Origin of the sequence: Saccharopolyspora kobensis (assembly GCF_900108315.1) — a bacterium.
GTDB lineage: Bacteria > Actinomycetota > Actinomycetes > Mycobacteriales > Pseudonocardiaceae > Saccharopolyspora > Saccharopolyspora kobensis.
Window position 1 is genome coordinate 306638 of sequence record NZ_FNVB01000006.1, and the last position, 56679, is coordinate 363316.

Below are 56679 nucleotides of genomic sequence, written 5' to 3' on the forward strand. Positions count from 1 at the left end.
ACCCGCGCTTCTCGCACTCGGCCCGCGCGTACGGCGCGCACTCCGCCCCCGTCGAGGGCGGCGACGTGCTGCTGCTCGCGCCGGGAGTGGTGGCGATCGGCGTCGGCGAGCGCACCACACCGGCCGGCGCGGAGTCCTTCGCGCGCTCGGTCTTCGCCGACGACCTGGCGCACACCGTGCTGGCGGTGCCGATCGAGCAGGCCCGCGCGTCGATGCACCTGGACACGGTCTGCACGATGGTCGACCGCGACGCGGTGGTGATGTACCCGGCCATCCAGCACTCGCTGCGCGCCTACACGCTGCGCCCGGCGGGCGACGAGCTGAAGGTGTCCGGCCCGACGCCGTTCCTGACGGCGGCGGCGGAAGCGATGGAGATCGACCACCTGCGGGTGATCGACACCGGCCTGGACCCGGTGACGGCGGAGCGCGAGCAGTGGGAGGACGGCAACAACACCCTCGCCCTGGCGCCCGGCGTGGTGGTCGCCTACGAGCGGAACGCGGAGACCAACGCCCGACTGGAGGAAGCGGGCATCGAGGTGCTGCGGATATCGGGTTCGGAACTCGGTTCCGGCCGCGGCGGACCGCGTTGCATGTCCTGCCCGATCACGCGCGCCCCACTCCCCGCGATCACCTGATCGGGTAGTCGGCGAAGGCGCCTCCCCGCGAATGAGTCAACCGGAGGCGCCTTTTGCCGAAAGATGATCACTCGAATTGGTGGTGACATGCGCAACTCCAACTCAGAACCCCTACACTGAGCCATCTACCAGCGAAAACAGGTCAGGGTTGGCTTGCCTGAACTTACCCAGGGTTGCCTTCGTTAATTGTGCGAACGTTAGGCTAACCGCAATTCACTTAGGCTTCCCTGGAATGAATCTGGATTGATTCCAGAGTATATTGATTGGCATGACCGCCACCGCGAAGAAAATTCAGCACAAGGAATCCAAGTTCGAGCACCTGCTGCAGGAGCAGATCCGCAACGAGTTCACCGCCTCGCAGCAGTACATCGCCGTCGCCGTGTGGTTCGACGACAACGACCTCCCGCAGCTGGCCGGGCACTTCTACCGGCAGGCGCTGGAGGAGCGCAACCACGCGATGATGATCGTCCAGTACCTGATGGACAACGACATCAAGCCGGTCATCCCGGCGATCGAGCAGGTCCGCAACGACTTCAACGAGACCCGCGAGCTCGTCGCGCTCGCCCTGGAGCAGGAGCGCGAGGTCACCCGCGAGATCGAGACGCTGGCCAAGACGGCTCGCGAGGAGGGCAACTACCTCGGCGAGCAGTTCATGCAGTGGTTCCTCAAGGAGCAGGTCGAAGAGGTCTCGCAGATGTCGACCCTGCTCAACGTGGTCGACCGGGCCAAGGGCAACCTCTTCGACGTGGAGACCTTCCTGGCCCGCGAAACGGTCGGCGACGAAGGAGCGGACGCAACCGCCCCCAAGGCCGCCGGCGGCTCCGTCTGACCGGCAGCAGCGCCCACCCCGGCGCGAGGTGCCCGGGAATTTCCGGCTTCTCCCGGACGGAACCGCGGAGACCTGGGCACCTCGCTGATGGGCGGCCCGGTGCCATCGGAGTTCGCCTTCCGAACCTGCTTCGGCTGCGGCCGGTTACCAGCGCCGCGACAAGGGATTCAGCGCGCCCGCGTCACTGGGCCGGGGGCTGGGTGGTCGGGTTGTTCGCCGAGGACGTCGGGTTCGGTTGGGTGGTTTGGGTGGGCTTCGACGTCGTCGGGGCCGGGGCCGTGGTTTGGGTGCTCAGGATTTCCGGGGGTTCTTCGGAGGTCTGCGGGAGCCGGGGGCGGTACGGGGGCTGCGGCGGTTGGACCGGAGGGTGGTGCGGAGGCGGCACGGCAGGCAGGTCCGCGCTGGTCGAGGTCGGGATCGGGGTCGAGTTCACCACCGGAGGAGCTGCCGGTGGCAGCGGCCGTTCGGGCTGGTGGTTGACCAGCACCACGCCGCCGCCGACCAGCATCAGCGCCGCGAGCGCGCTTCCGGACGCGGCCAGCATGTTGTTGCGCTGGCGGCGGCGACGTGCGCCCGCGACCACCGACCACTCCGCTCCGGTGCGCACCGGGATGTCCAGGCGCTCGTCCCGGAGGATGCGGCCGAGCTCGTCCTCGAGATCCATCACACGTCACCTCCTTCCAGCGATCCGAGGCGCTTGCGCAGCGTCGCCATCGCCTTGCTCGCCTGGCTCTTCACCGTTCCGCAGCTCACGCCGAGGCTCTCGGCGATCTCCGCTTCGGAGAGGCCTTCGTAGTAACGCAGCACGACCACGGCGCGTTGCCGCGGCGGGAGGCTTCGCAGCGCCTGCCACAGCGGCTCGTTCTCCAACCGGTCCGGCTGCGCGTACGCGGGCATGTCCGGGAAGTCGGCGAGCAGGGTTTCGCGCCGGGTGCGGCGCCAGCGGCTGACGTGCGTGTTCGCCATCGCCTTGCGGACGTAGGCCGTCGGGTCCGCGCAGTTGCGGTTGACCTTGGCCCAGCGGGCGCCGACCTTCTCCAGCACCGCCTGCACCAGGTCCGCGGCGTCGTGCGGGTTGCCGGTCAGCGCGTGGCCGTACCGCATCAGCCCGGGCAGTGCCACCCGGACGAATTCCGCGAAGTCGTCTTCCGTCGCCGCCATGTCCCCCCGGCGCGCCTGCCGCTGACAAGAAGTGCCGGCCACCTCGGCGGTCGGCACTGCCGGCAGGTGCGCGGTCACCCGGTCCACCCCCGTCCACTTCGGGTATCGCCGTGGAGAACACGCCGCAGCGCACCCCGGGGTTGCCCCCACCAATACCGCGATCACCCAATCGGCGCAGCGATCCGCGGGCCGGGTGCCCGAAAGCCCGCGCGATGCGACCAGGCGCCGAAACGGCATCACCCCGCCGACGGCCGCGGCTGTCGACGGGGTGATCCACGATTCAGCGGATGGTGACCTGGCGGCCTCGGAGGCCGTCCCGGGCCCGGCGCTCCGCCGCGTCGAGCGGCTTGTCGTCCAGGGACGCCAGCGCCTCCTCCAGCCGGCGGCCCAGGCGCGCGGCCGGCTCGTCCCACTCGCGGGCGTGCTTCTCGCGGTCCAGGTCCCACACCGGCACCAGGAGGCCGTGGGCGCGGAAGGAGCCCGCGTAGCGGCTGTCGTCGTCGAGCGCGAGCTCACCGCGGGCGGACAGGCGGGCCAGCGCGGCGACCAGCTTCTCCTCCGGCTCCGGGCGGACCCAGCGCAGGTGCGCCTTCTCGCCCGCATCCACCCAGTACGCCGATTCCACACCTTCGGCGGTCAGCCGATCGGTGGGCATGATCGCCGCGTTCGCACGTTCCAGCGACAGCGCCACCTCGCCGGTCGGCTCGACGTCGCCCGGCAGCCACCAGGCGAAGTCCTCGTGCACCTCGACGTCGAGCTTCGCCTCCGGGTCCAGCAGGTCCTGCAGCCGGGTCGGCACGGCACCGGCCTCGGCGGTCTCCGGCCCGACGACCGACAGCGATTCGCCCAGCTCAGCGCCCTGCACCCATTCCACGGCGCGGGCCAGGTCGCGGCTGATGTCCCCGGAGTGGGTCTGCACCTGGAGCCCGATGAACGACTTGTCGTCGTTGCGGCGCAGTCCGGCGGCGGCCATCGGCAGCACCGTCGCCAGGGTGATCTCGCCGTCGCCGCGCAGCGGCAGCTTCGCCGTCGCCGACGGCACGAACTCGCGCAGCGCGATCAGCTCGCACTCCGCAGCCAGCCCCTCGAAGGGCCTGGTCACGATCACGTCGGCGGCACCACCGGCGGCGCCGTGGCAAGCCTTGTAGCGCTTGCCGGAACCGCACGGGCAGGGCTGGCGCGGCTTGATCCCGGTGTCCGCCTCGGGCTTGGGCGCGGTTCGCTTCGACACTGCAGATCCCCTCGCTCGCGGTTACGTCGCCGTGACGCTACCGAACCGGGAGCTGTCCGAATCATCCAGGTGGGAGCGGGTCGAGGCGGGCGAGTTGGTGGCCAGGTACCGCACGCCGGCGCGCTGGCAGAGATCGATGTCGGCCTGATCGTCGACCGTCCAGCAGTAGGTGTCGCGGCCGAGCGCGGCGGCGCGGGCGACGAAACCGGGATCCTCGCGCAGCAGCCGGATCCCGGGGCCGGCGATGTCGGCCCACGGCGGCAGCACGCCGTTGCGCCACGCGCTGCGGAACCGGTCGAAGAGCAGCACCGTCGGCACCCGCGGCGCCGCGGCGCGGAACCGGCGGACGGCGGCCTGGGAGAACGACATCATCAGCACCGGCGACTGCTCCGGGTCGGCGGGCGCGGCCAGGCCGTGGCGCGCGAGCAGCGCGACGAGCTTGTGCTCCACCAGCCCGCCGTAGCGCACCGGGTGCTTGGTCTCGACGAACAACCGCACCGGCTGCGGGTGATCGCGGACGAGGCCGAGGAGCTCGTCCAGGGTCAGCACGCCGCGCTCCGGATCGGGGCGGGCCCAGTCCACCAGTTCGTCGGCGGTGCCCGGCAGTTCGCGGTGCCAGCTGCCGAAGTCCACACCGGACATCCCGGCGAGGGTCAGCTCGCTGACCACGCCGCGGCCGCTGGAGGTCCGGTCGATGCGCCGGTCGTGCACGCACACCAGGTGGCCGTCGCGGCTCACCCGGATGTCGCACTCGAGAGCGTCGGCGCCCTGTTCGAGGGCCAGTTCGTAAGCGCCGCGGGTGTGCTCGGCGCGGTGCGCCGAAGCTCCCCGGTGCGCGACGACGTCGGGAGTCGGCTGCCACACGACGCCGATTATCCGGACCGCTCCGATCGAGTTCCGGGATCTGTGACGCAACGCGCGAGTCGTTCTGCCGAGCGAGGACGTCCCGCCTGGTCAGCGACCGTCAGCGCTTTCTGGTGCTGCAGCGCCCGAAAGCGCTCACCGGCCGGGAGCATCGGGGTGCCGATCGGCGCTGTCAGCGCGGCGCGGAAGCCGGGCGCGCGGCGCGCGGGGGCGGCGGGGTCGCGCGCACCGCGCGGACCTGGAAGCGCTGGAGCTCGGTCGGGTCCGGCTCGACCAGCAGGGTCATCACGTACTTGATCAGCCGCGCGGTGAGCACCGCCAGCAGCGTGACGAGCGCGTTGCTCAGGGTGTGCAGGACGACACCGTCGGCGAGCGCCTGGACGGTGTCGCGGAAGCCCCAGAGGATCGTGAACCAGCCGACCAGCAGCGTCGCCACCCACACCGCCCACCACAGCCGGACGCGCAGCGTCGGGAACGGCCGCGCGCCGCGTTCGCGGGCGCCCTCGGCGACCAGCACCGAGTGCTCCAGCTCGGCGACCGCCGAGCCGGGCACGAACAGGTTCAGCCCCGGCACCAGCACGCCGACGACCACCTGCCAGTCCGGACGGGCGTTGCGCACTCCTATGCGCTCCGCGGCCGCAGCGCGGGCCCGCAGGCCCCACAGCACGACCAGCACCCCGCTCAGCGCGCCCAGCACCCACAGCAGGAACCCGGTCGTGCTGACCAGCGCGTCGGAGATCGCCAGCGGCGTGCGCGCCAGCGCCCCGTCCCTGCTCAACAGCAGCAGGACGTACCGCCAGCCCTCGGCCAGGGTCGCCAGCCCGGCCACGCCTGCGGTGATCCACAGCGTCACGAGCGCGGTTCCGGTCGTGGCTTCCGCGCGCACCTCGGCGTTGACGTGCTGGCGCGCGGGCAGCGCGAGCGGCCAGCGCCACGCCAGCATCGGGAAGCCCCAGCGCGGCACCGCCGGGTAGGCGGGCGGACCGCTGTAGCGGCGTGGCTGCTTGCGCTGCTTCGGGCGCGGTGGGCCGCCGGGCGGAGTGGCGACCCACCGGGTCGGGCGCGGAGGTCCTGGGGTCACAGCACGAACGGCTCACCGTCGTCGGACACCATCGGCCGGCCGATCGCCGACCAGCCGTTCATGCCGCGCTCGACGTTCACCGCGTCCCAGCCGTTGGCGTTGAGGTACGCGGTGACCTTCGCCGACCGGCCGCCGGACCGGCAGATCACGTAGACCTGGTCGGCCTCCGGGATCTCGTCGAGCCGTTCCACGAGCTCGCTCATCGGCAGGTGCACGGCCTCGGGCGCGTGCCCGGCCTGCCACTCGTTGTCCTCCCGGACGTCCAGCAGCACGCTGCCCTCGGGCAGCTGGGCGGGGATGTCTTCCGGCTGCACGCCGGGAACCTGATGACCGGGAACTGGAGTAGTCACACCCCGATGCTGCCACGCCGGGCGTGGCGCCCGCGTGAGGCCCGCCCGGTGAACTCGTCGCGTGAGCGCCGTCGCCCGGCGGTGGGGCTCCGCCGGACGTTCGAGCGACATCAGGCATCGCAGCGGTCCGGGCCGGGAAACCTGGCGGGGTTGGAACGAGCGAACCGGGGCGGTGTCAGTCGTGAACGCGGACCAACCGGCTCCACCGCTTCCGGGACGGGCCGGGCCCCGAGGCAGCCGATGCGCCTGGAAACAGCGCTTTGACCAGGCGAAACGCGAGGCCGTTTCGTGGTTGTTCACGCTTTCAGGCGGTCCTGCCCTCGAAATTGGCGAAGCAAGATCATCTCGTGCGAAGGTTCGCTTGCTTGCTCGATTCAGGTCCGACCGAAAGGGGTTCCCGTGTCTCGTCGAGCCATTCTCCGCTGGCCGCACGGCAGCGAATGGGGACATCTGGCCGAGGTACCGGACGGCGGTGGACTGCCCCGCTTCACCGGCTTCGTCCGGATGACGGATCCCCGCGTGCAGACGCTGATCACCCTCGTCGAGCCGCAGCCGGCCGACGAGGGCATGTGGGAGGTCCACTTCACCGCCGCCGAGTCCGAACTCGTCCCGACATGAGCAGCAGAGCGCCCGCCCGGCTCGAAACCGGACGGGCGCTCTGCGAGCCCTGAAGTCGAGTTCCCCTCCGCTTTGCCGTTGTCCGCAGCGGCGACGACTCAGGCGGCGTCTCCGGAGGTGCCGCATGCGCCGCAGGCGCATAACCCACCCCCGCAACTCGCACCGCCGCGGGTTCTCAGAGGTTGCCTGGCGAGGACAGCCCGTTCGCCGTGTATTGGTCATACATCAGAACGGGATCCCGCAGCCAGGCAGCCTCTGAGGTTCCGCCACACGCACCGCTACGCACAACGAGCCTGGAAAGAGCTCTAGTGCGAGATGGCCTTCTCGGCGCCTGCTCCGGTCAGGGAGCGGACCTCCATCTCGGCGTACTTGGCCTCGTTGACCTTCTCCTTGCCGAAGATCGTGCCGAGGTAGCCGAGCAGGAAGGACACCGGGATCGAGATCAGACCCGGGTTCTTCAGCGGGAACCAGGCGATGTCCAGCGACGGGAACATCGCGGATTCGCTGCCGGTGACCGCGGGCGAGAACACGATCAGCAGGATCGTGACCGCCAGACCGCCGTAGATGCTCCACAGCGCACCGGTGGTGTTGAACCGCTTCCAGAACAGCGAGTACAGCAGCGTCGGCAGGTTCGCCGAGGCCGCCACCGCGAAGGCCAGCGCCACCAGGAACGCGACGTTCTGGCCGTTGGCCGCGATGCCGCCGAGGATGGACACGACGCCGATCACCACCGCGGTGATCCGGGCTACCTTGACCTCCTGGTTCTTGTCGTCCACCTTGCCCTTCTTGAGCACGTTCGCGTAGATGTCGTGCGCGAACGAGGCGGACGCGGTGATCGTCAGACCGGCGACCACGGCCAGGATGGTGGCGAAGGCGACCGCGGCGATGAAGCCCAGCAGCAGCGGGCCGCCGATCTCCAGCGCCAGCAGCGGCGCGGCCGAGTTCACCCCGCCCGGGGCGTCCTTGATCGCCTCCGGCCCGACCAGCGCGCCGGCGCCGTAGCCCAGGACCAGCGTGAACAGGTAGAACAGGCCGATCAGCCAGATCGCCCAGACCACCGAGCGGCGGGCTTCCTTGGCGGTGGGCACGGTGTAGAAGCGCATCAGCACGTGCGGCAGACCGGCGGTGCCGAGCACCAGGGCGACGCCGAGCGAGACGAAGTCCAGCTTGCTGGTCTCGCTCGTGCCGTACTGCGCACCAGGGTCGAGCACGGACGGCCCGGCGACCTCGGCGGCGTGGCCGAGCAGACCGGACAGGTTGAAGCCGTACATGGCGAGCACCCAGACGGTCATCACGAGCGCGCCCGCGATCAGCAGCGCGGCCTTGATGATCTGCACCCAGGTGGTGCCCTTCATGCCGCCGACCAGCACGTACACGATCATCAGCGCACCGACCACGGCGATGACCAGGGCCTGACCGGACTTGCTGGTGATGCCCAGCAGCAGCGCCACCAGGCCACCGGCGCCCGCCATCTGGGCGAGCAGGTAGAAGAAGCTCACGGCGAGCGTGGACAGCGACGCGGCGGTGCGCACCGGACGTTCCTTCATCCGGAAGCTGAGCACGTCGCCCATCGTGTACTTGCCGGTGTTCCGCAGCAGCTCCGCGACCAGCAGCAGCGCCACCAGCCAGGCCACCAGGAAGCCGATCGAGTACAGGAAGCCGTCGTAGCCGTAGACCGCGATCGCCCCGGCGATGCCGAGGAAGGACGCGGCGGACAGGTAGTCACCGGCGATCGCGACGCCGTTCTGCGGGCCGGTGAAGGCCCGGCCGCCCGCGTAGTAGTCGGCGGCGGTCTTCGTGTTCCGGCTGGCGCGGAACACCACGACCATCGTGACGACGACGAACAGTCCGAAGATGCCGATGTTGAGCGCGCTGTTCTGCGCGGTCTCGTTCTGGGCCAGCGGGGACAGCGCGGCGATCACTTCTCCCGGCCTCCTTCGGTGTCGTCCGCAGCGGGTTCGCCCTTCTCGGCGTCATCCGCGGGGGCATCGCCCTTCTCGGCATCCGCCGTCGGCGCATCGCCCTTCTCGGCCTCATCCGCCGGGGCATCGCCCTTCTCGGCGTCCTCGGCCGGGGCATCGTCCTTCTTGGCGTCCCCCGTCGGGGCATCGCTCTTCTCGGTGTCCTCCACCGGGGCGTCGCCCTTGTCGGCGTCACCCTTCTCGGAGGACGCCGGGGCCGCACCGCCTTCGAGGGATTCGCGGATCTCCTCCGCGACCGGGTCGAGGTTGCGGTTGGCGTAGCGGACGTACCAGGTCGTGATGGCGAAGGTGGACACGAACTGCAGCAGGCCCAGCACGAGCCCGACGTTGATGTTGCCGACCAGCTTGATGCTCATGAAGCCGTGCGCGTAGTCGGCGAGCAGCACGTAAACCAGGTACCAGGCCAGGAACAGCGCCGAGACCGGGAAGACGAAGTTGCGCAGTTTGCGCCGCAAGGCGGTGAATTCGGGGCTGCTTTGCGCAGCTGCCCAGGTTTCGGCGTCGATACCGGACCCGGACCCGACTTGGTCCGTGGTGCTCACGGGGTCCCTCCCAGATGAAAAAGGCCCCGGCCCGGGGATGCCGGGACGCGAGCCTGAATCGCTTTCAAGGCGGGAACGCTACGTAGTTCGCCCACAACTGTGAAGCCCCGGAAGGAGTACACAAGCTAACGATCGAGTGAAGTTGATGAAGGCCAATCGCAGTCATGAAAATGCAACTCAACATGACGATTTCACCCGTTCGGACTATTGAATCCGAATGGTTCAGACATCTACTCACGTAAAGTGACGAAGGTTCTGCGCAAAATCCGACGAACGGACTAAACAATCCGAGGAGGCATCACGCTCAGCGCTGGTGTCGTCCCCGGGACTCGGGCTGGTCGGCGGGCTCCGCGACCGGCTTCTGGTCCACGAATCCGAGCCGGTCCGGCGCGTGCAGCCGCAGCATCACGCGCCCCACCCCGGCGGGCACCCGGGCCCTGGTCGCCCGGCTGACCACCACGGTGACCGCGAAGGCGACCGGCACGGTGATCAGCGCGGGCTGCCCGATCAGCGTCGCCCACCAGGTCTCCCCGCGGCCCACGAAGTACGCGAGCAGCGCAGCGATCAGCACCAGGCTGCCGCCGACCACCATGCCGCTGGCCGCGCCCGCCGCGGTGAGCCCGCGCCACCAGATCCCGAGCACCAGCACCGGGCAGAACGTCGAAGCGGCCATCGCGAACGCGAGCCCCACGCTGCGCGCGATGTCGTGGCTGTCCGCCAGCAGCGCCAGCACCGCGGGCACCAGGCAGGCCAGCACCGCCAGCAGCCGGAAGTCGAGCGAGCGCCCGCGCAGCACGTCGCGCGAGGACAGCACCCCGGCCAGGCTCACCACCAGCCCCGACGAGGTGGACAGGAACGCGGCGAACGCCCCGGCCGCGGTGATCGACGCGAGCAGCCCGCCCACCCAGCTGCTGCCCAGCATCTCGTTCGGCAACAGCAGGACCGCCGCATCGGTCTCGCCGGTGACCAGCAGCTGCGGCGCGTACATCCGGGACAGCAGCCCGAAGATCGTCGGGAACAGGTAGAAGGCCCCGAGCATCGCCACCACGTACAGCGTGGTGCGGCGGACCGCCGTGCCGTTCGGGTTCGTGTAGAAGCGGGCCAGCACGTGCGGCAGACCCATGGTGCCCAGGAACGTCGCGACGAGCACCGAATACGTCTCCAGCAGCCCGATCGCCCCGTCGCGCTCCGGCCGGAGCCAGGTCGCGTTGTCCGGTTCCGCGTCCGACACCACCGGCACCGACGCCCCGGCCGGGAAGCGCAGTTCGCTGCCCGCGGGCAAGGTGTGCTCCCCCGGCTGCAGGTAGAGCGTGCCGTCCTGGTCGGCCAGCCACACCGGTTCGCGGACCGTCAGCCGCACGTCGGTGTCGATGCGGACCGCGGTGTCGATCGGGAAGACCGGCGGCACCGGGGCGTCGAGCGCCTGCCGCTGCGCGCCGCCGAGGAACACGACGAACAGCGCGAAGGCGGGCACCGTGATCGCGAACAGCTTCACCCAGTACTGGAACGCCTGCACCAGCGTGACCGCGCGCAGCACCCCGGTGGCCACGGTGCCCAGCACGATCACCGCGACCACGAGAATCCCGGCCCAGTACGGGAAACCGACGATCGCGGCCAAGGTCATCCCGGCCGCTTGCAGCTGCGGCACCAGGTACAGCCAGCCGATCAGCACCACGAGCGCGGTGCACAACGAGCGCAGCCGCAGCGAATCCAGCCGCGCCTCCGCGAAGTCCGGCAGCGTGAAGGCTCCCGAGCGGCGCATCGGAGCGGCCACGAACAGCATCAGCGCCAGGTATCCGGCGGCGAAGCCGATCGGGTACCAGAGCGCGTCCACACCGTCCTTCAGCACCAGCCCGGCGACGCCCAGGAAGGAGGCCGCCGACAGGTACTCGCCGGAGATCGCCGCGGCGTTGTGCTCCTCGCGGACCTCCCGCCGCGCGGCGGAGAAGTCCGTCGTGGTGCGTGCCGACCGGGAGCCCCAGATCCCGATGGCGAAGGTCGCCGCGACGATCAGCGCGACGCCGATCAGGGACCAGGCGTTCGCGGCCATCGCACCGAAGTCGTCGCTCACGGGCGTCACTTCTCGACCATGTCGAGGAAATCGCGCTCGTGCCGCTCCGCCCGCCGGGTGCACAGGTAACCGATCAGCACCAGGAACGGGTAGATCAGCACGCCCAGCAGCAGCCACGGCAACCGGACGCCCAGCACCGCCAGATCGCCGATCGACGGCACCGCCCAGAACAGCACCGGGAGCCCGAACAGCACCGCGACCACGACGCCGGTCAGCACCAGCGCGCTGCGCAGCTGCGCCTTCACCAGGCTGGTGACCAGCACTTCTCCGACGCTGTTCTGCTCCTCCAGCTCCATGATGGTGCGCGCGACCTGGCGGGTCCGGCGGCGGTCGGCGAGCACCACGCGCTTGCGGCGCGGTCGGGGCGTGAACTCGCCGAGCCGGCCGCGGATGTCGAAGCCCTCGGGACTCATCCGGCCGAACCGCGGGTCACTGCTGGCCCCAGTTCTGTCGCGGCGCCCGGACCAGCCTGTCCTTGAGCTCGCGGGTGTGGCGCCTGCTGACCGGCAGCTCCTTGGGCTGGCCGCCGCCGAGCACCACCGAGTACCCGGACGAGGACATCCGCAGCTCGGTGACCAGTGACAACGACACCAGGAAGGAGCGGTGGATGCGCAGGAAACCGGCCTCGGCCCAGCGCTCCTCCAGCTGTGCCAGCGGGATTCGCACCAGGTGCGAGCCCTCGGTGGTGTGCAGGCGCGCGTAGTCGCCCTGCGCCTCGACCCACCGGACGTCCTTGCGCGGGATCATCCGCGTGGTGCCCGCCAGCTCGACCGGGATGACCTCTTCGTCGTCCGGCGCCGGGGCTTCCAGCGCGCGGGGACCCTTGGCCGCCTGCAGCTTGTTCTTCTCGATCGTGCGCAGCGCGCGATCGATCCGCTCGGCGTTCGCCGGTTTCATGATGTAGTCCAGCGCGCCGACCTCGAAGGCCTCGAGGGCGTTCTCCTCGTGCCCGGTGATGAACACCAGGGCGGGCGGGTTGCGGAACGCGGTGAGCACCCGCGCCAGCTCCATCCCGCTGAGGCCCGGCATCGACACGTCCGCGAACACGGCATCCACAATGGACTCGTCCGCGTCGCGCTGGCCGAACAGGTCGGGATCGTCGCTGCGGAGCAGGCGCAGCGCTTCGGCGGCGTCGGAGGCCGTCAGCACCCGTCCGACCCTGGGATTGCTGCCGAGCCGGTACTTCATCTCGTCCAGCCCGGCCATCTCGTCGTCAACGGCCAGAACGACGAGGCCTGCGGGGTTCTCTCGTGTACTCACTGCACGCCATATCCTGCCGTCGCATCCCCACTCGCCCCGAGTGAGTCCAGTCACGCCTTGCCAACAAAGCTAATTGCTAACGGAGCGCGGTGGTTCTCAGGGGGCTTACCACGAAATTCCCCCCTCGGCGCAACGGTTATTCGCCCGTTCAGCCCAGCAACTGCGGCTGAACGAGTGACAACCAAAGCAGGTACGTCGACGCAGAGCAACGGCCGCGATCACCGTCCGCACCAGCGCCGCCCGGGCACGCCGAGATCGACCGCAGTTTCGGTTCGGACTGCGGTCGATCACGTTCCGGGATCACCTTTCCAACGGGGCCCGTGACATCACCTCGTCGTTGAAAGCGGTGCAGCCGCGCGCCCACCCTCGGCGCTTGCACTGCCGCGGGCTCTCAGCGTTCGACTGGCGAGGACAGCCCGTTCGCCGTGCATCGGGCACACCCGAGAACGCCGATCCGGCGGTCCAGGCGGGCGCTGCGACTCCCGCAGGGTGGCCACCACCCGCACCGCCACGCAGGACAAGCGCGGAAAACCGTGCTCAGAGCCCGAAGCGGTTCCACATCGCCCGGTGCTCCAGGGCCTCCACAGTGGACAGCACCGCGTCCGCGGGGGAGCCGCCGAGGCGGACCGACGAGGACATGCCGAGCCGGGCCAGCAGCGGCTTGCGCTGCTCGACGATGTGCAGGTGGGCGTCCGGGAACTTCTCCTTGACGATCTCCCGCAGCGAACCCACGCCGTCCACCAGACCGAGCTCCGCGGCCTTCGCGCCGGTCCACACCTCGCCGGAGAACAAGTCGTCGTCGCTGCTCTGCAGCTTGCTGCCGCGGCGCTTGCGCACCCAGTCCCGGAACTGCTCGTGCAGCTCGCCCTGCAGGCCGCGCAGCCACTGCACGTCCTCCTCCTTCTCCGGGCGGAACGGGTCCAGCCGCACCTTGTGCTCGCCCGCGGTGTACACCCGGCGCTCCACGCCCAGCTTCTCGATCAGCCCGGTGAGCCCGAAGCTCGCGCTGACCACGCCGACGGATCCCACGATCGACGTCGGGTGCGCGTAGATCTCGTCGGCCGCGCAGGCCAGCCAGTACCCGCCGGAGGCCGCGACGTCCTCGCAGTAGGCCAGCACCGGCACGTCCTTCTCCGCGGCAAGTTCCCGGATCCGGTCCGCCACCAGCGCCGACTGGGTCGGCGCGCCGCCCGGCGAGTTGACCGCCAGGACCACCCCGGCGAGCCGGTCGTGGCCGAACGCGCGGGTCAGCGCGGACTCCGCGGTCTGGGTCGAGATCGTCGGCCGGCTCATCGGCGACGGGGTCGAGGTGATGACGCCGTGCAGCTTCACGACCGCCACCACCGGCCCGCGCTCCGCTCGCTCGGCGAGCTTGCCGGGCAGCTTCGCGGACAACTTGCCGGACAACAGGTCGGTGAACTTCTGCGGCGCCTTCTCGCTCATACCCCGACGTTACCGGCTCACCGCGGGCCCGGCCGCCAACCCGATGCCCGTTTCGTCGTAAGCCGGCGGCGGCAGCGGACGCACGCCCGGCGCGAACTTCGGCACCCGCATGATGACCTTCATGCCCGCGCCCTGCTCGGTCTCCACCACCAGGCCGTAGTCGTTGCCGAAGGTCGCCCGCATCCGGTTGTTGATGTTGCCGAGCCCGACGTGCGCGCCGGTCAGGTGCGCGTTGGCCAGCTCCGCGTCGAGCCGCTCCGGGTCCATCCCGATGCCGTCGTCGTCCACGCTGATCAGCGCCTCGGTCCCGTTGTCCTCGGCGGTCACCGACACGGTGCCGCCGCCCGGCTTGTTCGCCAGGCCGTGCCGGACGGCGTTCTCCACCAGCGGTTGCAGCGCCAGGAACGGCACCACCACCGGCAGCACCTCCGGGGCGATCTTGAGCTGGATCTTGAGCCGGTCGGGGCCGAACCGGGCGCTCTCCAGGATCAGGTAGCGGTCGATGTTGCGGATCTCGTCGGCCAGCGTGGTGTAGAGCCCGCTGGTGCGGAACGAGTAGCGGGTGAAGTCGGCGAACTCCTGCAGCAGGTCCCGCGCGTGCTCCGGGTCGGTGCGGATCAGCGAGCCGATGGTGTTCAGCGCGTTGTAGATGAAGTGCGGCGAGATCTGCGCCCGCAGCGCGCGCACCTCGGCCTGCGCCAGCCGCTCCTTGGACTCCTGCAGCTCCGCGAGCTCCAGCTGGGTGGACACGTGGTTGGCGACCTCGGCAGCGGCCCGCAGCAGGCGCTTGCGGTCGCCACCGGCGATCACCGCCAGCGCACCGCGGGTCTCGTCCTCCACCTCCAGCGGCACCACGACGGCGTGCCGCATCGGGCACGGCCGGTGCTCGCAGGTCACGTCGCCGTGGTCGAGGAACTCGCGCTTGCCGGTGCGAAGCACCTGCTCGATCTTGGTGCGCAGGTCGGCGTAGTGGTGGTTGGCCTCGCCGTCCCAGCTCAGCAGCGTGCCGTCGGCGTCCACGATGCCCACCGCCACGCACGCCAGCAGCTCGCGCAGGTGCGGCGCGGCCTTGTCCGCCGACGCCGGCGTCAGCCCGGCGCGCAGGTGCGGAGCCGCGCTCGTCACGCGGTGCAACGCCGCCAGCGTCGCGTCCTCCACCGAGGTGCTCACCCGACGCGCCCGGCACAGCAGGACGAACATGCCGAGCACGGCGAGCGCCGCGAGCGTGGTCAGCACCGTCCGCTCAGTCAACAACTCCGCCACAACATCAATCTGCCCGATGCGCACACTAGGAATCAAGACGGCTACGCTCAGTGCGCGCTTTCCATCGGTAAGCGGTACCTCACTCTTCCGTTCAGCGGTATGGACCAGTTCCACCTGCGGCTATTCAGCTGTGCACAACCACCGAATTCATCCACAACCTGTGGACAACTACTTCAGCAGCCTGGAGAACCGGCGATCCGCCAGTGGTTTGCCACCCGTCTGGCAGGTCGGGCAGTACTGCATCGACCGATCCGCGTAGGACACCTCGCGGACGAGGTCACCGCACACCGGGCAGGGCAAGCCGGTCCGCGCGTGCACCCGCAACCCCGAGCGCTTCTCCGCCTTCAACCGCGCGGCGTCCTGGCCCAGCGAGCGCTGCACCGCGTCCTTCAAGATCTCCTGCGTGCTCTCGTGCAGGCGCGCCACCGCATCGGCGTCGAGCTTGCCCGAAGTGGCGAAGGGCGAGAGCTTCGCGGCGTGCAGGATCTCGTCGGAGTAGGCGTTGCCGATCCCGGCCAGCGCGGACTGATCGGTGAGCAGCGTCTTGATCCGCTCGGTGCGCCCGGACAGGATCGCGGCCAGCCCGTCGGCGTCCAGCTCCAGCGCGTCCGGGCCGAGCTTCGCGATCCCCGGCACCTCGGCCGGATCGGCGACCACCCACACGGCCAGCTTCTTCTGGGTGCCCGCCTCGGTCAGGTCGAACCCGACCCCGCCGAGGTGCACGCGCAACGCGATCGGCCCGCGACCGGGCTTCGGCGGTGCGGGCGAGAGCTTGTCCGACCAGCGCAGCCAGCCCGCCCGCGCGAGGTGGCAGACCAGGTGCAGCCCGTCGCAGTCCAGGTCCAGGTACTTGCCGTGGCGCGCGGCCCCGGTCACGGTGCGGCCGTGCAGCTCGGTCCACGGCGGACTGGCCGTCTTCAGCACGCTCATCGACGCGACGTCGACCCGGACCACGCTCCGACCCACGGCGTTGTCGCGCAGGTGCTGCGCCAACGCTTCGATCTCAGGAAGTTCCGGCACGACACCAGTGTGCGGTCTCCGTGAGCGTTCCGGGGGCTGCGGCACCCCGAAGCGCTCACCCGGCGATCACTCCACCGGCTGCAGGCTGCCGTTCATGTCGGGTTCGGCGTACAGCTCGATGTGGCGGGCCACCTCGGAGACCTCCTTGCGGACGTCGTAGAAGCCGCGCACCACGCCCACCCAGGTCTCCGGCGGGTTCTCCTCGTGATCGCCCGGCGTGGCGGCGGTGACCGTCCACGGCCGGTGCAGCACCCAGCGGACCGGGAAGAACAGCACCGCCACGATCAGCAGCAGGATCAGCCACGACGGCACGTACACCTCGTCGGGCGTCCAGATCACGAACAGCACGACCAGGAACAGCAGCACCCCGCCCATCACCACGCCGGGACCGGCACCGCCGTTGACGTCGTGCTCGAACTCCTCCGCCGCGATCGGATTGGACCACTCCAGGTTCGCCTTGATGGTCCACTCGCGGCCGTCGGAGCCCCGCACCACCCGGTTCATCGTCGCCTCCCCGCCCACCCGGGCTGGTCGCCTCACCAAACATCGCTTCGCCACTGGAACCCCGGCGCTAACCGAGCGTGAAGCAACGGTACCGCGCGCGTCATGGGCCCGACGGGTGATAGTCGTTCCCGAACGGGCCCATTGTCGATCATGTCCGACGCCCGGGCCAACCCCGCGGCAGCACGTCAAGCGCGGCGCAAGCACCTCCGCGACCGCGCGACCGGCAGATCCGACGCCTGGTGATACGCCTCACGCAGCCCGCGCCGCGCCCGGTGCGCCAGCACGGCGGTCGCGTTCGGCGTCAGGCCGAGCTGCCGCGCGATGCTGGCCGGCCGGTGCCCCTCCACCTCGGTGCGCCACAGGACCTCCCGCCACCGCGCGGGAAGCCGCAGGAACGCCCTGGCCAGCAACTCGCCCTCCGCCTGGGCCACCTGGTGATCGCCCTGCCGCGGCACGTGCTCGCCCAGCTCGTCGGAGTTCATCGGCTCGTCCCGCCGCGCGGCCGCCCACTCCGCGAGCACCCGCCGAACCGCCGTGAACAGGTACGTCCTGATCGCGTCCCGAGGACCGCGCCCGGCGCGAACCGCGCGCAGCACGCGCAAGAAGACCTCCGCCACCACGTCGTCGACGTCGATCCCCGGCCGCTGCATGCTCAGCGCGAACCGCCGCACCATGGGCGCGTGCCTGCGGTACAGCTCCCCGAAAGCGGAATCGTCGCCCGCCCGCAACCGCGCCAGCAGCGCCCCGTCCTCCGACGACAGCACCGCAGCTTCGCTCAGCCCCAACGTTCCTCCCCCAGCCCAGCCGACCGGCGAACCCCTCCGCACCGGCCGGAATCGCCACCGCCGACGCCCCGGACGGCGGCGGCACCAGGAGGTCGCGGTGGATCTCGGCGAAACCCGCGAAACGATCGGCCGCCAGCAGCGCGCTGCGCGCCGGTGGAACTCCCCCAGATGACGCCGGGCGCCGGTCACCACCGACCGCGCCGGGCACGTCACCATCAGACTGTCGTCGGCCGCGCCGAAGACCGCAACCTCCGCCGCCACCCACACGCGTGGCCCCGCGTCCTCCCGGACGAGCTCGCCCGCCGCTGCCGGAGCGCCTCCGGCCGACACCCGACCCGAACGGAATAACGCCAGGTCAGGGCGGTCGGACGCGGATCTCCGCCGAGCGTCGAACCCATCCGCGCGACGCCCGTTCTGATCAATTGGGACCCCCCGGTGAACATGCTCGGAAGCATGGGCTAGAGTAGTCACCAACAGCCCACCGGGGCGATGAAGATGCGGATGTAGCGCAGCTGGTAGCGCATCACCTTGCCAAGGTGAGGGTCGCGGGTTCGAGTCCCGTCATCCGCTCAGAGCTGGGAGCCGTGTGCCAAACTTTCGTTTTGGCTGCGGCTCCTCGCCATTTTGTTGGGGGGTTCGAACCCCCCAAGCCCCCCACGGTGCGGGGGTTGGGTTTCGCGTGCTCCTTACCTTGAGTGGTGTGCTCGGCCTGGGTTGTGGACCAGCGGTTCGGCGCTGACCTCGGTGGGGTCGCCGGGTCCTGGCATCGGTGGGTTGTTTGTGGGTTGCTTCTTCGTTGGTGACCTGGTTCTGGTCGTGTCGCTCGGTTTCTGGGGCTTGGCAGCTTGACGGCTGGGGTTCGGGTCTTGCCGGGTGTCGTCTTCGTGTTGGTTTGGGTTGTTTGGTGGGTTTGGGTTTGGGTTGATCTTCTTTTTGGTTTTGGGTTCGCTCGAAATTGGGAATTTTCCTGACTCTCGGGTTGTGCGGGGTGCGCGGGTTGGTGGGGTGTGATCTTCTCGTTGGCGCCTTGTTCTCGGTTTTTGGAGGGTTTTTCATGCGTCGGGTTGTTGTTGGTCTGCTGGCCTTCGGAGTTCTCGGAAGCATCGGAGGCGGGGTCGCCAATGCCGTTGGCGAGCCCTACCAGCAGCCGAATTCCTCGGAATCCTGGGGCTGGCAGATCAACGGGCAGAAGTTCAGCTCCTGGCAGGACGGGTCGAGCTCCACCACCTCCAGCACCACCTCTTCGACGACTTCCACCACCACCACTACCAGCACTTCCGCCCGATCCGGCGACGGCGGGCAGGGCGGCAGCGCGCAGGGCGGCTCGTCCCACAGCTACGTCCAGGGCGACGGCTGGGCGTACAGCTACGCGCAGGGCGAGAACGCTCAGGGCGCAAACGGTTGAGTTCGGGGATGTGCCGCGCTCGGTGGCGGGCGCGGCACATCCCATTTCGCGCGCATGTTCGTGCGCCGATTTTCAGAACGGGGATCACCGCAACAGCCGACGATCCCCGTTCCCCATTCAGCGCGCGCAGGATTAATTCGCGAATGCTGAACCGGATTTGAATTAATTCCGCGTTGCTCCGGCCGGTCGCCGTCGCCGGATCGGCCCCGCCGGGCGGTTCCGGGCGGTGCGCCCTGCCGATAAGCTCCCTCCTCGAAGCACGGGCCGCCGTGCGCGGGAGGAGCTGCATGTCCGGTGCCACTCGTTCGCGGGTGCGGCGGTTGTCGGGCGTCGGGTTGTGCGTGCTCGCCGTCGGCATCGGGCTCGCCGCGGCCGGCTGGATCATGCCCTCGCCCACCGCCTCCGGCTACACGAGCGTGCCGAACACGTGCGAGTCGGTCTCGCCGCATTCGCTGGAGCAGGCGTTCCAGCCGCGGCAGACCGAGGTCTACGAGCAGCGGCACGGCATCGACGGCGGCAGGCACAGCTCGAAGTGCCAGTGGCGCACCGAAGGACCGGTGCACGCCGAGCGGAAGACCCGGCTGCACGTCGAGATGGCGATCGAGTTCGACCGCGAAGCACGCCCGGACACCGCCTACGTCGACCAGTTCCTCGACTACCTGGAACTGGAACCGGGCGCGGCCGAAGTGCCGGACCTGGACGCCCGCGCGGTCGTGATCCGCAGCCCGCGCGACGTCCAGCTCGTCGCGGCCAAGGCCAACATGACGATCGCGGTCCGCTACAGCGCTGCGGCGCCGACCGCGGAACTCGAACCGGTCGCCCGCCAGGTCGTCGAGGAGCTGCTGGTCGTCGCGGGCTGAGATCGGTGGAGTTCTTCTCCGGGTTGCGATGATTCTGCGCCGTGGGCGGAGTCCATGGGGTGGCAGTTTCGACATCGCGGAGGAACGGACATGACCGCAGGGCTCTGGGAGCTGGTCCACGAGGAGCGCGAAGCGCTGGCGGCTGATCTATCGGGGCTTTCCGAGGAGCAGTGGTCGACGCCGTCGCTCTGCGAAGGGCTGACCGTGCGGGAGGTGCTCGCGCACATCACCGCGGCCGCGAGCTTGAACCCCGTGCAGTGGCTGGCGGGCGTGATCCGCTGCCGCTTCGACTTCGACAAGCAGGTGGCCATGCGGTTGGCCGAGCACCTGGGCGCGGACGGCGCCGAGACGCTCGACCGGTTCCGCCGCGTCATCACGAGCCGGACGAAGCCACCGCTGCCGGTGGTGGCGATGCTCGGCGAGGTGATCGTGCACGGCGAGGACGTCCGCCGGCCGCTGGGCATCCGCCGCGACTACCCGATCAGCACGCTCACGCAGCTGGCCGAGTACTACCGCAGCTCCGACCTCGTCGTCCCGGCGAAGGGCCGCATCGGTGGTCTGCGGCTCGCCGCGAACGACGGGCCGTTCGAGACCGGCGCCGGGCAGCCCGCGTCCGGGACCACCCTGGCGCTGATCATGGCGATGGTCGGCCGCACGGCGTACTGCGACGACCTCGAGGGCGACGGCGTCGCAGTCCTCCGCTCCCGCTGAGCGGTCGATCCGGATCCTTCGGGCCGCAGCCGCGAGGTGTCGCGACAACGGCATGAGCTGTCGCAAGCGCGCAGCGCTCAACCCACCCTCGCAACCGGCACCGCCGCGGGTTCTGAGCGGTTTCCTGGCGAGGACGGCCCCTCCGCCGTGTAGTCGGACGTACATCAGGAGGGGCACCCGCAGCTCCAGGGAACCGCTCAGGTTCCGCCACGCAGAACGAGCAGGTTTCCGTCAGCCCTGGGCGGTCACTCCGGTGCCGATCGGGCAGGAGACCCCGGTGCCGCCGAGGCCGCAGTAGCCGTTCGGGTTCTTGGCGTCGCTCAGGTACTGCTGGTGGTAGGTCTCCGCGTAGTAGAAGGCCTCCAGCGGGGCGATCTCGGTGGTGATCTCGCCTCGGTTCGCGGCGCTGAGGGCCTGCTGGAACACCTCGCGGCTGGCCTCGGCCTCGGCCCGCTGGGCGTCGTCGGTGAGGTAGATCGCCGAGCGGTACTGGGTGCCGATGTCGTTGCCCTGGCGCATGCCCTGGGTCGGGTCGTGGTTCTCCCAGAACACCTTCAGGACCTGGGCGTAGCTGATCACCTTCGGGTCGAAGACGACCAGCACCACCTCGGTGTGCCCGGTGCGGCCGGAGCAGACCTCGTCGTAGGTCGGGTTCGGGGTGTAGCCGCCCGCGTAGCCGACCGCGGTGGTCCACACCCCTTCGGTGCGCCAGAAGACGCGTTCCGCGCCCCAGAAGCAGCCCATGCCCACGACCGCCGTGGCGTAGCCGTCCGGGAACGGCGGAACGATCCGGCGATCGGGGTGCACCGCGTGGAACTCCGCGACCGGCAGCGGGGTGTCCCGCCCGGGCAGGGCAGCCGCCCGGTCGATCAGGCTCGTCTTGTCACCGAAAAGCGCCATGTTCCCGAGGGTACGCCTCGATCAGCGGCGATCCTGGTGCTTGGGATGCGGACGGGTCTCCTCGTCCGGGCTCGGCGGGGGCTCCGGGCGGGCGTGCCGGCCGGTCCCCGCGCGCCGAGCCGGTGGGCGCGGTCGGCCCGGCGGCGTCTGCCGGGGTTCCACGTCGCCGACCAGGCGCTTGGCCAGCGCGGAGTCCTCCTGGAGCGGGGCCGCCCGGCGGCGCGGTGGGGCGTCGATCGGACGCTGCGGGCGCGGGTACGGGCGGCCCGGTGCCGCGCCGTTGCGGGGTTCGGAAGTGCCCTGGTGGCCGTTCGGCGGCAAGTCCGCTGGTGGGCGGGCGATGCCGGTCGGCATGGAGCCGCGGTCCTGCGGTGCGCCGTTGCGCGACTCCAGCGGGCGGACCGGCCCGTCCGCCCGGTTCGGCAGGGATTCCGCGCGCCTCCGGCGGCCGACGCCGATGTCCGGGCGCGGCGGCACGGCGGGCTGCTCGGCAGGCTTCACCTCGCCGACGGGCCTGACCCGGCGCGGCTGGTCGGCGCCCTCCGCCCTCCGGCGCGGGCGGTCGGCTTCCGGCACCGGCGTACCGCGGGGAGGCGTCGGCGGACGAGGTCGGTCGTCCTGCGCTGCCGTGCCGCGAGGCGGTGTCGGCGGGCGGTCGTCCTGCGCCGGCGTGCCGCGGGGCGGGGTGGCCGCGCGGCGACGGCCCGGGCGGCCGACCGCGGTCACCTTCGTCGTCGCCTCCGGGGCCGGTTTCGGCTCGGGCTCGTCGTCCGCTTCGGGTTCCTCGGGCTCCTCGACGTCGACCGGATCGTCCTTCTTCTTCGGGGCCGGGGTGAGGTAGTGCCGCAGCTTCATCGTCGGGTCCTCGATGAACTTCCACGACAGCGTGCCGATCACGTACGCCAGCGGTGCCGCGCAGATCAGCATCAGCCACTGGTTGCGGACGCCCGCCATGGCCAGCAGCTGCTGGATCGGGAATCCCCACACGTACACGCCGTAGCTGCCGTTGACCCACACCCCGGGGACGGTCAGCCGGGCGGGCCAGTAGTGCCCGGCCAGCACCACCGCGTAGCTGACCACGAACACCATCAGGAAGGAGCCGGCGATGCTGTTGGGCATCAGCGCCAGCACCACCAGCCCGGCGCCCGCGGCCAGCGGCGAGAGCGGGATCCGGTAGAGGTTCAGCACCACGCCGAAGGCGAACGCGACCAGGAACGCCACCAGCGACTCGACCGGGACGCTGAGCAGCGAACCGGCCGACTCCGCACCGGGGATCTGGTCCAGGTGCCGGTCCCAGATGACCAGCGCGACCAGCGCGACCACCGTGATCCAGCGGTACTTGTCCTTGCCCGCGCCGACCACGAGCAGCAGGAACAGGCCCGCGTAGGCGAGCAGCTCCATCGGCAGCGTCCACAGCGAACCGTTCACCGCGTCGGGCCACGGGTTGTCCGTGAACACCCCGGGCAGCTCGTGCTTGAGGGTGAGCATTCCGGCGTTGTTGACGATGTAGCCCCAGGTGCCGTGCGCGGCGAAGTAGTCACCCGCGGACAGGGTGGTGACCAGCGGGCCGATGACCAGCGCCATGGCCAACGTCACGGTCAGCATCGGCGGCCACAGCCGCAGGACGCGCTTCGCCGCGAACCTGCCGAGATGCGGGTCGCGGAGCCAACTCTCCGTGATCTGGAAGCCGCTCATCGCGAAGAAGCCCATCAGGACGCCGTCGTCGGGCCGCAGCGCCCAGTCCTTCGAGAACAGCACTCCCTCGCCGGCCAGCGGTGAGCTGTGACCGTAGATGACCAGCACCGCACCGATCATCCGGATCCAGGCGAAGCCGTGGTGCGGTTCGGCGAACAACTCCGGACGGGTGTGCACGACCCGCGCATCACCCACCCAGATCACCCCATCAAGTCAATGCCCCCGCCAGAGAGGTCAACGCTGCGTAGCCTAGCTGGGGGCGCGGCGGTTGGGGACCCATTACCTCGTAGCCGCCCGGCACGACCAGACCGGGGGCCGGATCGTTATCCGGCCGGTGCCCCGCAGCCCACCGACCGGGTGCCAGAATGGCGATCGATCGCATGTGGGGGCGTTCGCTGTTCAATCCGGAAAGGGCGCATCGGTGACCTGGCAAGACGAGTTGCAGAATCTCGACGCCGAACTCGCGGCGGGTCGGATTTCCGCCGAGGAGTATCGCCAGCGGCGGGACGCCGTGCTCGGTCGCGCTCAAGGCGGGCAGAACGGACCTGCTTCCGGCGGATTCCCGCAGCAGCAGCCCGGCACTCCGTCGGGTGGTCTGCCGCAGCAGCCCGGCACTCCGGCCGGAGGTACTCCGCAGCAGCAGGGCAGCCCGTTCCCGCCCGCCTTCAGCTGGGGAGACGCCGCTGCGCAGGGGGCGCAGCAGCAGGCCCAGCCGCAGCAGCAGGTCTCGGGTGATGCCACGCAGGTCGTGCCGAACCCGGTCGCTCCGCAGCCGCCGCAGAACGACTCCGAGAGCACCCAGGTCGTCAACCTCAACCAGCAGCAACAGCAGTGGCCGGCGCAGCAGCCGCCACCGCAGCAGCCGCAGTGGGGCCCGCAGCAGGGCTGGGGCCCGGTGGAGAGCACCGGCACCCCGTGGGGCGACGACCTGCCCGGCGGGCAGCCGGAGCACGGCGACGCGGCCTGGATGCGGCAGGGCCCCGAGGTCTTCGACAGCGCGGGCAAGTCCGGCAAGGGCAAGCTCATCGCCGGGCTGTCCATCGGCGGTGTGCTGGTGGTCGGCCTGATCGTCGCGCTGATCTTCTTCTTCACCAGCGGCAACGACAGCCCGGGCGAGGTCATCGAGGCCGAGCCGACCGTGCAGACCCCGCCGCCGCCGACGACCAAGGAACTGCCCGAGCCGCCCGCGGCCAACCCGAACCCGCCCGCCAACCCGCAGGACGTGCTGGTCGGCGTGGAGGGCCCGGCGCACCCGTGGAACGGTCCGCTGGACCTGCCCGCGCTGCAGGGCCACAAGGCCGGCGTGCTGCAGCCGCAGGCCGTGCTGGACACCGCGATCCAGAACGGCCTGACCGACGGCTGGTTCACCAAGACCGACGGCCCGCCGCAGGTCACGCTGCTCGCGCTGCGCATGCCGAGCCCGGACGCGGCCTCCACCGTGGTGCAGAAGTACCTCGACGCCCAGCAGGGCCTGGCCGTCGAGGAGGACCTGTCGTACAAGGGCGTGGAGGTCGTCTCCACCGGCAGCACCTTCCGCACCGCCTACGTGTCGCACGGCTGGGTGGTCATCATCGACTCCAGCGGTGAGCAGGCCGAGCAGAAGTTCAAGGACGTGCTCTCGCAGCAGCTCGCCAAGACCCCGCCGACCGTCCGCGACTGACGACCGACGCGAAACGGCCCGTCCACCTCGAAACCGAGGAGGACGGGCCGTTTCGCTTCGGTCAGGCTTCGTAGTCGGCGGTCTTGAGGAGCTCTCGCAGCGTGGCGCGGGAGACGTCCGGGCCGAACTGGGCGGCGATACCGGACTTCCCGGCCTCCGCCAGGCGCTGCCAGGTCTCGTCGTCGCTGAGCAGGCGGATCACCTCGGCGGCCAGGCCCGGCGCGTCGTCGGCGACCAGTACCTCCTTGCCGTGCTCCAGGTGCATGCCCTCGACCGCCACCGTCGTGCCGACCACCGGCACCCCGAGGCTGAGGCTCTCGCCGACCTTGCCCTTGACGCCCGCGCCGAACCGCAGCGGCGCCAGGGTCACGCGGCTGCGCGCGTAGTGCGGCTCCAGCTCCGCGACCCAGCCGTGCACCTCGACGCCCGGCCCGGCCAGCGCGCGGACCTCGTCGGTCGGGTTGCTGCCGATCACGTGCAGCACCGCCTCCGGGCACTTCTCGCGCACCAGCGGCATGATCTCGCGGGCCGCCCAGCGCGCCGCGTCGACGTTCGGCGGGTGGTCGAAGCTGCCCACGAACACGACGTCCTTGCGGCCGTCGGGCTGCGCCGGGCTCCAGTCCACCTCGTGCACGTTGGACAGCACGCGGACGTCGGCTTCGGGGACGAGCTCGCCCAGCAGCGCCCGCTCCGCTTCCGAGACCACCAGCGTGACGTCGCACGCCCTGGCCAGGCCGAGCTCCATCTGCCGGGACGCGAAGGCCTTGCGGCGCAGGGCCTCGGCCTTGTCCGCGTCGCCCTGCCGCTCGGCGACCTCGGCCTGCCGCTCCAGCCGGAGGAAGTGCACGTCGACGGTGTCGTAGGCGATCACCGCCTGCGGCGCGCAGGTGCGCAGCTCCTCCACCAGGCTCCAGGCGACCTGCGGGCGCGACAGCAGCGCCAGCGAGATCTCCGAACCGGCCTCGTGCAGGAACGCCTGCTGCAGCTCCGGTGCGGGCAGGACGGTGACGCCGAGCTGCTGCAGCTCCGTGGTGTAGGGCTCCAGGTGCGCGTGGTTGGCCGGGAAGAACACCACCCGGCAGCCGAGCTCGACGAACTGCTCCAGCACGCGGCGGATCCGCACCGAGCCGGAGTCGAAGTCCGGCCGCGGCACCTGGTGGTCCTTGACCAGCACGATCGGCCCGTGGTGGCCGCGGGTGCCGCGGTGGCGGGCCAGCCAGAGGTTGCGCGGCGAGGCTTCCGGCAGGTGCTCGGCGGCGAGCGTGTCCGCCCACTTCGCCACGAAGGCCTTGCGGTTGATCTCCTGGTGCTTCTTCACCCCGGTGCTGAGATCGGTGCCGTTGGACACGCCCTCGTGGTGCACCACGACGGCCTTCGGCTGCACCACGGTCCGGTAGCCGGCCGCGCGCACCGCGAACGCCAGGTCGGTGTCCTCGTAGTAGGCGGGCGCGTAGCGGGTGTCGAAGCCACCGACCTCCCGGAACACGTCGTTGCGGACCAGGATCGCGGCCCCGGAGCAGTAGTCGACGTCGCGGACCACGTTGAACTCGGCGCCACCGGGATCGGTGTTGCGGCCGTAGTTCCAGCCGTTGCCGTCGGCCCACACGATGCCGCCGGCCTCCTGCAGCCTGCCGTCCGGGTACACCAGCTTGGCGCCGACCAGTCCGATGCGGTCGTCGGAGCGCATCGTGTCCATCAGGACGTCGAGCCAGGACTCGGTGACCTCGGCGTCGTTGTTCAGGAAGAACAGGTACTCGCCGCGGGCGTGCTCGGCACCGAGGTTGCAGGCGCCGATGAACCCGAGGTTGCGCTCGGCGCGCACCAGCCGCACGCCTTCGCAGGCGGCGAGCTTCTCGGCGCTGTCGTCCGGTGAGGCGTCGTCGACGACGATCACCTCGAACGGCACGGAGACCACGTGCCCGCCAAGGAACCGCAGGCACTGCCGGGTGTAGGGCCACTTGCCGTGCACCGGCACGATCACGCTGACCAGCGGCTGGTCGCTGCGCGGCACCGGCAGCGGGCCGGTCTCGACGACCTCCTCGGCCTGCACGACGCCCGGCTTGCGGCCGAGGACGATCTCGTAGGCGTCGCGGCGCGCGGTCCCGCGCGGCGCCACCCGCTCCACGACCTTGCGGTACTTCGTCACCGCGCGCTGCACCAGCGCGGAGTTCTGCGCCGCCAGCTCGGCGTTCGCCTCGCTGAGCTCCGCCGCCTGCCGCTCGGCGTCCGCTACGCGTCCTTCGAGCCGCGCGACGGTGTCGCGCAACCACTCGATGCGCGCCGCGTCGCGCTCCGCGCTCTCGCGGCGCTCGCGCAGCTCGCCGCCGAGCCGGTCGAGCTCCGCTCGCAGCTTCGCCTGCTCGCGGACTCCTTGGTCGGCGCGCTGCTCCTCGCTCTTGCGCAGCTCTTCGAGCCGCCCGATCACGCTCTTGAGCTCTTCGGCCTCGTCCCGGCTGCGCTGGTAGAGGTCGTTGAGCTTGGCGACGTCGGCGACCGCGGCGTCGCGCTGCTCGATGATCGGCGCGACGTCTCCGCTGCGGCGGGCGAGGGTGAGCTGGGCGTCGGTGAGCAGGGCGGCGGCGGGCAGCTTCGGCAGGTGCTTGTCGGAGGCGATGCCGAGCAGGTAGGTGTGCGGCACGCCCTGCCGGAGGGTCCAGCCGTCCTCGCCCGGGTCGATGGTCTGCAGCCGGACGCCTTCGATCGCGGTGTCCGGGTCGCCGGGATCGGCGGGGGTGAGCAGCGAGCCGACCGTCACGTTCTGCTTGAGCACCGCCACGTGCCGGAACGCGCCCTCCAGCAGGGATTCGTACTCGTCGGCGGTGAGTTCCTTGACGTGGTACGGGTTGTCGTTGCCGTGCTCGTGCGAGTAGACCGCCGTGTCCGGGGTGCTGCTGAAGAACAGCCCGCCCTGGGCCAGCCGCGACTTGACCAGCCGCAGCACGGCGCCGTGGTCCTCGACGTGCTCTATGGCCTCGAAGCAGACGATCACGTCGAAGGGCGCGGCGTCGGCGAGCAGGTCGGGATCGGTGATCGAGCCGAGCTGGAAGGTGACGTCGCCGCTGCCGTACTTGCGCTTGGCGTGCTCGACGGTGTCGGGGTCGATGTCCACGCCCACGACCTCGGCGCCCTCGGCGGCCAGCAGCGCGGCGCCGTAGCCCTCTCCGCAGGCCAGGTCGAGCACCCGCTTGCCGCGCACGAACCGGGCTGCCATCGCGTAGCGGTGGTAGTGCTCGTAGATGACTTGGACGTCATCGGTCCACGGCACGCACCGCTCGCCGGTCCACTCGATCAGCCGCTCGTCCTTCGGGTCCCTCGCCACGTACCGCAGGTTATCGCCCGGATCTCGCTCCCGTGCCGATACGTCCGAACCCGCTGCACGACGCCGCGCCCGGGCGACGGTGGTCAGCGGGGCGGGGGCTCGTCGATCCAGCGGAACCAGGCTTCGCCGTCCTGGACGTGGAGGATGAACTCCGCCACCGGGCCGCGCGGGGAGACCAGCGTCAGGGCCTCGTTGATGCGGTCGTAGATCTGCTCCCAGGCCGCCCAGTCGTCGTCGGACTCCGCGAGTTCGAGTTCGGCGGCGAACACGGGCTCGAACTCGGCGAACGCCGGTTGCGGCCGGAACGGTCCGGACAGCCACGGGAAGTCCGCGTCGGTGACCTCGATCTCGCCGACCAGCTCTTCGCCGCGGTGCAGCCGCCACGTCTCTCCCGGGAACACGGACCGGACCGTACGCGGCGGCACCGACGGGCTCAGATGAAAAACCTCTCATCCGGCTTTCATGCCGGGTCGCGGGAACGGAGGTCAGAGTGGACGTCATGAGGTCGGTTCCCAAGGCGGTCCTGCTGCTCGCGGCGATGGCGTTGCCCATCGCCGCGGTGCTGGTGAGCTTCGCGCTCACCGACGGACCGCGCGTTCCCCAAGTTCCCGCCACCGTGCAGATCGGCAGCTCGCCCGGACCCGACCCCACCACGGCGTCGCCCGCCCCGACGACGGAGATCCCGCCGCCCGCGCCCGGCGACGACGACGATGACGACGACGATGACGACGACTGAGCCCGCGCCGACGCGGTCGCTCCCCAAGCTCCCCACCCGCCGGGGCACGCGCATCCCGGCGCGCGCGCAGATCATGGGCTGGCTGCTGCTGGTGCTGGTCGTGGTGCTGCTGGCGGTGGTGCTGATCGTGCGCTCGTTCCTGCACAACGACGTCAACGACCAGATCGCGGAGTCGCTGGAGCAGGAGGCGCACGAGTTCTCCACGTTCGCCGCCACCGGGCGCGACCCGAACACCGGCCAGCTGATAAGCGCCCCCGACGCGCTCTTCGACTCCTACCTGCGCCGCCAGTACCCGGATCCCGACGAGGCGCTGATCGGGGTGTGGCGGACGCCCACCGGTCTGCGCACGCTCGCCCAGGAGCAGAACGACCAGATCGAGCGCTTCGCCGAGGACCCGGCGATGGTGCAGCGGATCGTGGACCAGCCCAGCACCTGGGGCGAGGAGGACACGCCGCTGGGCCGGATGAGCTGGGTGAAGGTGCGGGCCGAGTCCGCCAACAGCGACCCGGCGTGGTTCATCGTCCAGCGCTACACCGACAAGGCGATGGGCGAGGCCGACCGGACCGTGCAGACCCTGCTGCTGGTCAGCGGGATCGGCGTGGCGATCGCGGCGCTGTCGTCGTGGGTGGTCGCCGGGCTGATCCTGGCGCCGGTGCGGGCCGTGCGGCAGACCGCCGCCGAGATCACCGAGCACGACCTGACCAGGCGCATCCCGGTCGAGGGCCGGGACGACATCGCGGCGCTGGCCGACCAGTTCAACGCGATGCTCGACCGGCTGGAGGACGCCTTCCGCATCCAGCGCCAGTTCGTCGACGACGCCGGGCACGAGCTGCGCACGCCGATCACGATCGTGCGCGGCAACCTCGAACTGCTCGGCGACGACCCCGCGGAGCGGGAGGAGGTGGTGCGGCTGTGCACCGACGAGCTGGACCGGATGACCCGCATCGTCAACGACCTGCTGATGCTGGCCAAGGCCGACCGGCCCGACTTCGTCACCCCCGCCCCGGTCCCGCTGGCCGAGCTGACCAGCGACATCGAGGCGAAGGTGCGGTCGCTGGCGGACCGCCGCTGGGTGCTCGCCGACATCGGTGAGGGCGACGTGGTGGTCGACGAGCAGCGCGTCACCCAGGCGATGGTGCAGCTCGCCCAGAACGCGGTGCAGCACACCGAGCCCGGTTCGGAGATCCGCATCGGTTCGTCGCTGGTCGACGGCACCGTCTCGCTGTGGGTGGCCGACCGCGGGCCCGGCGTCGACCCGGCCGAGGTGGAGAAGATCTTCGACCGCTTCACCCACGGCAGCGGCAAGGGCAAGGGCGGCGCCGGGCTCGGCCTGGCGATCGTCAAGGCCATCGCGGACGCCCACTACGGCCGGGTGCGGGTGCTGTCGGAGCCGGGCCGCGGCGCGACCTTCCGCCTCGAACTGCCCGCCATCCCCCCGCACATCCCAGTTGAGGAGCCCACTCCATGAGCAAGATCCTTATCGCGGAGGACGAGACGCGCATCGCGGCGTTCATCGAGAAGGGATTGCGCGCCAACGGCTTCACCACCACCGTCGTCGGCGACGGCGACACCGCCCAGGACTACCTGCTCACCGGCGACTTCGACCTGGTGGTGCTGGACCTGGGGCTGCCGGGCAAGGACGGGTTCTCGGTGCTGCGGGCGGTGCGCGCCCAGCACATGACGGTGCCGGTGATCATCCTGACCGCGCGGGACGGCGTGCACGACACGGTGGCCGGGCTGGAGGGCGGCGCGGACGACTACATGACCAAGCCGTTCCGGTTCGAGGAACTGCTGGCCCGGGTGCGGCTGCGGCTGCGCCCGGTGGACCGGGTGCCGGAGGTGACGGTGCTGCGCGACGGCGAGCTGTCGCTCGACCTGCGCACCCGCCGCGCCCAGGTCCCGAACGGCACGGTGGACCTGACGGCGCGGGAGTTCGCGATGCTGGAGCTGTTCCTGCGGCACTCGGGCCAGGTGCTCAGCCGCGAGCAGATCCTCTCCCACGTGTGGGGCTACGACTTCGACCCGGGCTCCAACGTGGTCGACGTCTACGTGCGGGCGCTGCGGCGCAAGATCGGCGCGGAGCGCATCACCACGGTCCGCGGCATGGGCTACCGCCTCGGCACCTGACGGGTCCCGGCCGGTTCCGCCGCCCCAGGGCTCCGACCACGCGATTTCAATTGAAATCGAACACCTGATTTCAATTGAAATCGCGGACGTTCACCACCGGCACCGGCGTGTCGGGCCGCGACACGCCGGTGCCTGCGCGATTTCAATTGAAGTTGGACGTCTGATTTCAATTGAAATCGCCGCAGGGGCGTAGCGGAGGATCGCGTCAGGGGGCGTAGCGGAGGATCGCGGCGATTTCCCCACCCGCCGGGATGTCGTCGCGGCGGACCGCCAGGACCTGGCCGCCGGTGAGCCAGACCCGGCGCGCGATCTCGTCCTGCAGGCCGTAGGTGGAGGCGCCGGCCGGTTCGAAGTCCACCGCGCCCGCCTCGTCGATGACGCCCGTCGTCGTGTTGTCGATGTCCACGAACACCGTGTCCACCGCGCCCATCGTCGCGTGGCGGGCCACGTCGGCGATGTCGCTGACCGCCCGGCCCTGCCCGGTGCGCAGGTCGAACAGCTCGTGCAGTTCGCGGAGCCGGTCGGCGTGCAGGTCGTCCAGGACGCTGCGGGCCGCCGAGGCCAGTTCGCGGTCGGTGCTCTCCTCCGGGTTGCCGGTCAGGCCGACCGGCGCCAGCTCGGGAGCGCCGCTCACCGAGCGGAAGATGCTCTGCAGCGGCTCGGTGGCGGCCAGGATCAGCGGCACGTCGCCGCGCAGGACGGGCCGCAGCGCGCGGTCGACCTGCCGGGCGAACTGGCGGATGCGCACCTTCTTGCCCTCGTCGGCCTGCAGCCTGCGGATCGGCGAGCGGTCGGCGGGGAACGCCCGGCCCACCGCGCTGTCGATGTCGGACGGCATCCCGGGCACCTCGATGGTCACCGGGTCCAGCTCGGGCAGCACTTCCAGCAGGCGCACCGAGTGCTGCGCCAGGGCCAGCACCAGCGCGGTGTTCGGGAAGGTGATCGAGCGAAGCAGCGGCTTGAGGTGGAACCGGTCGGAGACCTCGACCGCGGCACGCAGGTGGTTGGGCAGCCGGAACGTGGTGATCGACGTCGGCGTGGCGAACACCGCGAGGCTGCGCGCCTGGTACCGGAAGAACGCCTCGTCGTCGCCGAGATCGGCGAGGTGGTCGGCCAGCTCGCCGACGGCGTCCTTGTCCGCGCCCGCCGCGCGGAGCTGCTCCAGCGCCTCGCCGGTCAGGTTCTTCAGCTCCACCCGCTCGGCCTCCCCGGTGGAGGCCGGGTCGGTCGGCAGGTACAGGGACGCGCTGTTCGGGTTGCGCGCGGTCAGCAGCGCGTCGACCTGGGAGCGCGTCGGGATGTCGGTGTGCAGGATCGCCATCGCAGACCTCCGCAGAACGTCCAGGGCGGCGTCGGTGCGGTGCGGAGCACGTTCCGAACGCCCTGTTAACCCGTTAGGGTGTGCCTCGTGAACTCGTACTGGCGTCGCGTCACTCCGCCGCCGTCCTGCTGACGGGCGGCGCTCCTTCGACGGCTTGACCGGCCGTCGCTCACCCTGCTGTGCAGTCCTCCGTCGGTCTTGCCTGAAAACGGCGCCGGGAAACCCGCTGCACGCACGCGCCCCCGTTCGACGCGTCCCATCGCTCCTCGAACGGAAGAGTTCACGATGTCCGACCAACTCCTCGACGCGCCCGCGCGCGCCTCGTTCCGCTCCGGCCCGCTCCTCGTCCTGCTGGCGTCCGCGCTGTGGGGCACCACCGGCACCGCGGCCAGCTTCGCCCCGGCCGGTGCCAGCCCGCTGTCGATCGGTGCCGCCACGATGGGCGTCGGCGGTCTGCTGCTGCTCGCGATCGCGGGCCGTTCCGCCTTCGAAGTGCTGCGCTCCGGCCGGCCCGGCCTGCTCGTGGTGGGCGCGCTGGCGGTGGCCGTCTACCCGCTGGCGTTCTACTCGTCGATGGCGCTCGCCGGAGTCGCGATCGGCACCGTCGTCACGCTCGGGTCGGCGCCGGTGTTCGCCGCGATCCTGGAGCGGGTCGTCGACGGTGTCCGGCTGGACGGCCGGTGGGCGGTGTCGGCCGCGCTGGCGGTGCTCGGCCTGCTGCTGATCACCGGTGGCGGCTGGGCCGGTGCCGACGCGAACGCCCTGCTCGGCGCGCTGCTCGGTCTGCTCGGCGGCGCCGGGTACGTCGTGTACTCGTGGTCGGCGTCGCGGATGATGCGCCGGGGCCACGGGTCGCGCGCGGTGATGGGCGCGATGTTCGGCGCGGGCGCGCTCGTCCTGCTCCCGGTGCTCGCGCTCACCGGCGGACCGCTGCTCTCCTCGCCGTCCGGGCTGGCGGTCGCCGGCTACCTGGCGGTGATCCCGATGGGACTGGCCTACGTGCTGTTCGGCGCCGGGCTGCGGCACACCTCCACCAGCGCGGCGACGACGCTGAGCCTGCTCGAACCGGTGGTCGCCGCGATCCTCGGCGTGCTCGTCGTCGGTGAGCGGCTGGACGCGGGCGCGTGGTTCGGGACGGTGCTGATCGGAGCCGGATTGGTGCTGGTCAGCACCCGTCGGTAGAGGTTGTGCACAGCTGTGGATAACTTTGCGCCACAGCGGCCCCACGGACGGGAGTTCTAGCAGGTCACACCCCTGTGGACAAAGTTGTCCACAGGGGTGTGGACAACCACATGAACGCCCCCTCATGAACCGTTCACGCACCTCTCAGCGGGGCCTCCGATCGTGGACACCATGAACGGCGATCACGACACCGAACGGGTGCGCACCGACTACGCCACCCCGGCGCGCACCGTCCGCAACGTGTCCGAGCCGCACCGCGAGCGCGGCTGGGCCGTCGCGATCACCGCGGCCGCGGTCCTGCTGTTCGCCGTGGCGGCCGTCTTCACCGCGCCGGACACGACCGGTCCCGGTGAGCTGAGCCAGTCCGGGCTGATCACCCTCCTGGTGTTCACCGCCGCGGTCATCGGATGGATGAGCAACCGGCTCGACGACACCTTCGTCGCGCTCGCCGCGGCCGCCGCGCTCGTCGTGCTGGGCGCGCTGGACGCCGAGGAGCTGTTCGAGACGCTCGGCGACGACCAGATCTGGCTCCTGGTGGCGGCGTTCGTGCTGGCCGCCGGGGTCAACCGGACCGGGCTGCCCGCCCGGCTCGCCGTCGCGCTCGTCGGCCGCGCCCGGTCGGCCCGCTGCCTGTTCCACCTGGTGACCCTCGGCCTGCTGGTCACCGCGCTGCTGATCCCGAGCACCAGCGGCCGCGCCGCGCTGGTGCTGCCCATCTACAGCGCGCTGGCCGGGGTGTTCGCCGCCCGGCCCCGCCTGGTGCGGGCGCTGGCCCTGCTGTTCCCGACCGTGGTGCTGCTGTCGGCGATCGCGACGCTGGTCGGCGCGGGCGCGCACCTGATCACCAGCCAGATCCTGGACGCCACGATCGACGAGGGCATCAGCTTCGCGCAGTGGCTGCTGTGGGGCCTGCCGTTCGCGGCGATCAGCTCGCACCTGGCCGCCGAACTGGTGCTGCTGCTCTTCACCAAGCACGCCGACCGCCGCGAGCAGCTGCGCGTGGACGCCGCTGAACTGCGCGCGCGGCTGAACGTCCCCGAGCAGATGCAGCGCGCCGAGATCCGGGCGGTCACGATGCTCGTTGCGGTGGTGGTGCTCTGGAGCACCGAATCGCTGCACGACCTCTCCCCCGCGCTGGTCGCGCTGGGCGGGGCGCTGCTGATCACCTCGCCGCGCTTCGGCACCGTGCGGATCGGCAAGGCCATCGCCGACATCCCCTGGTCGCTGCTGCTGTTCATGGCCGCCACGGCCGCGCTCGGCACCGCGCTGACCTCCTCCGGCGCCGCCGGGTGGCTCGCATCGAAGGTGCTCAGCGGGAACGACGTCATGACCCTGCTGATCACGGTCGTCCTGCTCAGCACCGCCGCGCACCTGGTCGTGCAGTCGCGCTCCGCGCGGTCCTCGGTGCTGATCCCGCTGGTCGTGCCCGCGGCGCTCGCCGTCGGCGCCAACCCGGTCGCGCTGGCCTTCGCCTCGACCGCCGCCGCCGGTTTCTGCCACACCCTGCCGTCCTCGGCCAAGCCGGTCGCCATGTTCGCCCGGCTCGAGAACATCCCCACCTACCAGCCGCGCGACCTGCTCAAGCTCGCCGCGCTGCTCGGGCCCGCGCTCGCCGCGCTCGTCGTCCTGTTCGCCCTGTTCGGCTGGCCGCTGCTCGGCCTGCCGCTGCTCTGAATGTCCACAGTGGAGGAGATTGTCATGCTGCGCTTCGCCGTCGCCCCGAGCGGTTTCAAGGAATGCCTGGCCGCCGACGGAGTCGCCGCCGCGATCCGGACCGGGATCCGCCGGGTGGTGCCGGGCGCGATCGTCGACACCATCCCGCTGATCGACGGCGGCGAGGGCTCGGCGCGCCTGCTCGCCCGCTCCACCGGGGGCGAGCTGGTGCCGACCACCGTCACCGGCCCGGTCGGCGAGCCGGTGCAGGCGCACTACGCGCTGCTCGACGAGCACACCGCGTTCGTCGAGATGGCCGCCGCCGCGGGGCTTTCACTGGTACCGCCGGGCCAGCGCGATCCCGGTGCGACGACCAGCCGCGGCGTCGGCGAGCTGATCTCCGCCGCGCTCGACGCCGACGTGGAGAAGATCATCGTGGGTTGCGGCGATTCCGGCATCTGCGACGGCGGTGCGGGCGCGCTGCGAGCGCTGGGCGTGCGGGTGCTCGACGTCGACGGCGCGGAGATCGGCGAGGGCGGTGCGGAACTGCTGCGCGCCCGGCACCTCGACGTCAGCGGCCTGGACCCGCGCACGTCCAAAGTGGACATCGTTGTCGCGGTGAACCCGGAGAACGTGCTGTGCGGGCCCAACGGCGTCGCCCGCCGCTACGGGCCGCAGAAGGGCGCCTCGCCGGAACAGGTCGAGCAGCTGGCCGCGGCCATGCAGATCTGGGCGGACCTGCTGCGCAAGCACAGCGGCGTCCGCTACGCCGAGCTCTCCGGCAGCGGCGCTTCCGGCGGCCTGGGCGCGGGGCTGGCCGGGGTGCTCGGCGCGAAGCTGGAGTCGCGGTTCGACGTGTTCCTCGAAAGCGCCGACCTGGACCGGTGGTTGGAGAAGGCGGACCTGGTCATCACCGCCGAGGGCGCCATCGACGCGTCCACCGCGCTGGGCAAGATCCCGACCGAGGTGGCCCGGCGGGCCAAGCGGCACAGCAGGCCGGTGATCGCCCTGTGCGGCACCATCGGTCCCGGCGCGGACATCAGCTACGACCACGGAATCGACGCGATCACCGGAATCCTGACCGGCCCGGTGCCGCTGGAGGACGCGATCAACAGCGCCCCGGAGCTGATCGCCGACGCCACGGCCCGAACCCTCCGCATGCTCCTCCTAGGCCGAACCCTCCGCGCAGCCTGACCTCCGCGCAGCCTGCCCCTCCACAGAGGACTCCCGGCGTGTCGAGTCCCGACACGCCGGGAGGTGTGCAATTTCAATTGAAATTGGACGTCTAATTTCAATTGAAATTGCACAAATCCCGACGCGCCGTCGGTGTGTCGGGTGACCGACACTCCGACGGATGCGCAACTTCCATTGAAATCGCACGTCCGATTTCCATTGAAATTGCGTGGAACGGCTCAGCGACCGGCCGCGTAGCCCTGGGCGCCGCGGGCGTTGGCCGCGGCGCGGAGGATGCCCGTTTCCGGGTCCCGGGAGACCGCCGAGAGGCGGCCGAGGGCCCAGGGCCCCGCGTCGAGGACGTCGTGACCCCGGCGCTGGAGCTCCGCCAGGGTCTCCGCGCCGAGGCGGGATTCCGCGACCACCCGGCCCGGTTCCCAGGCGCGCGGGTAGAAGGAGCCCGGGAAGGCACCGGTGTGCCAGGCCGGGGAGTCGATCGCCTCCTGCAGGTTCAGGCCGCCGTGGACGTGCGCCAGCCAGAAGCACAGCTGCCACTGGTCCTGCTGGTCGCCGCCCGGCGTGCCGAAGGCCAGCGTCGGCACTCCACCGCGCAGCGCCAGCGACGGGCTCAGCGTGATGCGCGGCCGCTTGCCCGGCGCCAGCGAGTTCGGCAGGCCCTCGTCGAGCCAGAACATCTGCGCCCGGCTGCCCAGGCAGAAGCCGAGTTCCGGGATGGTGGGCGAGGACTGCAGCCAACCGCCGGACGGGGTCGCCGAGACCATGTTCCCCCAGCGGTCCACCACGTCGATGTGCACCGTGTCGCCGCGGGCCTCACCGGTGGGCGACACCGTCGGCTCGCCGATGCCGACGCCGCTGGGGTCCTTCGCCCCGTCGACGCCGCGGTTCTCCGCGATGTGCGCGGAGAGCGCCGGCTGCCGACCGCCCGGCGCGCCGGGGCGCAGGTCCATCGACGCCCGGTCGCCGATCAGCTCGCGGCGCTCGGCGGCGTACTCGCGGGACACCAGGTCGGTGAGCACGCCGGCATCGGCGGAGTCGCCGTACCACGCCTCGCGGTCGGCGAAGGCGAGCTTCGCCGCCTCGACGGACAGGTGCACGGTGTCGGCGTCGGCGATCCCGTCGACGTAGCCGATCCGGTCGGCGAAGCCCTCCAGCAGGCGCAGCTGCTGCGCGAGCGCCGGGCCCTGCGACCAGATGCCGAACTTCGCCAGCGTCCAGCCGCCGGGCAGGTCGATCGTCAGCGGCGTCTCGTAGCCGGCCTCGAACTCGGCCATGTCCTGCGCGGTGATCACGCCCGCGTGGTCACGGCCGGAGTTGTCCCGGTGCGGGATCCGCGCGAACTTGTCCACCGCCTCCGCGACGAAGCCCTGCGACCAGGCGCGGCGGGCGGCGTCGATCTGCGCCTCGCGGCCCGGCCCGGCCGCTTCGGCCTCGGTCAGCAGCCGCTCCCAGGTGTCGGCCAGCGCCGGGTTCCGGAGGACGCTGCCCGGCGCGAGGGCCGCGCCGTCGGTCAGCCACAGGTTCGCGGAGGTCTGCCAGTGCTCCCGGAACATCTCCCGGACGGTGTCGATCGTGGTGCTGATCCGCTCCACGATCGGGTAGCCGCCGCGCGCGTAGCCGATCGCGTACTTCAGCACCTCGCGCAGCGATTTGGTGCCGTGGTCGCGCAGCAGCAGGAGCCAGCCGTCCCACGCGCCGGGCACGGTCGTGGCCAGCAGACCGGTGCCGGGCACCAGGTCGAGGCCGAGTTCGTCGCGGTAGTGCGCCACGGTCGCCCCGGCGGGCGCCGGGCCCTGGGCGGCGAGAGCGCGCGGCCGCGGGTCGTCCGCGGTGGCGAACAGCGCGGGCAGCTCCCCGCCCGGTCCGTTGAGGTGCGGCTCCACGACCTGCAGCACGAGTCCGGCTGCGACCGCGGCGTCGAACGCGTTGCCGTCGTCCTCCAGCACGGCCATGCCCGCGGCGGAGGCGAGCCAGTGCGTGGAGGCGACCATCCCGTGCGTACCGGCGAGTTCCGGGCGAGTAGTGAACACGTCAACTACCTTAAGGTCCCATCACCCGGTTGATCGATAGCCGAAGCAACAATCTCCGGCAACGGCTCCGTCTCCGCTGGTGAAGGCCCGTGAGTACTTCGGGGTGCTATGGCCCCTCAAACCGCTCACGGCCCCTGACCAGGGAAAACGGAGCCGGGCGCAGGTCAGCCAACCGGGGTCCGGCCGACTCCTCGCCAGCTCAGGCCCGCTCGGCGGAGGGCGTCCGGGTCCAGGTGGTTGCGGGTGTCCACGACCACCGGGGCTTCGAGCTCCTGGGCCACGCGGGCCCAGTCCAGGGTGCGGAACTCCTGCCACTCGGTCAGCAGCACCAGCGCCGCGGCGCCCTTCGCCGCCTGGTACGGGTCGTCGACCAGGGTCAGCGGCAGCCCCGGCTCGTCGCCGCGCAGGCCCGGGTCGAAGGCGACCAGCTCAGCACCTCGCGCCGCCAGCAGCCGGGCCACCTCCAGCGCGGGCGAATCGCGCAGGTCGTCGGTGCCCGCCTTGAACGTCAGGCCCAGCAGGCCGAGCCGGACGCCGTCCAGCGAACCGCCGCAGGCGTCGACGACCTTGGCCACCATCCGCTCCCGCTGCCGCGCGTTGGCCGAGATGGTCGCCTGCAGCAGCGGGAAGTCGAACTCCACGGCCTCCGCGACCTGCAGCAGCGCCGCGGTGTCCTTCGGCAGGCAGGAGCCGCCCCAGCCCGGGCCGGGTTGCAGGAACGCCTGCCCGATGCGCCGGTCGTAGCCCATCCCCTCGGTCACGTCGGTGATGTCGGCGCCCAGCCGCTCGCACAGCTCGGCGATCGCGTTCACGTAGGACAGCTTGGTCGCCAGGAAGCAGTTCGCCGCGTACTTCACCATCTCCGCGCTGGCCGCGTCGGTGAGCACCGTCGGCGCGCCCAACCGCGCGTACAGCGCCGCCACCCGCTCGGCCGCGTCCTGGCTGTCCGAGCCGACCACGATCCGGTCCGGGTTCAGGAAGTCGTGCACCGCGGAACCCTCGCGCAGGAACTCCGGATTGCTCACCACCGCGACGTCGGGACGTCCGACCAGCTCGCGCAGCCGCGCCGAGGTTCCCACCGGCACCGTCGACTTCGTCACCAGCACGCACCCGGCGGGCAGCACCTCGCGCACCTCGCGCGCCACCGACTCGACCACCGCCAGATCGGCGCCACCGCCGGAGCCCATGGGCGTCGGCACGCACAGGAACACCACCTCGGCATCGGCCACCGCGCCCGCCGAGCCCAGCACGAACTCCAGCCGACCGGCCGCGATGCCCTCCTGCACCAGCTCGGCCAGCCCCGGCTCGTGGATCCGGACCTCACCGCGGGACAGCTGCGCGACCTTCTCCGCGTTGACGTCGCTGCACACCACGCGGTGCCCCAGCGAGGCCAAGCACGCACCGGTGGTGAGTCCCACGTACCCGGTACCGACAACGACGATCCGACGGGCGAACACAGTCCCCACACCCCTTCACGCGCACGACCGGGCGGTCGCAACCCCCTTCGGCATCGTGGCACATCGCCCGACGAGTGGAACCGACTTGGGCAAACGTTCACGCGCCGTACGTCCAGAGTGACGTGCAGGTGACCAGCCGTTTATGGTCACCGCGTGGAACAGCGACGCCTGGGCGAATCCGGTCTGGTGGTCAGCGCGGTCGGTCTCGGTTGCAACAACCTGGGCCGACCGGGCACGGCGACCGAGTCCCTGGCCGGCGCGCGTGCGGTGGTCGACACCGCGCTCGACGCCGGCATCAGCTTCTTCGACGTGGCCGACGTGTACGGCTCGCCGCGCGGGCGCAGCGAGGAGCTGCTCGGGCAGGCGCTCTCCGGCCGCCGCGAGCACGCGATCATCGCGACCAAGTTCGGCATGGACATGCAGGGCGGCAACGGCCCGGACTTCGCCGCGCGCGGCTCGCGCCGCTACGTGCGCCGAGCGGTGGAGTCCTCGCTGCGGCGGCTGGGCACCGACTGGATCGACCTGTACCAGCTGCACCGGCCGGACCGGCTGACGCCGCTGGAGGAGACCCTCTCGGTGCTCGACGACCTGGTCCGCGAGGGCAAGATCCGCTACGTCGGGCACTGCAACCTGGCGGGCTGGCAGCTCGCCGACGCGTCCTGGCTGGCGTCCTCGGCCGCGCTGACCGGGCCGGTGTCCACGCAGAACCACTACTCGCTGCTGGCGCGCGAGGCCGAGCGCGAGGTGATCCCGGCCTGCAAGCGGTTCGGGGTCGGGCTGATCCCGTACTTCCCGCTGGCCAACGGGCTGCTGACCGGCAAGTACCGGAAGGACCAGGAGCCGCCGGCCGGCAGCAGGCTGGCCAACCGCAACCAGATGCTGATGGACGCGCCGTGGGAGCGCATCGAGCAGCTGCGGACCTTCGCCGAGCAGCGCGGCATCCCGATGACGTCGGTCGCGGTGGGCTGGCTGGCCGCGCAGCCGGTGGTGGGCTCGGTGATCAGCGGTGCGACGACGCCGGAGCAGGTCCAGGCCAACGCGGTGGCGGGCCAGTGGCGCCCCACCCAGGAGGACCTCGACGTCCTCAACGCCATCTGCCCACCGCTGTGATGCGATTTCAATGGAATTCAGACGTCTGATTTCCATTGAAATCGCGCGTTCGTCGCCAGATCAGGGGCGCGCGGAGTGATTCCGATCACGTTGGGTGATGGGGTTTTCGCTCGGACGGACCGGAGTTCTGCCCTGGTGGCCGACGCGGCGGCCGCGGTGAGCGGACCACGCTCTTCGCATGGAGCTCATCGGGTTCGCCGCACTGTTCATCGGCCTCGCGCTGCTGGCCGCGCTGCCCCTGGTGGCGCTGCTCAAGTTCGCCGAGGCGATCTCCGGGAAGGAGGTGCGCCGCCATCGGTGACCGCCGCTTCGCCCCGTGCCCGTTCCGCGTCAGATGCTGGGCAAGGAAGTTCCCAGGTGTTAGACATGCCCGGGTACCAGCACCGGACGCAAAGGAACGAGCAGATGCAGATCACCGACACCGCGGCGATCGTCACCGGCGGGGCTTCCGGCCTTGGCGCGGCCACCGCCAGAGCACTCGCCGGGCGCGGCGCTCAGGTGTTCGCGGTGGACCTGCCGGACGCCGTGGGCAAGGCGCCGGTGGTCGACGGCGTCACCTACACGGCCGCTGACGTCACCGACGCCGAGCAGGTGCAGACCGCGGTGGAGCAGGCCGCGGGCGCCGGGAATCCGCTGCGGATCGTGGTGAACTGCGCGGGCATCGGGCCGTCGGCGCGGATCGTGGGCCGCCAGGGCCCGCACGACCTGGAGCTGTTCCGCAAGGTCATCGAGGTGAACCTGCTCGGCACCTTCAACGTGCTCCGGCTGGCCGCGGCGGCGATCCGCGAGACCGAGGCCGACCAGCAGGGCCAGCGCGGCGTGGTGATCAACACCGCTTCGGTGGCGGCCTTCGACGGGCAGATCGGCCAGGCCGCCTACGCCGCGTCCAAGGGCGGGGTGGCGAGCCTGACGCTGCCCGCGGCGCGCGACCTGTCCTCGGCCGGGATCCGCGTCATGACCATCGCGCCCGGCATCGTGGACACCCCGATGCTGGCCACCGTGAGCGAGGAGTACCGCCAGGGCCTGGCCGACGGCGTGCCGTTCCCGAAGCGCCTCGGAACCCCGGACGACTACGCGAAGCTCGCGCTGAACATCGTCGAGCACGACTACCTCAACGGCGAGGTCATCCGCATGGACGGTGCCCTCCGCATGGCGCCCCGCTGACCCAGCCCCGTGAGTGTTTTGTGGTGCTATGACGCCACAAAACACTCACGAGCGGTGGCGACGCGAGATTCGGCGGAGGATGGGCTCCGGTCTGAAACGCGGAAGGAGCTCGCGATGGGTCAGGTCATGAAGGCCGTTCAGTACCAGCGGGTCGGGGAGAGTCCCGTGGTCGTGGAGGTGCCCAGGCCCGAGCCCGGCCCCGGCCAGGTGCTGCTCCAGGTCACCGCGGCGGGCATGTGCCACTCCGACATCGGGGTGATGAGCCGGCCCGCGGAGGTGCTTCCGTTCGAGCTGCCGCTCACGCTCGGGCACGAAGGCGTCGGCACCGTCGCGGCGCTCGGCGCCGGCGTGCGCGGGGTGTCCGAGGGCGAGTCCGTCGCGGTGTACGGGCCGTGGGGTTGCGGGGTGTGCCGGAACTGCGCGCAGGGCAAGGAGAACTACTGCACCCGCGCCGGTGAGCTGGGCATCCGGCCGCCGGGGCTGGGCGCGCCCGGTGCGATGGCCGAGTACCTGCTGGTCGACGACGTCCGGCACCTGGTTCCGCTGGACGGGCTGGATCCGGTGCAGGCCGCACCGCTGACCGATGCCGGGCTCACCCCGTACCACGCGATCAAGCGCTCGCTGCCGAAGCTGGTCGGCGGCAGCACTGCGGTCGTCATCGGTGCGGGCGGGCTCGGGCACCTGGCGGTGCAGATCCTGCGCGCCACCACCGGTGCCCGGGTGATCGCGCTCGACGTGGCCGACGCGAGGCTGGAGCTGGCCCGGAAGGTGGGCGCGCACGACGTGGCCCGCTCCGACGAGTCGGCGCCGGAGCGCATCCGGGAGCTCACCGACGGGTTGGGCGCGGACGTGGTGCTGGACTTCGTCGGCATCGCGCCCACGGTGAAGCTCGCCGCGCAGTCGGTGGCGATCGAGGGCGACATCACCATCGTCGGGATCGCCGGAGCACCGCTGCCGGTCGGTTTCGGCCTGCTGCCGCACGAGGTCTCGGTGGCCTCGCCGTACTGGGGCAGCCGCGCGGAGCTGATCGAGGTGCTGGACCTGGCCCGCTCCGGCGCGCTGCGCGCGCACGTGGAGACCTTCGGCCTGGAGGAGACGCCCGAGGTCTACGAGCGCTTCCACGCCGGCGAGATCACCGGCCGCGCGGTCATCGTCCCGTAGGCGCCGTCCGGTCGTTTTCGCGAGAAGTCGACGTTCACCCGGGTGACGGTCGGTTTCTCGCGAAATCGACCACCCGTCCTCCCGGCGCGGCGGTCAGAGGTCTTCGGCGAAGGGGATTTCGCGGACCTCGTCGGAGGTCATCCAGCGGCGGATCGTCCAGGTGGCCTGGACGTCGTCCTCGTTGTAGCGGAGGATCCGGTCGCGCTGGGACAGGTCCGGGGTGCCGCCGCCCAGGCCCACCGCGTCGCGGTACCAGCGCATCGAGTTCTCGCCGCTGGCCTCGGCGTCCCGCCAGCCGAACCCGGCGCTGGGCGCGATCACCTTCAGGCCCTTGCCGTTGGGGCACAGGAACTGCTCGCGCACCGAGGCGAACAGGTCGACCCACTCCGCGGAGCGGATGAACTCGCGCACCTCGGCCACCGACGGCACGCCGGGCTTGCCCGCGAACCGCTGCGCGGAGGCCAGCATCCAGCGGTTCTCCGCCAGCTCGTTGTAGCAGTAGGCGCGGAAGGTCAGGCCGCGCTCGTAGGCCAGCCGGCGCACCGAGCAGAACCAGATCCAGAACTCGGCGAAGGACCGGCCCTCGTCGTCGGACGGCAGCGGTTCCCAGCTGACGAACGCCCGGTAGCCCTGCTCCTCGCCGATGTCGGCGCCGGAGAGCCAGCAGCCCCACAGGTAGGCGCCGGAATCGCCGTAGCTCTCCATGTCCACGTCGACCTCGACGTCGGCTCGCGGCACCGACAGGTCGCGGACCCGCCGCACCAGCGGCAGGTCCTGCAGCCACGCCTTGGCGAGCAGGATCGCGTCGGTGTTGCGGACGCCGGTCAGCGGCAGCTCTTCGGCCCGCTCCAGCGGCATCTCGGCCAGCGCGTCCACTGTGGACACCCCGAGGTCGCGCAGCGCGGTGGCGTCCTCGCCGCGCACGACCAGGCTGACATCGCGCCGGTCGCGCAGCTGCTGCTCGCACACCGGCCACCACGGGCAGCCCTTGCACTCGTTGATCCGGGAGGGTTCGGCGAGCGGTTCGGCGCCTTCGGCGGCCGCGCTGGCCACCGCCAACCGGTCGGCGAACCGCGCCTCGTACTCGGCCAGCGCGGTTCGCCCGCCCGGCCAGTTCGGCGCCGCCAGGTCGTGCCAGACGACCACGTCGGCTTCCACGCCGATCACGCCGCCCTGGTCGGCGGCCGCGCTCATCCCGCAGGCCTGCAGCAGCCGGACCGCGTGCGCCAGCCGGAGCTGGTCGCGGGGCTGCGCCCGCACCTTGCGGAGCCGGTCGGTCGAGGCCTCCTCGGGCAGCGGGCGCTCCACCGGCGACACCCGCGCGCCGCGCCCCGGATCGGTGATCTTGTGCCGCACCACCAGCACCGGCACGTACCCGTCGCCGCTGCGCACCAGCAGGTCGACCGTGCCGCGACGTCCGCTGTCGGAGTCCGACGGCAGCTGGGCGGCGGAGATGTAGCGGGTTCCCGCGCGCATCGCGGCCAGCGTGAGCTCGGCGCGGTCGGCCGGTGCGCCGAGCGGGATCTCGGTCCAGTCCGGACCGTGCAGCCGGCTGAGCAGCTTCGCGACGGCGCGCCGGTGCTCGGCTGCGTCGGCGATCCGCTGCTCGATGCCCAGGTCCAGCGGAGCCTTCGGCTGGTCCTGCATCGACGGGTCGTTCTCCAGGTGCACGCGTCGACGGCAACGCGTCACCACGCTTGCGTCGAGCAGCACCTTCTCCTTCACGGGTGAAGCGTATGCCGTCGGCATGACAGGTGCGCCCATCACCCCGGCTACACGACCGAGCGGCGTCGTACGTTCCGCGCACGACTCGTCGCCTTCTGCTGTCGTGCGCGGCTCGCTGCGGACTTAGGCTTTGCAGCGCGAACAGGGAGGTGACGGCCCGGTGAGGAAGCGCACGACCGCGAAGCGGATCCCGACCGAGTCCCGCAGGACGGCCAAGGCGGCGAAGAAGGCCGACAAGAGGGCCGCCAAGGCGATCAAGAAGGGCGAGCACGGGCGCATCACGCCGGGCAACGCCAAGAAGGTGATCGGTGTGGCCAAGGTCGTCGGCCCGGTGCTGCTCCCGTTCGCCGTCCGCGTGGTGTCGGCGCTCCGCAGCAGCTACGACCGGACGCGAGCCCGGCGCCTCGGGGTCCCGGTCGACGACATCGGCACCTACACGGGCCACGGCGCGGCGCTGCACGCGCGCATCGCGGGCGACTCCGAGGCGTTGCGCGCACTGCGCGAGCAGGCCGAGGACGCCGAGGCGAGGCTGGTGGCGGACCAGTACGCGGAGCGGACGGGCGCGCGGCTGATGCAGCTGACGACGGCGGTGCGGGCCGCGGAGCGGATGCCGACGCAGCGCCGCCGGTCGGCGCACCGCGCCGTGGACGCGGAACTGGGCCGGATCGAGGACGACCTGCTGACCCGCTTCGGCGTCCCGACCAGGCGCTGACCGCTCCGGTGCTCCCGGAGGGCGCGGCGGACCGCGCGCTCCGGGAGCACGTCGAGGCTCACGCCCCGGAGGAGGCTGCCTCGTCGTCGCGGGGGAAGAAGGGCCGTTCGGCGCTGATGCGGTCGGCAGCGGCCAGGATCTTCGCGGCGTCGTCGACCGGCGGGTGGATGCCCTGGTTGATCCGCCGCTTGATCTCCTTGCCCGCCGCGCCCGAGGCCACCACCTCGCGGTTCCAGCCCCGGGTGAAGATCCCACCGGCGCCGCCGAGGTCCAGGCAGGTGACGTACGGACCGGGGGCGAACTCGCGCGGCGCCTTGCCGAGCAGGTCGGCCGCCGCGTTGTACCCGGCGACCTTGCCCATCGGAGTGGCGTACTGGCACGCCTGCACGACGGTGCGCTCCGCATCGGACGCCGCCGCGGCGGCGGTGTCCCCGGCGGCGAACACCTCCGGCAGGGCGCGCAGGTGCCGGTCCACCGGAATCCGCCCCAGCGGGTCGAGCCGGTCGGTGATCTGGCCGGTCAGGCGGCTGGCGCGCATTCCCGCCGTCCACACCACCGCGTCCGCCACCACCTTCGTGCCGTCGGACAGGGCGGCGTAGTCGTCGCCGACCTCCGCCAGGGTGGTGCCGAGGCGGCGTTCGACGCCCAGTTCGTCCAGCGCCGATTCGATCTGCGGGCGCGGGCCCGGGCCGAGTTCGGGTCCGACTTCGCCGGCGCGGTCCACCAGCACCACCCGGCCGCGGGCGGCCAGTTCGGTGGCGATCTCCAGGCCGGTGAAGCCGGCGCCGACCACCACCGCGGAGAAGTCCTCGCGGGCGCGCAGGTGCGCGGCCAGCCGCTGGGCGCCGCCCAAGGTGTCGATGTCGAAGAGCCGCTGCGCGCCGGGCAGGTTCCCGGGGCGGACGAGCTCGCTGCCCGCCGCCAGCACCAGCCGGTCGTAGCCGATGGTGCGGCCGTCGGCCACGACCGCGCGCCGCTCGGTGTCGATCGCGCTGACCGAGGCCCGCAGGTGCTCGACACCGATCGGGTCGAGGATCCTGCTCAGCTCCACCTTGGCCAGATCGGGCTCCGGCTCGTACAGCCGTGGCCGCAGCACCAGGTGCTCGTTCGGCGCGATGAGGGTGATGCGCAGGTCCGCTTCCCCGCGCGCCAGCGCCGCTCCCGCCGCGCTCCACACCCCGGCGAAGCCACCGCCGATGATCACGAGTTGCGCCATCGTGTCGTCCTCTCCTGAATCCGCTGCGCCCCCGGGGCACCAGGGGCTTCGGCAGGGAGACCGGACAGCGGGTTCAGATGTGACCGAGCTTCTCGGGATTGACCAGTCGCCGGAACTCCGCGATCCGCCCGTCGGCGATCTCCACCGTGTCGAGCCAGACCAGGGCTCCGGCGCAGTAGGTGGCCAGCGCCGGGCGGCCGTTGACCTCGACGACGCGGAAGGCGTCGGGCCGCCGGATCTGGATCTGCCGGGCCACCAGCAGCGCGATCGTCTCGGCGCCGACGACCGGTCGGCGCGCGGCGGTCGCCCGGCCGCCGCCGTCGGCGACGTAGACCGCCTCCGGGTGCAGGAGCCGGACGAGTTCAGCCAGGTCACCGCGGTCGGCGGCGGCTTTGAAGGCCTTGAGCACGCGCTCGGTCTCGGCCTTGGACGCCTGCGGCCGCCCGTCGGCCGCGGCCACCTTCGCCCGGGCGCGGGAGGCGAGCTTGCGGCCGGCGGCGGGAGTCGCGCCGAGCACCTCGGCGATCCGGTCGAACGGGAAGGCGAAGACGTCGTGCAGGACCAGCGCGACGCGCTCGGAAGGGCTGAGCCGTTCCATGACCACCAGCATCGCGGTGCTCACCGACTCGTCCACCAGAACCTGCTCGGCGGCGTCCGGGCCGGTCAGCAGCGGTTCGGGAAGCCACGGGCCGACGTAGGACTCGCGCCGGACGCGCGCGGACTGCAGCACGTTGTACGACGCCCGGGCGGCCACGGTCACCAGCCAGGACCGGAGATCCCGCACATCGGACAGATCCGCGGCGGAGGCTCGCAGCCAGACCTCCTGCGTCACGTCCTCGGCCTCGGCGACGGTGCCGAGGATCCGGTAGGCCGCCCCGAACACGGCGGGGCGGTGGGCGTCCCAGTCGGCCTGCTCCATCTCGGCCTCCTCACGCCGCGCACCGGAAAGATAACGCGGCGCGAACCACCTGCCGGGCGCAGAGCGCCCCGCGCACGACGACGGGCACCTGCCGATCGCAGGTGCCCGTCGCGCTCGTCGAATCCCGCCGGTCAGCGACCGGGGATCTTGACGAAGCCCTTCTCCGCCATCCAGTCGCGGGCCACGTCGGCCGGGTCGCGGCCGTCGACGTCGACCTGGGCGTTCAGCCGGACCAGCTCCTCGTTGGTCAGCACCGCCGACACCGGTTCGAAGATCGCGGTGATCTGCGGGTAGCGCTCGAGCAGCTCGTCGCGGGTGGTGACGCCGATGTTGTAGCGCGGGAAGAACAACTTGTCGTCGTCCAGCACCTTCAGGTCCAGCGCCTTGATCCGCCCGTCGGTGGTGAACACCTCGCCGAAGGTGCAGGTGCCGTTCGCGGTCGCCTGGTAGATGCTGCCCTCGGTCAGCGTCTTCACCTTCGACTTGTCCGCGGTGAAGCCGTACTCCTGCTGCACACCGGGGAATCCGTCGTTGCGGTTGGCGAACTCGGTGTCCACGCAGAAGGTGGCCTCGTCCGGGCGCTCGGCGACGACCCGCGGAATGTCCGACAGCTTCTCCACGCCCAGCCGCCGCGCCGCGTCCTGGTTGACCGCGAACGCGTAGGTGTTGTCCACGTTGTAGTCGATCGCGGTCCAGGCGACGCCGTTGCGCTCCAGGTCCTGCTTCGCGACCGCCTCGTACTGGGCGCGGGCGTCGGGGATCGGGTCGTTGTTGCCGTTGTAGCTGATCCAGGACGTGCCGGTGTAGTCCCACAGGATGTCGATCTGCCCGCTCTGCAGCGCGTTGCGGGCCGTGGAGGAACCCACGATGTTGCTCAGGTCCCGCACCTCGGCGCCACCGGCGGACAGCGCGAACTGCGCGATGTAGCCGAGCACGACCTGCTCGGTGAAGTTCTTCGACCCCACCGTGATCGTGACGCCCTCCAGCTCCGGGACGGGCTGGATCGAGCCGGGCTCCACCGCCAGCGGCACCGAGCTTCCGGAGCTCAGCCCGCAGCCGGACAGCAGCACCCCGGTCATCGCCAGCGAGGCCAGTTTCAGCGCGCCGCGGCGCGACGTTCGCAGCTTCATCGCAACCCCTTCGGCGACAGGTAGGTCTCGGCCAGCGCGCCCAGCCAGTCGACCAGCAGCGCCAGCGCCATGGCCAGCACCGAGCCGACGATCATGACCGTCCAGTCGTTGAGCTTGTAGCCGGTGTCGATCATCTCGCCGAGGCCGCCCGCGCCGACGAACAGCGCCAGCGTCGCGGTGCCCACGGCCAGCACCAGGGCGGTCCGCAGCCCGGCCAGGATGAACGGCACCGCCAGCGGCAGCTCGATGCGCAGCAGCACGGCGGCACCGGACATGCCGATGCCGCGACCGGCGTCGATCAGCGACCGGTCCACCTGCTGCAGGCCGACGATGGTGTTGCGCAGCACCGGCAGCAGCGCGTAGAAGGCGATCGGCAGCACCGCGATCCAGAACCCGGTGGAACCACCGGTGAACAGGAAGAACAGCACCAGCAGACCGACCGCGGGCGCGGCCTGGCCGATGTTGGCGACACCGATCACCAGCGGCGCGGCCCGGCGCGCCCACGGGCGGCTGAGCAGCACGCCCAGCGGCACCGCCACCGCGATCACGATCAGCGCCACCGCGAAGCTCATCAGGAAGTGCGCCCAGGTCAGGCCGAGGATGTACGGCGCGTTGATGCTGCGCGCGGTCACCTCGTCGTTGTCCTGGCCGAACGCCCAGACCAGCACCGCGGTGACCAGCACCAGCACCGCGATCGGCTGCGCCAGCAGGCGCAACCGCTCCGCGGTGCGGGATCCGGAGTCCGAAGCGAACTGGCTGCTCATCACTCGTCCTCGGCCGGATCGTCGGCGTGCTCCTCGCGCAGCGCCTTGATGGTGTTCATCACCGTGTCGATGTCGACCACGCCGACGTACTCGCCGCGCGAACCGGTGACCACCGCGACGCCGTCGTCGTCGGTGAGGATCGCCTCCAGCGCGTCCTGCAGCGTGGAGGCGGGCGAGACGCTGTCCTCGACCGGCCGGCCCGCTCGGTCCAGCGAGGACACCGCGCCGGCTTCGCGGGCCGATGCCCAGCGCAGCGGGCGGTTGCGCTTGTCCAGCACCAGGCCGATCGCGCCGCGGCGGGTGCCCAGCTTCTCCTTGAGCACCGACGGCGCCTCGTCCACCTTCGCGGTCGGCACCTGGCCGACCTCGATCTCGCGGACCCGCCGCAGGGTGAGCTGCTTGAGCGCGGCACCGGCGCCGACGAATCCGGCGACGGTGTCGTCGGCCGGGTTGGCCAGGATCGCGTCCGGCGTGTCGTACTGCAGGATCTTGGAGCGCTCGCCGAGCACCGCGATCCGGTCGCCGAGCTTGACCGCCTCGTCGAAGTCGTGCGTGACGAACACGATCGTCTTGCCCAGCTCGGCCTGCAGGCGCATCAACTCGTCCTGCAGCACACCGCGGGTGATCGGGTCCACCGCGCCGAAGGGCTCGTCCATCAGCAGCACCGGCGGGTTGGCCGCCAGCGCGCGGGCCACCCCGACGCGCTGCTGCTGACCGCCGGAGAGCTGCCGCGGGAAGCGGTCGCGGTACTCCGCCGGGTCCAGGTTGACCAGGTCGAGCATCTCGTCGATCCGCTCGCTGATCCGCTTCTTGTCCCAGCCGACCAGGCCGGGCACCATGCCGACGTTCTCGCCGACGGTCATGTGCGGGAACAGGCCGGCCTGCTGGATCGAGTAGCCGATCTCGCGGCGCAGCTTGTCCGGGTCGAGGCCCAGCACGTCCTGCCCGCCGATGGTGATCTTGCCGGAGGTCGGTTCGATCAACCGGTTGATCATCCGCATGGTGGTGGTCTTGCCGCTGCCGGACGGGCCGACCAGCACCACCGTCTCGCCGGCGGGGATGGTCATGGTCACCGACTCGACGGCGGGCAGCTTCTGACCGGGGTAGCGCTTGGAGACCTCCTCCAGGCAGATCTCCACGCCGTGCCCGGTGGTCGGGTTCATGTTGTCGTCAGCCACGAATACCTCTCGAAGTCGTCAACCGCCCGATCAGCACGAAGAGGGCGTCCAGCAGCAGCGCCAGGATGATCACGCCGACGGTGCCCGCGACGGCCATGTTCAGCGCGTTCGCACCGCCGAGCTGGCCGAGCCCGCTGAAGATCAGGTTGCCCAGCCCGGGGCCCTTGGCGTAGGCGGCGATGGCCGCGATGCCCATCAGCATCTGGGTGCTCACCCGCATGCCCGCGAGGATCGCGGGCCAGGCCAGTCGCAGTTCGATGCGGGTCAGCACGCTGAACCGCCCCATGCCGATGCCGCGCGCCGCGTCCAGGATCGGCTGGTCCACGGTGGACAGACCGACGATGGTGTTGCGCACGATCGGCAGCAGCGCGTACAGCACGAGCGTCAGCACCGACGGCGCCACGCCCAGCCCCAGCACGGGGATGAGCAGGCCGAAGAGCGCGAACGACGGGATCGTCAGGACGGCGCTGGAGAGCGCGGTGGCGATCGCCGCCCCGGCGGGGCTGCGGTAGACCGCAACCCCGACCAGGACGCCGACGATCGTCGCCAGCGCGATGCACTGCAGCACCATGCTGGCGTGCTGGTAGGAGTCCACCAGCAGCGATTGCCACCTGGATGCGACGTAGTCCAGGAAGTTCACTCGTTACTCTTTCCCGCCCGCCGAGGCCGACGCGGGCTCCTCGTCGGTCTCCACCGGAGTGGTGACCAGCTGGAACTCGCCGTCATGTTCCTCGGTGCCGGTGATCACGGCCTGTTCGAGCACCTCGGCACCCTTGACCTCGCGCAGCATCATCGGATCGCTGCGCAGGTCCTTGACCAGCGCAGCGCACATCAGCAGCACGACGACCACGAACGGCGAAGCCGCGATGATCGTGGTGTTGTTCAGCCCGCTGAGGGCGTCCTCACCGCCGGTCAGCAGCATCACGATGGCGACGCCGCCGATGACCAGGCCCCAGAACACGACGACGAACTTGTTCGGCTTGGCGCTGCCGCGCTGCGACATCGAACCGAGCACGACCGACGCGGAGTCGGCGCTGGTGACGAAGAAGTTGATGATCAGCAGCATCGCCAGCACGCTGGCCACCGCGCTCAGCGGCAGGTTCCGGAACACCTGGAACAGCTGGTCCTCGGCGCCGCCCGCGTCGGTCAGGTTGGCGCCGCTGCGCTCCTGGTGGAGCGCGGTGCCGCCCATGATGGCGAACCAGATCAGGCTGATCACGCTGGGCACCAGCAGCACGCCGCCGATGAACTGGCGGATGGTGCGACCGCGGCTGATCCGCGCGATGAACATGCCGACGAACGGCGCCCAGGAGATCCACCAGGCCCAGTAGAAGATCGTCCAGCTGGACAGCCAGCTCTGCATCTCCTCGCCGCCGATGGCACCGGTGCGGGAGATCATCTCGCCGAAGTCGGCGAGGTAGGAGCCCACCGACAGCGGGATGACGTCGAGGATGAACACCGTCGGGCCGACGAAGAAGAGGAACACGGCCAGCAGCAGCGCCAGGATCATGTTGCTGTTGGACAGCAGCTGGATGCCCTTGGACACGCCCGAGACCGCCGAGATCACGAACGCGGCGATGAGCACCGTGATGATCACGACCAGCAGCGTGTTGCCGACCGAGGCGACCCAGCCGACCTCGGTGAGACCGGCCGCGATCTGAGTCGCCCCGATGCCCAGCGACGCGGCGGTGCCGAACACGGTCGCGAACACCGCGAGCGCGTCGATGATCCGGCCGGGCACGCTCTCCGACGCGCCCTTGCCGAAGAACGGCACGAACGCCGAGCTGAACAGCTGCTTGCGGCCGCGCCGGTAGCTGGCGTAGGCGATGGCCAGGCCGACCACCGAGTAGATCGCCCACGGGTGCAGGGTCCAGTGGAACAGCGAGGTCGCCATCGCGGTCCCGACCGCGGCGTCCGTGCCCGCCTCGGCGCTGCCGGGCGGCGGGCTGGTGAAGTGGGTGAGCGGTTCGGAAACGCCGTAGAACATCAGACCGATGCCCATCCCGGCGGCGAACATCATCGCGATCCACGAGGTGGTCCGGAACTCGGGCTTCTCGTCGTCCTCACCCAGCGGGATGCGCCCGTACCGGCTGAACGCCAGCCACAGGGCGAAGACCACGAACGCGGTGCCGGCGAGCACGAACACCCACCCGCCGTCGCGCACCAGCACCTCGAGGGCGCCGCCGGCGAAGGCCTGCAGCGACTCGGAGCCGAGCACGCCCCAGGCGATGAACGCGACCGCCGCGACCGCGGAGATGCCGAACACCACCCAGTCCATCCGGCCGGGCTGGTCGACGAGCTTGGTGCCCGCCTCCTCCTTCTCGACCGGCTTGTCCGATCGTTCCTCTACTACTGTCGACACAGATCCAGGCGCCGGGCGAACGGCGCCCCCTCCTTTCGGGAGTCGGCCGCGCGCGGGTGGTTCCCGGGTGTCCGGAAACCGATCGCGCACGGCCCGTGCACTTGCTCACCCCGGGGCGAACGGGACAAATGCCGCAGGGGTGAAAACAGCTGCGCGCCCGGCCGCCGCAGCAGCCGGGCGCGCAACGCTTCGGCCGGAATGACTCGCTACTTCTTCTCCCCGGCCGGGGACTCAGCGGTCTCCGCGTCCTCGTCAACAGGCGTGGTGACCAGCTGGAACTCGCCTTCGTGCTCCTCGGTACCAGCGATCACGGCCTGCTCCAGCACCTCCGCACCCTTGGCGTCGCGCAGGGTCATCGGGTCGCTGCGCAGGTCCTTGAGCAGGGCCACGCACATCAGCACCATGACGATCGCGAACGGCAGCGCACCGATGAAGGTCAGGTTCTGGATGCCGTCCAGCGCCTTCTCGGCGTCACCGCCCGCGGAGCCGATGACCAGCATGATCGCGGCGACCGCACCGGTGGCGGCGCCCCAGAAGATGACCACCCAGCGGCTCGGTTCGATGGAACCGCGCTGCGACAGCGTGCCCATCACCACGGAGGCGGCGTCGGCACCGGAGACGAAGAAGATCGCCACCAGGATCATCACCAGCACCGAGGTGATCAGCGTCAGCGGCAGGTGGTCGAGGACCGCGAAGGTCTGCGCCTCGGCGCTGCCGTCGCCGTACACGCCGTTGCCCGCCTTCTGGCTGTCGATCGCGGCACCGCCGAAGATCGCGAACCAGACCAGGCTGACCACGCTGGGCACCAGCAGCACGCCGCCGACGAACTGGCGGATGGTGCGACCGCGGCTGATGCGGGCGATGAACATGCCGACGAACGGCGTCCAGGAGATCCACCATGCCCAGTAGAAGACGGTCCAGCTGGACAGCCAGCTCTGCATCTCCTCGCCGCCGGTGGCGCCGGCCCGCGAGGCCATCTCGCCGAACTCGCTCATGTAGGAGCCGAGCGCGGTGGGCAGCAGGTCCAGGATGAACACCGTCGGGCCGACCACGAACACGAACAGCGCCAGCAGCGCGGCCAGCACCATGTTGATGTTCGACAGCCACTGGATGCCCTTGGCCACGCCGGACACCGCCGAGGCGATGAAGCACACCGTCAGCACGACGATGATCAGCACGAGGATCGTGGACGAGGCGCCCTCGATCCATCCCGCGGCCTTCATGCCCGCGCTGATCTGCAGGGTTCCGATGCCCAGCGAGGCGGCGGAGCCGAACAAGGTGGCGAACAGCGCAAGGATGTCGATCAGCTTGCCGATCGGGCCCTCGGCGTTGCGCTTGCCGATCAGCGGGCGGAACACGCCGCTGATCAGCTGGCTGCGGCCGCGGCGGAAGCTGCTGTAGGCGATCGCCAGACCCGCCACCGCGTAGATCGCCCACGGGTGCAGCGTCCAGTGGAACAGCGAAGTCGCCATCGAGGTCTCGATGGCCGCCTCGCTCTCCCCCGGGACGGTGCCCGGCGGCGGCGAGACGTAGTGCCCGAGCGGCTCGCTAACGCCGAAGAACATCAGACCGATGCCCATACCGGCGCTGAACATCATCGCGATCCAGGACACCGTCCTGAATTCCGGCTTCTCGCCGTCCTGGCCGAGCGGGATCCGGCCGTACTTGCTGAAAGCCAGAAAAAGGGCAAAGATGACGAAACCGGTCGCTGCGAGCACGAAGCCCCAGCCCGTGTTCGTGATCAACCACGTCAGCGCGGCCGACGAGGCGACGCTGAGCGAGTCGGTGCCCACCGCACCCCAGACCACCACCGCGAACATGATCGCCGCGGCGACGCCGAACACGATCCAGTCGGTTCGCGGTTTGCCCAGGAATTCGGTGTTCGCAGACAGTTCAGTCGTATGGCTCCCCTTGGCGGAGTCACCACTTCGTTCTGTTGTCGACACAGGTTCCGGCGTCGATTTGCGGCGACGCCCCCTCCTCTCCGTCGTCAGTCACGACGATCCGATTCAGCACCTCCGCATTGGGCGCAGCTGCACTCGGAACGCCTGCAACCCGTTAAACCGTGACCCAATCGGGTGAACAAGGCAAGCTCGCCCGCGGTCAGCGTGGCCGAACCGACACCTAGACTTGGCTCTCGTGGCAGCCGGTCTCACACCTACGCAGGGCGCACTGCGCGTCCTGCGCGGCGCTGCCCTGGCCACCACATCGGCGTCACTGTCCGTAGCCGCTCACGCGGCGGCGGGCGGGTCATTACCCGATCTGGGATCGACCGTTGTGATCACCGTCCTCCTGGCCGGCGCCGGTGTGGCACTCGCTGATCGCAAGCGCGGGTCGTGGGGCATTCTAGGGGCACTTGGCGTCAGCCAGCTGTCACTTCACGTATTTCTCCAGCTCGTGGCGTCCCACCAGGACGGACCGGGCGCCATCGGCATGCCGTTCTCACCCCTGGCCATGACCCTCGGTCACCTGGGGGCGGTCCTGGTGACCGGGCTGCTGATGGCGCGGGCGGAGCGTGCACTCTTCGTAGTCGCACGCCTGCTCCGTTCGATTCTGCCGCGCCGCCCACGGCCGCTACCCACAGTCACCGAGACGCCCACGGTGTGCGTCCCGGCGATCACGGTGCGTCCCCTGGCGCACCTGCTCTACCAACGCATCCACGCCCGTCGCGGGCCCCCGGAATCTCCTGCGCATGATCAGGTGGAATTCGCCGCCTGATCGTTGTCGATCTGTCATTTTCCCGATCAACGGCTCGTTGATCGATATTCCAGGAGATTCCAAGTAAACATGTCGACAAAACGATTCGCGGTCCGATCCGCGGCGCTGACGGCTGCCTGCGGGATCACCGCGCTGCTGGCTGCTGCCCCCGCATTCGCCCACGTCAGCGCGCAGCCGGGCGAGGCGGCCAAGGGCGGCCACGCCAAGATCGCCTTCCGGGTGCCGAACGAGCGGCCGAACGCCTCGACCGTGCAGGTCAAGGTCACCTTCCCCGAGGACCAGCCGCTGAGCTCGGTGCGCACCAAGCCGATGCCGGGCTGGACCGCGCAGGTCGAGCGGGTCCAGATCGCTCCGGTCCAGGTGGCCGGGTCCGAGGTCAGGGAAGCGGTGCGCAGCATCACGTGGACCGCGCAGCCGGGCAACCGGATCGGGCCGAACGAGTTCAACGAGTTCGAGGCCACGCTCGGCGCGCTGCCGGACAACGTGGATTCCTTCGCCATGCCCACCACCCAGACCTACGACAACGGCGAGGTCGTGAACTGGGACCAGCCGACGCCGCCGAACGGCGAGGAGCCGGAGCACCCGGCACCGACGCTCAAGCTGGTCGAGGACGCCGAGGGCGGCCACTCGCACG

At 70.9% G+C, this 56679-nt stretch carries 51 protein-coding genes, 1 tRNA gene and 1 pseudogene (2 of these 53 only partly in view); 21 read left to right on the top strand and 32 right to left on the bottom strand.

The genetic code is table 11. The features are described from left to right. A protein-coding gene (locus C4T78_RS21875) for an arginine deiminase (RefSeq protein ID WP_235863453.1) crosses the window boundary here: on the top strand, positions 1-635 show its 3' portion. The gene continues 574 nt to the left of window position 1, outside the view; only the last 635 of its 1209 coding nucleotides appear in the window; its start codon lies off the left edge, out of view; its stop codon occupies positions 633-635. Positions 636-903: 268 nt separating this feature from the next. Beyond that, positions 904-1464 (top strand): ferritin, encoded by a 561-nt coding sequence (locus C4T78_RS21880; RefSeq protein WP_093351019.1) that lies wholly within the window; start codon positions 904-906, stop codon positions 1462-1464. A 181-nt stretch (positions 1465-1645) separates the two neighbouring features. Here the strand turns inward: C4T78_RS21880 and C4T78_RS21885 are convergent, their stop codons facing one another. The 6 genes from C4T78_RS21885 to C4T78_RS21910 form a co-directional block, all read right to left on the bottom strand. Then, entirely contained in the window at positions 1646-2128 is a 483-nt protein-coding gene (locus C4T78_RS21885; RefSeq protein WP_093351016.1) for a hypothetical protein, read from the bottom strand. Next, positions 2128-2703, bottom strand: coding sequence for a SigE family RNA polymerase sigma factor (locus C4T78_RS21890; RefSeq protein WP_374703892.1), 576 nt, complete (start codon positions 2701-2703; stop codon positions 2128-2130). The genes C4T78_RS21885 and C4T78_RS21890 overlap by 1 nt, the downstream gene beginning before the upstream one ends. 202 nt (positions 2704-2905) lie before the next feature. Further along, on the bottom strand, positions 2906-3856 hold the full coding sequence (locus C4T78_RS21895) for a DUF5926 family protein (RefSeq protein ID WP_093150447.1): 951 nt from the start codon (positions 3854-3856) through the stop codon (positions 2906-2908). Positions 3857-3877: 21 nt separating this feature from the next. Next, positions 3878-4720, bottom strand: a complete 843-nt coding sequence (locus C4T78_RS21900) for a glycerophosphodiester phosphodiesterase (RefSeq protein ID WP_177247535.1) — start codon at positions 4718-4720, stop codon at positions 3878-3880. 172 nt (positions 4721-4892) lie between these two features. After that, the gene (locus C4T78_RS21905; RefSeq protein WP_093351013.1) at positions 4893-5801 is read right to left on the bottom strand and encodes a DUF4328 domain-containing protein; all 909 of its coding nucleotides are present in this window, start codon (positions 5799-5801) and stop codon (positions 4893-4895) included. Next, a complete protein-coding gene (locus C4T78_RS21910) occupies positions 5798-6151 on the bottom strand; it encodes a rhodanese-like domain-containing protein (RefSeq protein WP_374703893.1) in 354 nt (117 codons plus the stop codon). The genes C4T78_RS21905 and C4T78_RS21910 overlap by 4 nt, the downstream gene beginning before the upstream one ends. Positions 6152-6550: 399 nt before the next feature. Between C4T78_RS21910 and C4T78_RS36135 the strand changes: the two genes are divergently transcribed. Then, the gene (locus C4T78_RS36135) at positions 6551-6769 is read left to right on the top strand and encodes a hypothetical protein (RefSeq protein WP_143185799.1); all 219 of its coding nucleotides are present in this window, start codon (positions 6551-6553) and stop codon (positions 6767-6769) included. A 305-nt stretch (positions 6770-7074) separates the two neighbouring features. Here C4T78_RS36135 and C4T78_RS21915 read toward each other — a convergent pair whose 3' ends face one another. From C4T78_RS21915 to C4T78_RS21960, 10 genes and pseudogenes are all read right to left on the bottom strand, one after another. After that, complete coding sequence (locus C4T78_RS21915; RefSeq protein WP_491572060.1) at positions 7075-8691, bottom strand: monocarboxylic acid transporter; 1617 nt, start codon at positions 8689-8691, stop codon at positions 7075-7077. A gap of 254 nt (positions 8692-8945) precedes the next feature. Beyond that, positions 8946-9293: pseudogene (locus C4T78_RS37080) on the bottom strand (DUF485 domain-containing protein); the annotation flags it as partial. A gap of 304 nt (positions 9294-9597) precedes the next feature. Beyond that, positions 9598-11343, bottom strand: a complete 1746-nt coding sequence (locus C4T78_RS21925) for a sodium/solute symporter (protein ID WP_093351214.1) — start codon at positions 11341-11343, stop codon at positions 9598-9600. Positions 11344-11369: 26 nt separating this feature from the next. Beyond that, on the bottom strand, positions 11370-11777 hold the full coding sequence (locus C4T78_RS21930) for a hypothetical protein (protein WP_093351004.1): 408 nt from the start codon (positions 11775-11777) through the stop codon (positions 11370-11372). A 16-nt stretch (positions 11778-11793) separates the two neighbouring features. Next, a complete protein-coding gene (locus C4T78_RS21935; protein ID WP_093351001.1) occupies positions 11794-12624 on the bottom strand; it encodes a LytR/AlgR family response regulator transcription factor in 831 nt (276 codons plus the stop codon). A 537-nt stretch (positions 12625-13161) separates the two neighbouring features. Continuing rightward, positions 13162-14067: a S49 family peptidase gene (locus C4T78_RS21940; protein ID WP_093350998.1), complete on the bottom strand. Its 906-nt coding sequence runs from the start codon at positions 14065-14067 to the stop codon at positions 13162-13164. A 9-nt stretch (positions 14068-14076) separates the two neighbouring features. Continuing rightward, on the bottom strand, positions 14077-15330 hold the full coding sequence (locus tag C4T78_RS21945; protein WP_093350995.1) for a GAF domain-containing sensor histidine kinase: 1254 nt from the start codon (positions 15328-15330) through the stop codon (positions 14077-14079). Between the two features lie 168 nt (positions 15331-15498). Beyond that, positions 15499-16350 carry an Fpg/Nei family DNA glycosylase gene (locus C4T78_RS21950; RefSeq protein ID WP_093350992.1) on the bottom strand — a complete coding sequence of 284 codons (852 nt, stop codon included), beginning with the start codon at positions 16348-16350 and terminating at the stop codon, positions 15499-15501. A gap of 66 nt (positions 16351-16416) precedes the next feature. Then, positions 16417-16854, bottom strand: a complete 438-nt coding sequence (locus C4T78_RS21955) for a DUF983 domain-containing protein (RefSeq protein ID WP_170210228.1) — start codon at positions 16852-16854, stop codon at positions 16417-16419. 185 nt (positions 16855-17039) lie between these two features. Further along, on the bottom strand, positions 17040-17639 hold the full coding sequence (locus C4T78_RS21960) for an RNA polymerase sigma factor (RefSeq protein ID WP_093350989.1): 600 nt from the start codon (positions 17637-17639) through the stop codon (positions 17040-17042). A 497-nt stretch (positions 17640-18136) separates the two neighbouring features. Between C4T78_RS21960 and C4T78_RS21965 the strand changes: the two genes are divergently transcribed. The 4 genes from C4T78_RS21965 to C4T78_RS21975 all read left to right on the top strand — a co-directional run bounded on the left by C4T78_RS21965 (position 18137) and on the right by C4T78_RS21975 (position 20615). After that, a tRNA-Gly gene (locus tag C4T78_RS21965) sits at positions 18137-18209 on the top strand. A gap of 484 nt (positions 18210-18693) precedes the next feature. After that, positions 18694-19044 (top strand): hypothetical protein, encoded by a 351-nt coding sequence (locus C4T78_RS36140; RefSeq protein WP_143185798.1) that lies wholly within the window; start codon positions 18694-18696, stop codon positions 19042-19044. A gap of 287 nt (positions 19045-19331) precedes the next feature. Beyond that, positions 19332-19904 (top strand): hypothetical protein, encoded by a 573-nt coding sequence (locus C4T78_RS21970; RefSeq protein ID WP_143185796.1) that lies wholly within the window; start codon positions 19332-19334, stop codon positions 19902-19904. A gap of 90 nt (positions 19905-19994) precedes the next feature. Further along, a complete protein-coding gene (locus C4T78_RS21975) occupies positions 19995-20615 on the top strand; it encodes a maleylpyruvate isomerase family mycothiol-dependent enzyme (RefSeq protein WP_093350983.1) in 621 nt (206 codons plus the stop codon). A 231-nt stretch (positions 20616-20846) separates the two neighbouring features. On the opposite strand, the gene msrA is transcribed toward C4T78_RS21975, so the two are convergent. Beyond that, positions 20847-21515, bottom strand: coding sequence for a peptide-methionine (S)-S-oxide reductase MsrA (gene msrA / locus C4T78_RS21980; protein WP_093350980.1), 669 nt, complete (start codon positions 21513-21515; stop codon positions 20847-20849). Positions 21516-21536: 21 nt separating this feature from the next. Next, complete coding sequence (locus C4T78_RS21985) at positions 21537-23405, bottom strand: acyltransferase family protein (RefSeq protein ID WP_093351212.1); 1869 nt, start codon at positions 23403-23405, stop codon at positions 21537-21539. 226 nt (positions 23406-23631) lie between these two features. On the opposite strand from C4T78_RS21985, the gene C4T78_RS21990 reads away from it, so the two are divergent. Continuing rightward, entirely contained in the window at positions 23632-24870 is a 1239-nt protein-coding gene (locus C4T78_RS21990; RefSeq protein WP_093350977.1) for a hypothetical protein, read from the top strand. A 61-nt stretch (positions 24871-24931) separates the two neighbouring features. Here C4T78_RS21990 and C4T78_RS21995 read toward each other — a convergent pair whose 3' ends face one another. Together C4T78_RS21995 and C4T78_RS22000 are read right to left on the bottom strand one after the other, a co-directional pair. After that, positions 24932-28081, bottom strand: coding sequence for a glycosyltransferase (locus C4T78_RS21995; RefSeq protein ID WP_235863464.1), 3150 nt, complete (start codon positions 28079-28081; stop codon positions 24932-24934). Between the two features lie 191 nt (positions 28082-28272). Continuing rightward, entirely contained in the window at positions 28273-28590 is a 318-nt protein-coding gene (locus tag C4T78_RS22000) for a hypothetical protein (RefSeq protein WP_093350973.1), read from the bottom strand. Between the two features lie 98 nt (positions 28591-28688). Here C4T78_RS22000 and C4T78_RS22005 point away from each other — a divergent pair, with 98 nt between their 5' ends. The 3 genes from C4T78_RS22005 to C4T78_RS22015 are packed head-to-tail and all read left to right on the top strand — an operon-like array spanning position 28689 to position 31052. Then, positions 28689-28925, top strand: a complete 237-nt coding sequence (locus C4T78_RS22005) for a hypothetical protein (protein WP_093351210.1) — start codon at positions 28689-28691, stop codon at positions 28923-28925. Next, on the top strand, positions 28912-30393 hold the full coding sequence (locus tag C4T78_RS22010) for a sensor histidine kinase (RefSeq protein ID WP_093350970.1): 1482 nt from the start codon (positions 28912-28914) through the stop codon (positions 30391-30393). The genes C4T78_RS22005 and C4T78_RS22010 overlap by 14 nt, the downstream gene beginning before the upstream one ends. Beyond that, positions 30390-31052: a response regulator transcription factor gene (locus C4T78_RS22015; RefSeq protein ID WP_093350967.1), complete on the top strand. Its 663-nt coding sequence runs from the start codon at positions 30390-30392 to the stop codon at positions 31050-31052. Before C4T78_RS22010 ends, C4T78_RS22015 begins: the two co-directional genes overlap by 4 nt. A gap of 205 nt (positions 31053-31257) precedes the next feature. Here C4T78_RS22015 and C4T78_RS22020 read toward each other — a convergent pair whose 3' ends face one another. Beyond that, on the bottom strand, positions 31258-32373 hold the full coding sequence (locus C4T78_RS22020) for a baeRF11 domain-containing protein (protein ID WP_093350964.1): 1116 nt from the start codon (positions 32371-32373) through the stop codon (positions 31258-31260). A gap of 285 nt (positions 32374-32658) precedes the next feature. Between C4T78_RS22020 and C4T78_RS22025 the strand changes: the two genes are divergently transcribed. From C4T78_RS22025 to C4T78_RS22035, 3 genes are all read left to right on the top strand, one after another. Next, on the top strand, positions 32659-33555 hold the full coding sequence (locus C4T78_RS22025) for a DMT family transporter (RefSeq protein WP_093350962.1): 897 nt from the start codon (positions 32659-32661) through the stop codon (positions 33553-33555). A 171-nt stretch (positions 33556-33726) separates the two neighbouring features. Next, on the top strand, positions 33727-35229 hold the full coding sequence (locus C4T78_RS22030) for an SLC13 family permease (RefSeq protein WP_093350959.1): 1503 nt from the start codon (positions 33727-33729) through the stop codon (positions 35227-35229). A 24-nt stretch (positions 35230-35253) separates the two neighbouring features. Further along, a complete protein-coding gene (locus C4T78_RS22035; protein WP_235863452.1) occupies positions 35254-36402 on the top strand; it encodes a glycerate kinase family protein in 1149 nt (382 codons plus the stop codon). A gap of 218 nt (positions 36403-36620) precedes the next feature. On the opposite strand, the gene C4T78_RS22040 is transcribed toward C4T78_RS22035, so the two are convergent. Further along, entirely contained in the window at positions 36621-38429 is a 1809-nt protein-coding gene (locus C4T78_RS22040) for a gamma-glutamyltransferase family protein (RefSeq protein WP_093350954.1), read from the bottom strand. Between the two features lie 164 nt (positions 38430-38593). After that, the gene (locus tag C4T78_RS22045; RefSeq protein ID WP_093150516.1) at positions 38594-39886 is read right to left on the bottom strand and encodes a UDP-glucose dehydrogenase family protein; all 1293 of its coding nucleotides are present in this window, start codon (positions 39884-39886) and stop codon (positions 38594-38596) included. Between the two features lie 153 nt (positions 39887-40039). Here C4T78_RS22045 and C4T78_RS22050 point away from each other — a divergent pair, with 153 nt between their 5' ends. The 4 genes from C4T78_RS22050 to C4T78_RS22060 all read left to right on the top strand — a co-directional run bounded on the left by C4T78_RS22050 (position 40040) and on the right by C4T78_RS22060 (position 43321). Then, positions 40040-40996, top strand: coding sequence for an aldo/keto reductase (locus C4T78_RS22050; protein ID WP_093350952.1), 957 nt, complete (start codon positions 40040-40042; stop codon positions 40994-40996). A gap of 178 nt (positions 40997-41174) precedes the next feature. Next, positions 41175-41297, top strand: coding sequence for a hypothetical protein (locus C4T78_RS37085; protein WP_256258354.1), 123 nt, complete (start codon positions 41175-41177; stop codon positions 41295-41297). A gap of 104 nt (positions 41298-41401) precedes the next feature. Next, positions 41402-42160 carry an SDR family NAD(P)-dependent oxidoreductase gene (locus tag C4T78_RS22055; protein ID WP_093350949.1) on the top strand — a complete coding sequence of 253 codons (759 nt, stop codon included), beginning with the start codon at positions 41402-41404 and terminating at the stop codon, positions 42158-42160. A gap of 126 nt (positions 42161-42286) precedes the next feature. Continuing rightward, entirely contained in the window at positions 42287-43321 is a 1035-nt protein-coding gene (locus tag C4T78_RS22060; protein WP_093351208.1) for an NAD(P)-dependent alcohol dehydrogenase, read from the top strand. Between the two features lie 93 nt (positions 43322-43414). Here C4T78_RS22060 and C4T78_RS22065 read toward each other — a convergent pair whose 3' ends face one another. Beyond that, the gene (locus C4T78_RS22065) at positions 43415-45046 is read right to left on the bottom strand and encodes a TM0106 family RecB-like putative nuclease (protein WP_093350947.1); all 1632 of its coding nucleotides are present in this window, start codon (positions 45044-45046) and stop codon (positions 43415-43417) included. A 160-nt stretch (positions 45047-45206) separates the two neighbouring features. Between C4T78_RS22065 and C4T78_RS22070 the strand changes: the two genes are divergently transcribed. Next, a complete protein-coding gene (locus tag C4T78_RS22070) occupies positions 45207-45758 on the top strand; it encodes a DUF6474 family protein (protein ID WP_219915376.1) in 552 nt (183 codons plus the stop codon). Between the two features lie 58 nt (positions 45759-45816). Here the strand turns inward: C4T78_RS22070 and C4T78_RS22075 are convergent, their stop codons facing one another. The 8 genes from C4T78_RS22075 to C4T78_RS22110 form a co-directional block, all read right to left on the bottom strand. Beyond that, positions 45817-46974: an NAD(P)/FAD-dependent oxidoreductase gene (locus C4T78_RS22075; protein ID WP_093350944.1), complete on the bottom strand. Its 1158-nt coding sequence runs from the start codon at positions 46972-46974 to the stop codon at positions 45817-45819. 73 nt (positions 46975-47047) lie between these two features. After that, positions 47048-47893 (bottom strand): RNA polymerase sigma factor SigJ, encoded by an 846-nt coding sequence (gene sigJ, locus C4T78_RS22080; RefSeq protein ID WP_093350942.1) that lies wholly within the window; start codon positions 47891-47893, stop codon positions 47048-47050. Positions 47894-48024: 131 nt separating this feature from the next. Then, positions 48025-49023, bottom strand: a complete 999-nt coding sequence (locus tag C4T78_RS22085) for a glycine betaine ABC transporter substrate-binding protein (RefSeq protein ID WP_218161559.1) — start codon at positions 49021-49023, stop codon at positions 48025-48027. Further along, entirely contained in the window at positions 49020-49787 is a 768-nt protein-coding gene (locus C4T78_RS22090) for an ABC transporter permease (protein ID WP_093350939.1), read from the bottom strand. The genes C4T78_RS22085 and C4T78_RS22090 overlap by 4 nt, the downstream gene beginning before the upstream one ends. Beyond that, on the bottom strand, positions 49787-50950 hold the full coding sequence (locus C4T78_RS22095; RefSeq protein ID WP_177247543.1) for an ABC transporter ATP-binding protein: 1164 nt from the start codon (positions 50948-50950) through the stop codon (positions 49787-49789). Before C4T78_RS22095 ends, C4T78_RS22090 begins: the two co-directional genes overlap by 1 nt. Positions 50951-50957: 7 nt before the next feature. Then, positions 50958-51605, bottom strand: a complete 648-nt coding sequence (locus tag C4T78_RS22100; RefSeq protein ID WP_093350934.1) for an ABC transporter permease — start codon at positions 51603-51605, stop codon at positions 50958-50960. A 3-nt stretch (positions 51606-51608) separates the two neighbouring features. Beyond that, complete coding sequence (locus C4T78_RS22105) at positions 51609-53243, bottom strand: BCCT family transporter (protein WP_093351201.1); 1635 nt, start codon at positions 53241-53243, stop codon at positions 51609-51611. A gap of 290 nt (positions 53244-53533) precedes the next feature. Beyond that, on the bottom strand, positions 53534-55171 hold the full coding sequence (locus C4T78_RS22110) for a BCCT family transporter (RefSeq protein WP_374703894.1): 1638 nt from the start codon (positions 55169-55171) through the stop codon (positions 53534-53536). Between the two features lie 295 nt (positions 55172-55466). On the opposite strand from C4T78_RS22110, the gene C4T78_RS22115 reads away from it, so the two are divergent. After that, a complete protein-coding gene (locus tag C4T78_RS22115; RefSeq protein WP_143185794.1) occupies positions 55467-56045 on the top strand; it encodes a hypothetical protein in 579 nt (192 codons plus the stop codon). Positions 56046-56114: 69 nt separating this feature from the next. Continuing rightward, on the top strand, positions 56115-56679 hold the 5' portion of the coding sequence (locus C4T78_RS22120) for a YcnI family copper-binding membrane protein (protein WP_093350929.1). The gene runs 161 nt beyond the window's last position; only the first 565 of its 726 coding nucleotides appear in the window; it begins with the start codon at positions 56115-56117; the stop codon falls past the right edge of the window.

What these genes read in the sequence shown, in the direction of transcription:
- C4T78_RS37085 (WP_256258354.1), top strand. Translation starts at nt 41,175, where the DNA reads ATGGAGCTCATCGGGTTCGCCGCACTGTTCATCGGCCTCGCGCTGCTG.
- C4T78_RS22060 (WP_093351208.1), top strand. Translation starts at nt 42,287, where the DNA reads ATGAAGGCCGTTCAGTACCAGCGGGTCGGGGAGAGTCCCGTGGTCGTG.
- C4T78_RS22010 (WP_093350970.1), top strand. Translation starts at nt 28,912, where the DNA reads ATGACGACGACTGAGCCCGCGCCGACGCGGTCGCTCCCCAAGCTCCCC.
- msrA (WP_093350980.1), bottom strand. Translation starts at nt 21,515, where the DNA reads ATGGCGCTTTTCGGTGACAAGACGAGCCTGATCGACCGGGCGGCTGCC.
- C4T78_RS22005 (WP_093351210.1), top strand. Translation starts at nt 28,689, where the DNA reads ATGAGGTCGGTTCCCAAGGCGGTCCTGCTGCTCGCGGCGATGGCGTTG.
- C4T78_RS22055 (WP_093350949.1), top strand. Translation starts at nt 41,402, where the DNA reads ATGCAGATCACCGACACCGCGGCGATCGTCACCGGCGGGGCTTCCGGC.
- C4T78_RS21925 (WP_093351214.1), bottom strand. Translation starts at nt 11,343, where the DNA reads ATGGCCGCGAACGCCTGGTCCCTGATCGGCGTCGCGCTGATCGTCGCG.
- C4T78_RS21955 (WP_170210228.1), bottom strand. Translation starts at nt 16,854, where the DNA reads ATGAACCGGGTGGTGCGGGGCTCCGACGGCCGCGAGTGGACCATCAAG.
- C4T78_RS22035 (WP_235863452.1), top strand. Translation starts at nt 35,254, where the DNA reads ATGCTGCGCTTCGCCGTCGCCCCGAGCGGTTTCAAGGAATGCCTGGCC.
- C4T78_RS22090 (WP_093350939.1), bottom strand. Translation starts at nt 49,787, where the DNA reads ATGAGCAGCCAGTTCGCTTCGGACTCCGGATCCCGCACCGCGGAGCGG.
- sigJ (WP_093350942.1), bottom strand. Translation starts at nt 47,893, where the DNA reads ATGGAGCAGGCCGACTGGGACGCCCACCGCCCCGCCGTGTTCGGGGCG.
- C4T78_RS22025 (WP_093350962.1), top strand. Translation starts at nt 32,659, where the DNA reads ATGTCCGACCAACTCCTCGACGCGCCCGCGCGCGCCTCGTTCCGCTCC.
- C4T78_RS21930 (WP_093351004.1), bottom strand. Translation starts at nt 11,777, where the DNA reads ATGAGTCCCGAGGGCTTCGACATCCGCGGCCGGCTCGGCGAGTTCACG.
- C4T78_RS21880 (WP_093351019.1), top strand. Translation starts at nt 904, where the DNA reads ATGACCGCCACCGCGAAGAAAATTCAGCACAAGGAATCCAAGTTCGAG.
- C4T78_RS22095 (WP_177247543.1), bottom strand. Translation starts at nt 50,950, where the DNA reads ATGAACCCGACCACCGGGCACGGCGTGGAGATCTGCCTGGAGGAGGTC.
- C4T78_RS22030 (WP_093350959.1), top strand. Translation starts at nt 33,727, where the DNA reads ATGAACGGCGATCACGACACCGAACGGGTGCGCACCGACTACGCCACC.
- C4T78_RS21940 (WP_093350998.1), bottom strand. Translation starts at nt 14,067, where the DNA reads ATGAGCGAGAAGGCGCCGCAGAAGTTCACCGACCTGTTGTCCGGCAAG.
- C4T78_RS21975 (WP_093350983.1), top strand. Translation starts at nt 19,995, where the DNA reads ATGACCGCAGGGCTCTGGGAGCTGGTCCACGAGGAGCGCGAAGCGCTG.
- C4T78_RS21885 (WP_093351016.1), bottom strand. Translation starts at nt 2,128, where the DNA reads ATGGATCTCGAGGACGAGCTCGGCCGCATCCTCCGGGACGAGCGCCTG.
- C4T78_RS22075 (WP_093350944.1), bottom strand. Translation starts at nt 46,974, where the DNA reads ATGGCGCAACTCGTGATCATCGGCGGTGGCTTCGCCGGGGTGTGGAGC.
- C4T78_RS22015 (WP_093350967.1), top strand. Translation starts at nt 30,390, where the DNA reads ATGAGCAAGATCCTTATCGCGGAGGACGAGACGCGCATCGCGGCGTTC.
- C4T78_RS22105 (WP_093351201.1), bottom strand. Translation starts at nt 53,243, where the DNA reads ATGGACTGGGTGGTGTTCGGCATCTCCGCGGTCGCGGCGGTCGCGTTC.
- C4T78_RS36140 (WP_143185798.1), top strand. Translation starts at nt 18,694, where the DNA reads ATGCGTCGGGTTGTTGTTGGTCTGCTGGCCTTCGGAGTTCTCGGAAGC.
- C4T78_RS21995 (WP_235863464.1), bottom strand. Translation starts at nt 28,081, where the DNA reads ATGGCAGCCCGGTTCGTGCGCGGCAAGCGGGTGCTCGACCTGGCCTGC.
- C4T78_RS21970 (WP_143185796.1), top strand. Translation starts at nt 19,332, where the DNA reads ATGTCCGGTGCCACTCGTTCGCGGGTGCGGCGGTTGTCGGGCGTCGGG.
- C4T78_RS22020 (WP_093350964.1), bottom strand. Translation starts at nt 32,373, where the DNA reads ATGGCGATCCTGCACACCGACATCCCGACGCGCTCCCAGGTCGACGCG.
- C4T78_RS22085 (WP_218161559.1), bottom strand. Translation starts at nt 49,023, where the DNA reads ATGAAGCTGCGAACGTCGCGCCGCGGCGCGCTGAAACTGGCCTCGCTG.